Raw genomic sequence first — 57671 nt, 5'->3', positions numbered from 1 at the left:
AGTAGTAGGTCAACTTGCTGATGATTTGGATGCTTTGCATGCTTATCAGGCTTCTATGAATATGGGTACATTAACAGGTGCACCAAAGATAAAAGCAATGCAGTTAATATCAGAAGTCGAAAAACAGACTAGAGGTGGATATGGCGGAGCTATTGGTTATTTTAATGGTTATGGTGATTTAGATAGTTGCATAGTTATACGTTCTGCATATGTTGAAGATGAAATAGCAGAGGTTCAAGCAGGTGCAGGTGTAGTATTGGATTCTATACCTATAGCAGAAGCTGATGAAACTAGAACAAAAGCACAAGCTGTAATATCAGCTATCAAAAATGTACATGGAGTGTAGTTAATGGCTAATATTATATTTATAGATAATTTTGATTCATTTTCTTATAACTTGGTGGATGAATTTAGAGTTCTAGGAAATAATGTCGAAGTATTCAGAAATAATTTATATCTGGAAGTTCTTTTGGATAAAATTAACTCAACTGATAATCCCATAGTTGTGATATCGCCTGGTCCTGGCAGTCCTGCAAGTGCAGGATGTATAGTTGATCTTATATCAGTTATTAAAGGTAAGGTACCAATTATAGGAATATGTTTAGGTCATCAAGCTATAGTTGAAGCTTATGGTGGTATAGTATCTCATGCTAACGAAATTGTTCATGGTAAAACTGCTAAAGTTAAATTTATAAAGCATGGTATTTTTGAAGGTTTAGAATCACCATTGAGTGTGGCTAGATATCATTCTTTGGTAGCTATTAAGGTACCAACTGGCCTAGAAACTGTGGCAGAAGTTAATGATTTGGTAATGGCTGTAGTAGATGATAAAAATAAGGTCTGTGGTTTACAATTTCATCCTGAATCAATAATGACTATACATGGTTCTAAACTCTTAGATAATATAGTTAGATGGGTGCAACAATGATTAGTTTAAGAGATATTGTAGAAAAATTATTTAATTCAGAAGATCTTAATTATGAAGAAAGTTATCAGCTTTTTGATTATTTTATCAAAGGTCAAATAGAGTTACCTTTACAAACTAGTATATTAATAGCTCTTAAACTAAAACAAGAAACTTCGACAGAAATAGCAGCCGCAGTAGAAGCTCTACTTGATAATACAAAAGAGTTCCCAAAAATAAATGGAGATTTAGCTGGAATAGTTGGGACTGGTGGAGATGGGTTTAATACTATTAATATTTCTACAACAGCTGCGATTGTTGCAGCGGCAGCTGGTTATAAAGTTGCTAAACATGGTGGTCGAAGTGTATCAAGTAAATCAGGTTCTTTTGATCTTTTAGAATCTTTTGGTGTCAATATAGAGTTATCACCACAGCAAACAAAAGAATGTTTAGAACTATATAATCTTGGATTTTTATTTGCGCCATTTTATAGTGGAGGTTTTAGGTATATAAAAGAGGCTAGAGCTATCTTAAAAACAAGGACTATTTTTAATATTTTAGGACCTTTGATAAACCCAGCTAGACCAAATAAGGTTGTGATAGGAGTTTACTCAAAAGATTTAATTTTGCCAATGGCAAAAACTCTAATTAATCTTGGAATTGATAGAGCAGTTGTAGTATACGGTAGTGGCTTAGATGAAGTAGCAATACATGATGATACTTATGTCGCTGAAATACAAAATAATCAGATAACGGAATATAAAGTTTCTCCTGTAGATTTTGGTATAGATACATATACAATCAAAGATCTTGAAGGTGGCTTACCAGAGCAAAATAGAGAGATTATAAAGCAAATACTTCAAGGTAAGGGTAAACAAGCGCATAATGCTGCGGTTGCTGTAAATGTAGCTATGCTTATGAAGCTTTATGGTAAAGATAATCTAAAACAAAATACTCAAGAAATATTAGAGCTTATAAAATCAGGCAAATGTTTTGATACATTACAAAAAGTTATAAATTATGATAAATAAAATCAAAAAAATAGGAATTTGTATATTAGGATTATTAATATTGAATTCTGGATATACTTGTACAGTTTTTATTAAAAATGATGGTAAAAATAATTATGTTTTTGCTAAAAGTAGAGACGTAACTTTTAATAGATACGATTCAACATATTATTTCTTAAGGCAAGAAAATGTAGTTTTTCATGTACCAAAAAAAGGTTATAAATATATTTCTTTACAATATAGCCAATCTCAACCAGATCCAAATATTTTCTCTACAGGAACAAATGAAAAAAATTTGTCTATGAGTTATAACTATGATAGTTCACAGTTAGGAAGTACAGGTGATAATTTATCTGAATATACTCCTTCTATTATAAATATGGCTGATAAGTTTAATAGATATTTAATTAGTAACGCTGCTACATTAAATGATGTAAATAAAATAATTAAACAAGCTGTTTATAATTTTAATAATAAAAGTACTGAACAAGAGCCTTTTGCTGTTCCTATGTTATTATCATTTGCGCAACATAATAAAAATAAAAAAGATATTTATGAGGTTGTAGAGATTGTAATATCAAACCCTAATACTGTAAAAAAAACATACTTTAAATCATTAAAAATAAGTGGTTATCAAGATTTCCAGGAAAATAAGAAGTGCATAAGTATTTTGAATAATATGTACGGTAAAGGATTTAATAAAGACATGGTAGGTATTTATAATAAAGTATTTATGTCTAATCAATTTATCTGTAGTTATATTGGAAGAACAAGCTTTAAAAATAATTATTCAAATTTGGCAAGTTATTACTTTGCAGATCAAGTTGCTAAATTGACAGCATATAATAACTTACAACTCGATTATAAAATTAAAAAATCGAATGATTATCTAATTGAAACTAACTCTATAACCTCTCTAGATTTGCAAAAACATACATATTTTGTTCCCCCAGAATCTATATCTCGTTATGACTCTTTAGATACTTTGCTCAAAAATTCAGAGCAAATATCAAAATTGGTTAATGATAAAAATGGATACTCTAGAGAGTTAGCTATTATGTTCTTAAATGATATATATAATCCAAGTAAATATGATTTAGATGGTTATACTATGTCATCTAATATGGCTGTTTCTAGAGAAAGTAGTAGAGCAAAATATGTTGTTAGTTTTATTAAAGACAATACCACAGGAAGAGAAGTTCCATATATATTTGTTGAAATTACTTCTCCAGCACAGCCGTACAATAGAGCTACTATAAAGCTAAATAAATGCTTTTGGGAAGAGCATAAAAATAATGATATTATTGTTGATAAAGATGAATTTTATTATAAATATCATAAGATGTATCAAAATTATAATGGACAATAACCATGAAAAAAATAATATATAGTTTATCGATATTATCTTGTAGTTTAGTTTTTTCAGCTGATAGTGATACTAAATATCAAAAAGCTGTATTTGCAGGTGGTTGTTTTTGGTGTTTAGAATCAGATTTTGAATATATGCAAAAACATCAAGATTTAAGCCATGATGGTATTGTAAAGATTATTTCTGGTTATGACGGTGGTTTGCAAAAAGATCCTACTTACAAAACAGTATCTGCAGGTATTACAAACTACAAAGAATCAGTAGAGGTTGTATATGATCCTACTAAAATTAGTTATCAAGATTTAGTAGAGTATTTTTATCGTCGTATAGATCCTACAGATTCTAAAGGACAGTTTTGTGATAAAGGTGAGCAATATCAATCAGCTATATATTACAGCGATGATAAACAAAAACAGGTTGCTGAAGATGTTACTAAAAAATTAAAAGCAGAATTTAAAAAATATAACCAACCTGTGTATACTCAAATTTTACCATCTACACATTTTTATAAAGCAGAAAGTTATCATCAAGATTATCATCATAAAAATCCTAAAAGATATTGCTATTATCGTACAGGCTGCGGTCGTGATGTAACAGTAAATAAAGTTTGGCAAAATATAGATTGGAAATATAGTAATATAACACCTTTTAATATACCATCTAGCTATGCAGAATGTTTAACAAGATAGATTAAATTATATGACTGATTTAGAGCAACGAGTAAAGTTTATAGTTGAAGTTGATAAGCTAAAAAGTATATATCGTAGGTGTTTAGTTTATTCAGATAATAATCGTAGAGAAAATACCGCAGAACACAGTTGGCATGCTGCTCTGATGGCTATAACATTTAAAGATTTTGCTAAAGAAAATATAAATATGGAACGAGTTTTAACTATGCTATTAATACATGATATAGTTGAAATATATGCTGGAGATACTTATGCTTTTGATGATGAGGCAATACTGGAATTGCAACACAAGAAAGAGTTACTAGCTTTAGATAAAGTATTTTCTTTAATGCCAGAATATGATGCTAAAGAATTAAAAAAGCTTTGGTTAGAGTTTGAAAAAAGTTCATCTACGGATGCTAAATATGCTAAAGCAATTGATAAATCTATCCCTGTATATAGAAATATGGCAAGTAATGGTGGTGGATGGGTTATAAATGGTCCGACATGCAAAGAGAAAGTGTTAAAGATAAACAAAGAATTAAAAACAATAGCCCCTAAACTTTGGGATTATGTAAAGCAACAAATAAACATAGCAGAATCTAAAGGTTGGTTAGTTTAATAATATAGAAAAGTGTAGGGAAATATGAAAGTAGTAGGTGTAGCATCAAAAGTTTCTAATGATAGGGAAGATTTGCTTGAAGAAGCTTGGGAGCTTTTCTTTAATAGTGAGGTATTAGAGTATCTTAATGGTCAAAATATATCTCAGGATATAATATCTGTTTATTATGGCTATGAAGGCGATCATACGGCTCCATATACTCTTTTGATAGGTTATGAGGTGGCTGAGTCTTTTGAGGTACCAACAGGGTTAAATTCTGTGCAAATTGAGCTTAACCATCAAACGTACCGTGTTGAAGGCGAGCTACCTGATGCTATTATTGATAAATGGCAACAAATTTGGGCAGATAATTCTAAAAAGAGAGCTTATAAAGCAGATTTTGATAGATATAATCCTATTAAAGATTATGCTGAAGTTAATGTCGAATATTTAAAATAAATAATCTTCAAATCAACAAAGTACAGAAAAATTCAACTTTTATTGTTTTTTCGTTTAAAATACTTCATAAAATTATATAAATAATAAGTATTATGGAAACTATATTAGCTAAGATAGTTGAAGCAAAAAGAAATTGGCTTTTTGCAAAAAAAAGATTATTTCCACTAGATGTATTCAAAAAAGAAGTTATAAAAACAGATAGAGATTTTTATCAGGCTTTAGAATCAGACAAAGCAGTATTTATTCTAGAGTGTAAAAAAGGATCTCCTTCTAAAGGAGTTATCCGTAAAAAATTTGATCTAAATGAAATAGCAGCAGTATATAAAAATTACGCAAATGTAATATCTGTACTTACAGATGAAGAATTTTTTATGGGTAGCTTTGCAAATCTAGAGATTGTTAGAAAGCAAGTAACTCAACCTATACTTTGTAAAGATTTTATTATAGATGAGTATCAAATATATTTAGCTAGGTATTATCAAGCTGATGCAGTGTTACTGATGCTTTCGGTATTGAATGATAATGAGTATAAGAAACTAGCAAAAGTAGCTAATCGTTTAGGTATGGGTATCTTAACTGAAGTTAGTAATGAAGAAGAACTTGAAAGATCTATCAAACTCAAAGCAAAAGTTATAGGTATTAACAATCGTAATCTAAGAGATCTTTCTATTAATCTAAATACTACGCGTCTTTTGGCGCCAAAAATACCTAAAGGAACAATAGTTATTTCAGAATCAGGAATTTATAAAAATCAAGAAATCCGTGATTTAAGAAATTATGTTAATGGCTTTTTGATAGGTAGTTCTATTATGAGTGAACGCAATCTAGAACTTGCTGTTAGAAAGCTTATATATGGTTTTAATAAGGTATGTGGCCTTACCTCTGTAGAAAACGCTCAAAAAGCATATAATGCCGGAGCAGTGTATGGAGGATTTATATTCGTAGAGAAATCTCCTCGCTGTGTAGATTTTGCCATGGCAAAACAAATAACTAAAAAAGTTAGATTAAACTATGTAGGTGTATTTGCTAATGCTAGCATCGAAGATGTTGTAAATACTGCTTATGGCTTGAAACTTAGTGCAGTGCAGTTGCATGGTGACGAAAATCAAGAATATATAGATGCACTAAAATCAAAACTACATAGAAACTGTCAGATATGGAAAGCTTATGGAATTGACAAAACTGTCCCAGAGTTTTTTGCTAATGTAGATTATCACTTATTGGATGCTCAAGTAGATGGTAAATCAGGTGGTACTGGTAAAGCTTTTGATTGGAGTCTTATCAAAGATAGGAAAAATATAATACTTGCTGGCGGTCTGAATCCTAAAAATATAGCAAAAGCAATAGAACTAAGATGTTCTGCTTATGATATTAATTCTGGTGTAGAATCTGAGCCAGGACAAAAAGATCAACAGAAGTTAAAAGAAGTTTTTGAGGTTATAAGAGACTACTAGCATCTTATTTCACACTTTATTTTAATTTATAAGTATTAAAAGTAATTCATAGTTAGTATATATAATTGCAACAATATTTAGCTACTGCTATTCTAAATAAAAATATCTAATATCACCCTAACTATGAATCAACCAGAAATTAAATATTTAAAAGACTACAAGCCAAGTAATTATCTTATAAATGAAACACATCTAAAATTTGAACTTGATGAGTCAAAAACTAGAGCGACAGCAAGTTTACATATAGTAGCTAATCCAGCAAATCGTGAAAATAACACACTGGTTTTAGATGGTAATGATTTGAAACTATTATCTATAAAAATAGATAATAAAGAGCTATCAAATACAGATTTTATAGTTAATGAAAACCAATTAATCATAGATGATGCTCCAGAAAAGTTTGTATTAGAAACAGTCGTAGAGATTAATCCTGAGGCTAATACATCTTTAGAAGGTTTATACAAGTCTGGAGAGGTGTTTTGCACCCAGTGTGAGGCAACTGGATTTAGAAAAATTACTTACTATATAGATAGACCAGATGTGATGTCTTCTTATACAGTCAAAATAATAGCCGACAAGCAAAAATATCCAGTAATTTTATCAAATGGCGATAAAGTTGAGTCTGGAGATATTTCAGATACTCAGCATTTTGCAGTATGGAAAGATCCATTTAAGAAGCCTTGCTATTTATTTGCTCTTGTAGCTGGAGATTTGGCAAGTATCAGAGATACTTATATCACAAAATCACAACGTAAAGTTAGTTTAGAAATATACGCTTTTAAACAAGATATAGATAAATGTCATTATGCAATGCAAGCTGTTAAAGACTCTATGAAATGGGATGAAGATAGGTTTGGCTTAGAGTATGATTTAGATACTTTTATGATTGTAGCCGTACCTGATTTTAATGCGGGTGCAATGGAGAATAAAGGATTAAATATCTTTAATACCAAATATATTATGGCTAGCGATAAGACTGCTACTGATAAAGATTTTGAGTTGGTACAAAGTGTAGTGGGACATGAGTATTTTCATAATTGGACAGGCGATAGAGTTACTTGTAGAGACTGGTTCCAGCTTAGCTTAAAAGAAGGCTTGACTGTATTTAGAGACCAAGAGTTTACTTCTGATTTAAACTCTAGAGATGTTAAACGTATAGACGATGTACGTATTATTAGAAGTGCTCAATTTGCTGAAGATGCTAGTCCAATGTCTCACCCTATCCGCCCAGAGTCGTACATTGAGATGAATAATTTCTATACTGTAACGGTTTATCATAAAGGTGCTGAGATAATTCGTATGATTCATACCTTACTAGGCGAAGAAGGCTTCCAAAAAGGTATGAAACTATACTTTGAAAGACATGATGGACAAGCTGTTACTTGTGATGATTTTGTAAATGCTATGGCAGATGCTAATAATCGTGATTTTAGCTTATTTAAAAGATGGTATGCTCAATCAGGTACACCAAGCATTAAAGTTGCTGAGAACTATGATGCAGAAAATCAAATTTATAGTCTAACATTAGAGCAAACTACTCCGCCAACAGCAGATCAAAAAGAAAAACAAGCTCTTCATATACCAGTTAGTATGGGGCTTATTACTCCAGAAGGTGAAAATATCGCCGAGCAAGTTATTGAGCTAACAGAGCAAAAGCAAACCTATACTTTTGAGAATATTACTGCAAAGCCAGTAGCTTCTTTATTTAGAGATTTTTCGGCACCTGTGAAGGTTGAGCATGAGCGTGCTGAATCAGAGCTATTACATATCGTTAAGTATGATAATAATGCTTTTAATCGTTGGGACTCTTTACAGCAATTAGCTACTAAAATGATATTAAACAATGCCGATGTAGATACAGATTTTTTAAATGCTTTTAAATCAATTTTACATGATAAAGATTTAGATAAAGCCTTAATTAGTGATGCTCTAATGATACCAACAGAGTCTATAATTGCTGAGGCAATGCCGACAATTATGGTTGATGATATTGTCAACTCTCGCAAAAAAGTTATGAATCAGCTAGCAGATAAGCTAAAAGATGATTGGTTGGCCGTATATCAACAATGTAATGATAATAAGCTATATAGCCTATCAGCTGAGCAAATTGCTAAAAGAAAACTAAAAGGTGTCTGCTTGAGTTATCTGATGAATGCTAGTGATCAAAGTCAAGGTGCAAAGCTAGCACAACAACTATTTGATAATGCTGATAATATGACAGATCAGCAAACTGCATTTTCAGCATTGTTAAAGTCTAATGATAAGCAAATTCGTGATAATGCTATCAATGAGTTCTATAACTATTGGAAGCATGAGGATTTAGTTGTAAATAAATGGCTAGTATCCCAAGCTCAAATATCTGATGGGTCAGCTTTAGATATAGTTAAAGGCTTAGTTAATCATCCTGCATATAATGCAAAAAACCCTAACAAAGTTTATTCGCTAATTGGTGGCTTTGGAGCTAATTTCTCACAATATCATCGTAAAGATGGCTTAGGGTATGCTTTTATGGCGGATACAGTACTGGAGCTTGATAAATTTAATCATCAAGTTGCTGCTAGAATGGCTCGTAATCTAATGAGCTGGAAACGCTATGACTCTGATAGACAAGCTATGATGAAAGATGCTCTTGAGAAAATCAAAGCTTCTAATCCTAGTAAAAATGTCTTTGAAATCGTTAGTAAGAGTTTGGAGGTGTAGTTTTCTTTATATTTATCTAAGTATTTCAGATCTATAATAATTATTACCGTGTATTTTATAGAGCTATAATCGATAAAGCCTTATAATAACTTACTCATAAAAAATATAGAAATCAATATGTCAGTAGTTGTTGTAGGAAGCGCTAATAGAGATTTAGTTGTAAAAGTTGATCAACTTGCACAAAAAGGTCAAACGATAATAAGTCAAAATTATGAAGAGTTTTGTGGTGGTAAAGGAGCTAATCAAGCTGTAGCTACAAGAAGACTTGGCGAAAATGTAACTTTTATTACAAACCTTGGTAAAGATAGTTTTGGGGATAGGCTTTTAGAGTTTTATAAAAAAGAAGGCTTAGATAGTTCAACTATCAATCAAGATTTTGGTAGTAATACAGGCTTGGCTTTTATTTGTGTTGATAACCAAGGTCAAAATATTATTAATGTAGTAATGGGTGCTAATACCAAGTTAGATCAGCAAATTTTGGATAAACATAACCAAAAAATCCAACAAGCAAAAATCATATTAACCCAACTAGAAACTCCTTTGGAAACTATTGAGTATTTAGCAGACAAGATCTCTGATAAACAAACTTTTATATTAAACCCTGCTCCAGCTAGAGAGCTACCTCAAGAGCTACTCAAAAAGGTAGATATTTTGACACCAAATGAGACTGAGGCATCTATTTTGTCAGGTATAGAGGTCAAAGATGTAAATACAGCTAAGCAGGCAGCAAAAGAGCTGCATAATAAGGGTGTAGCTATTGTTATAATAACTTTGGGCGAACAAGGCGCTTTATTATCAAAAAATAATGGTCAAGAACAAAAATTATTTGCTACCAAAAAAGTAGATGTGGTAGACACTACAGCTGCAGGAGATACTTTTAATGGTGTTTTGGCATTTTGTCTAGACAAAGGATTATCTATAGAACAATCAATCGAGATAGCTAATACAGCAGCAGCTCTAGCAGTAACTATAGAGGGAGCAGAAGATTCAGCACCTACTTTAGAGAAATTGAATACTTATCTAGAACAAAAAATATAATATATGGAGATTTAAAATGGTTGTACTACACTCGTACGGTGTTGCGGTATTTTTTTGTATAATTACGATGCTATGTTGGGGTTCTTGGGCAAATACACAAAAGCTCTCGACAAAAGAGTGGCCTTTTCAACAGTATTATTGGGATTATGCTTTAGGGATTTTGATAGTATCTTTTGTCTTAGCTATAACAATGGGAAGTTTTGGTACAGAAGGTAGATCATTCTTTAGTGATATTTCTCAAGCTTCATCTGAGAGTTTTATTTATGCTTTTATGGGTGGTGTGGTTTTTAACTTAGCTAATATACTACTTGTAGCTGCTATTGATATTGCGGGGATGTCTGTAGCTTTTCCTTTAGCTATTGGTTTGGCTCTAGTCATAGGTGTGATTACAAACTATATAGCAACACCTCTAGGTCAGCCTGTAGTCTTGTTTTTAGGAGTTTTGAGCGTACTTGCAGCAATTATTATTGATGCTGTCATATATAAGCGTATTTCTGATAACAAAAACAAAAATATGCTTAAAGGATTTATAGTTTCTATTATTTCAGGTATTTTAATGGGCTTTTTCTATCCATTGGTTATTAAATCAATCTCAAATGATTTTGTAACTCCTCAAGCTGGCTTAATGACACCATATACAGCAAGTTTTATATTTGCTGTAGGTATTTTTGTATCTAACTTTGTAATCAATGGTTGGATGATTAAATTTCCTATTTCAGGCAAGAAACTTAAGTTTAAAGACTATTTCTCTCAAGGTGCGCCATGGTTGCATACTATTGGTATATTAGGAGGTGTGATTTGGGGGATTGGATCTTGTCTTAACTTTATAGCTTCTGGTATTGCAGGACCTTCTATCTCGTATGGTTTGGGTCAAGGTGCAACAATGATAGCGGCATTCTGGGGTGTATTTATTTGGAAAGAATTTGCCAAAGCACCAAAAGGTACAAGTAAGTTGATAGTACTAATGTTTATAACTTATATTTTAGGATTAACACTTATTGTTTTTGCGAGAAATATTTAGTTTTATAATTATTTGAATGCTTTTAATAAAAGCGTAGTGGTTGTTTTAATAAAGTCATTTTCTTCTAATATATCTTTATCTAACTCATAAGAGCGTATAAATGGAGTTAATGTTGCAGATGATATAAATAGAAGGACATATTTAGCAGAAAAATCTTTGGATAGTTGTCCATTATTTTGAAAATCTTTTATTTTTTCTTCAAGTTGATCAAATGATGCGAATTTTTGTTGATTTTTTATACCTGATAAAGAAGAGTTTTTTTCTAAGCGTTGCCAGTCTAACATTTTTAGTATATCAGGATTTTTTGTATGAATATTAAACCTTGCTTTGACTAGCTTTTTTAAGAACTCTTCAAATGTATCTTCCTTTATACAGTCTTTGATATCAGAAAATGTTTCAGAATTTATTAAAGATTCTTTAACAGCTTTCCATAAGTCAGTCTTATTAGAAAAATAATGATATATAAGAGAGCTTTGTACATTAGCTTTTTTAGCAATATCTCTAATAGATGTGCCATTAAAACCATTTTCAAGAAATAACACTTTTGCAGATTTAATAATTTTTTTAGCAGTTTTATGAGTTTTAGATTCCATTAATTTTAAGAGTTTCATAATTTTTTAGAAATTATAGCAGATAGTATGTTTTAAATTCTATTGAACGATCGATCATTAGGTGATAATATTATTGATCAAGTGTTCAATAATTTAAAAAAGAGACTCTTCCTATGATTTTAGTCAGAAAAAAACCTTTAGGTGTTGTAATGCTAACAATTTTTACAATAGCTTTAGGTTGCGGTTATTTCTTTGGTGCGATGATGTTTACACCTTCTCTTCCAGCAATTACAGATTATTTTGATACAAGTTCATCATTATCTAGAATGACAGTTTCAAGTTTTTTTGTAACAATGGCTATATCTCAGCTTATCTATGGACCAGCATCAGATAAATACGGTAGGAAACCTTTAATTTTAATAGGATCTATAATCTTTGCTTTAGGTTCAATATTATGTATTCTCTCTCATTCTATTATATTTCTAATTTTTAGTAGAGCTATACAGGGTCTCGGTGCAGGAGCTTTAATTACTTTGGCTAGAACACTGGTTCAGGACTCTTTTAGAAAAGAACACTTTTTAAAAGCAGTATCTTGGATGAGTATATTTTTTGCCATAGCTCCAGCTATTTCTCCAGTTATTGGTGGTTTTTTACAGTTTCATTTTGGTTGGCAGAGCAATTTTATTTTTATGTTTATTTTTGCAGTTAGTTTATTTATTGCTGTATTTCTTTTATTACCAGAAACTAATAAAGATAAAAATCCTAAAGCAATGAATATTAGTCATTTAGTCAGTAATTATCTAATTGTTGCAAAAAATAAGAAATTTTGGATTTATCTACTTTTTATTATTACTGGTTTATCAGGAGGGATTTCGTTTGATGTAATAGGATCGTTTATATTGATCAAGGATTATCATTTAACATCAGTAGTCTTTGGTATGATCTCAACACTTTTATTAATGATGATAATTGTTTCACGTTTTTTGACATCAATGATATTGCTTAAGTATATGGATAAAAATAAGGTTATACTGTTTGGATTATTTCTCATGTTCTTATCATCTAATATATTGATAATTTTAGATTTATTAAATCTATTAGGGCTATTTGATTTTTTATTTATTCTTGCTATTTTTTTCTTAGCTTGTGGAATAGTGATACCAATTTCAGCAGCAAATCTTTTGAGTTTATTTGATAATATGAAAGGAGTAGCTAGTGCTTTTTATGGATCTATGCAAATGTGTGGGATTTTCTTGATAAGTATTATTGCATCAAGTATGAATCCATCGATTGGTTTTATGCTAAGTATTATAAGTGTATTATCAGTTATTAGTTTTATTATGGGACTTAGGATTTTTTATAAAAGAAATAATTTATTTAAAATTAGAAGTAATACTATTCAATCAGCGTAATATACAATATTTGATATATCAAAATAATCATTGATTTGTTGTAATTGGTTTTTTCTAAGAAAATTTATCCAAAAATTAGTTGTTTGGCAGTGGGTAGAACGAGTTACGGGGATTCTTATGTTTATTATTGCGATTAGCTGTACTCGAATGCTAGTTAATTTCTAATCAACCCTATTAGATTTCTAAATTTATAGTTTCACCAATTTTTAAAATCAAAGCATTATCATCGCCATATTTTTGATTTATAGCTGCTTGTTTGAATCTTTTAGGTGGCTCAAAAAAAGGCTCTGGTGTAAGTCTGATAGTTCCCCAGTGCATGCCTATGGTTTTGGTCGCTTTGATATCTTTGGCTATTTGAATTGCTTCTTCCGGAGTAGCATGTACAGAACACATAAAATCACGAGGCTCATATGCTCCTATACCTATCAAAGCTAGATCAAAATCCTTTTCTTTTTTGCCAATTTCTTTAAATACATCGCCATAAGTAGTATCACCTGAGAACCATATTTTCTTGTATTTATCTTTGATTGAGAAACTGGCCCATAGAGTTTTATTTCTATCAAATAAACCCCTCCCAGAAAAATGAACGCATGGTAAACAGCCTATGGTAATATTATTTATATTAATCTCTTGCCACCAGTTCATTTCTGTTACATTTTTAAACCCTCTTTTGATAAAGAAACTGCTAAGCCCTAGTGGTACTATTACTTTGATATTTTCTTTATTTGGAAAGTTCTTTATAACTTTTGAGTCTAAATGATCATAATGATTATGACTAATAATAAGCATATCAATTTTTGGAAGCTCACTTAAATCTAAAGGAGAAAATATTTCTCGTTTTGGTCCTAAAAATCCAGGCCCAGCATTTTTACTTAAAAAAGGATCTGTAACAATAAAATATTCATTAAGCTTAATCAAAAAAGCAGCATGCCCTAACCAAGTAATACTATAATCATTTGATTTATCTAACAGTTCTAAAGCTTGTTGTTTTTCTAAAACATGGTCTTTAGGAAAACTTTCTTTATGCTTTTTAAACATAGAAGAAAAAATAAATCTTAAAAAATCTCTACTTCCTCCTTTGCGCATGGGGCTACCTGGGGGATTAGAAAAACTATTTTTAGTAGAATTATTAATAGAGATAACTTTTACCGTAATGTATATTTGGTTGTATAGATTTATTTTACATTACAAAGAATAATGAAAACTATAAACTTTGAAAAATTATATACTGATTTTACAAGTATTTTTGATTTATGTAGATACACAAATGAATCTCTAGAAGAAGAGATTATTAGAAGAGTCAAAGAAGATAATATCACTGAGGGCATGTTTCTGTTTAGGTTTAGACTAGTAATATTTAAGTTTGAAGTAGCTAATAATTCAGTCGAATATATTGGATATGAAAAATAAAGAAGAATATAAAGTTTAGCTATTTTTATTTAGAATAAGAGAGGTTCTGTCGCATAATAATAAAAAAAAATCTTCTGTGTGCATTGACACATAAGGCTTACAGAGGATTCAAAAAAAAGCCCTATAATACTTAGTTGTTATAAAAAAATATAACAACAAATTTATTTAAAAACGGCGATAAAATCGCCTAAATGTTTTCGCGAAACAGCATTGCCGTTAGGTCAATGCATATTGAGCTATTAAGCAAAGTCAAAAGTGGCTCGTTAGATTTTGGATTGATTAATGTTCATGGCTGAGCAAGATGTCACCATCATGGATTTGTTTTAGCTTGCAAGAACTTAGTGCTTCGCACCGAATTAAATAACGGCTATTTAGGTTTCGTTAGTCTGGCGACACGCTTCAGCGTAGAGCCTATTATGTTTCTCTATTGGACGCTATTGCGTCTGTCTGATAAAGCAGGCGGTTTTTGTGGGTTTCGATAACCTTAGTGGATTGCATTGTCATTGCCGACATTGTAAAAAATAGCGTTGCTGATGTCTTGCAGACAGCTAGTACTTCAAATTATCGCCATAATGGAACATCACAGAGCATTTTTAAGCGTTTTTACGCTTCGGCATATCCTTTTCACGCAAAATTTAAAAACGATCCTTAAAAGCCCTCAAACAACATTTATTTGGAATAAAAAAATGTTATATTTTAAATACAGGAATAATTTTAAATACAAACTTGTTTTGACATGATAGAAAAAATATTAGAATTAGAAAAAATCACTCAGATAAAGAAATCAAATATAGAAGGATTAGGATTATTTAGTAAGGCACGAATAAAAAGAAATACATGCCTTGGTATTTCCTTTGTTTTAACAACCAATATTTCTAAGGAAATAACTCATCTTTTTGATAAACCAAAAAGTAATTTAATAAAAGATGTTCTATATACCCAAACAAAATTTACTAGATATATTAATCATAACATAACCCCTAATTGTGTATTAGACTTAGATAATAATGATTATTGGACAATAATTGCAATAAAAGATATTTCTAAAAATGAAGAAATTACAGTTGATTATAAACCCATATACAATAAGTTAAAAATAAATATAGACTTATTCCCATTTCTTAACGATTAATAAAAAAGACAGTTCTCCAAACTTAAAAGTTTAGTTTTGTACCATATTTTAAAATGTTTTAAAATGCTCAATATACATTGAGGTTCTGTCGCAAACTGGTAAATCAATTTCAATTTTCCTGAAATGGTTATCCTTTGGATACAGTTATGCAGCTATAGCATAAAATTGATCCCATACAGTCATCTTACCAGCATTAATGTGCGGACCTTTTTTGATCATGTTAATCAACTCGTAACCGGCTATAGTAGACTCCATAGAATCCCATGCTTTAAACCCTAACATGGGTCGAGTCAATCTCTTTATATTTCTATGATCCTGCTCTATCAAATTATTCAGATACTTATTTTGTCTAATCTCTATACCATGAGTTAGCCATATTCCAAGCAAAAATAGAAAGATATTAATAGTTAGTAAAGCAGCTTCATTAGCACCAGATTTATCTATATTAACTTTCTCCGGTAAGCCATGTTTATCTATCGCTCTGTATAAGTATACCCACTCTCCTTTGTATTTGATGTATGTCTCATCAATTTTCCAACTAATATAACTGCCATATTTAAGGAACGTTTTACTGAAGTTAGCTTCAAGCTCTTTAGCATATTTAATAACCCAACGATTGATAGTGCTATGATCTACACTTACTCCTCGCTCCTTCATCAACTCTTCTATATGCCTATAGCTTAGTGGATATGATAGATACCAACAATATGATTAATTTAGCAAAATGTCTACCTGTAAAATCTAACATAGAAAAACATAATTGTTTTTGTGATAAAATAATACTACAAAATTACACAATTGTCAGTTTGCGACAGAACCTCATTTTTTATCTCTAATTTCAAAGTTTTAAAAAAGGAACCTAATATGTAATAATTAGGTCAAATTGTTCGTAAGATAATATCATGAAAATAACTAAATTATAGTGAATATGGTTTTGTAAAAAACAAAAAAATAAGTCATTTTTGCTTTATAAAAGAAACTATTTTAATCATCTGCTATAATCTGTTTATCTAAAATTTTCAAAAATAATTTGCATGGCTGAAAAATATATATACTCAATGCATAGGGTCGGCAAAGTTGTGCCACCTAACAAATATATCCTTAAAGATATTTCACTATCATTTTTTGATGGTGCAAAGATTGGTGTATTAGGTCTTAATGGTTCTGGTAAATCTACTCTACTTAGAATTATGGCTGGTCTTGATACTGATATTGTTGGTGAAGCAGCTCCACGTAAAGGTGTCAAAATTGGTTATCTACCACAAGAACCGAAGCTTGATGAAACAAAAGATGTAAGAGGTAATGTTGAAGAAGCATTATCACACTTGCAAGAGATGCTTACTAGGTTTGATGAAATTAGTATGAAGTTTTGTGAGCCAATGTCAGATGATGAAATGGCTAAACTTCTAGAAGAGCAAGGTAATTTACAAAATGCTATAGATGCCGCTGGTGCTTGGGAGATTGATCGTAAGCTAGAGGTTGCTGCAGAAGCTCTTCGCCTTCCACCTTGGGATGCTGATGTTACTAAGCTATCTGGTGGTGAAGCTCGTCGTGTTGCTTTATGTAAACTTCTATTATCTGCTCCTGATATCTTACTTCTAGATGAGCCTACTAACCATTTAGATGCAGAATCTGTAGCATGGTTAGAGAAATTCTTGGCAGAATATAAAGGTACAGTTGTAGCTATTACCCATGATAGATATTTCTTAGATAATGTTGCTGAGTGGATTCTTGAGCTTGATAGAGGAGAAGGTATACCATTTAAAGGTAACTATTCACAATGGCTTGAGCAAAAGCAAAAACGTCTAGAGATGGAAGAGAAACGTGAATCTTCACATCAAAAAGCGCTTAAAGAAGAGCTAGAGTGGGTACGTCAAAATGCCAAAGGTCGTCAAGCTAAATCAAAAGCTAGATTAGCGAAATTTGATGAGTTAAGCTCTCAAGAGTTCCAAAAGCGTAATGAAACTCAAGAGCTATATATTCCACCTGGAGAAAGACTTGGTAACAATGTCATCAAAGTCAAAGATCTTGTTAAATCATTTGATGATAAGCTTCTTGTAGATGGTCTTGAAATGGATGTGTATCCAGGTTCGATTGTTGGTATTATTGGAGCTAATGGTGCTGGTAAGTCTACATTCTTTAAGATGCTAACTGGTAAAGAAACTCCTGATTCTGGTGAGATAAATATCGGTGAAACTGTAAATTTAGCTTATGTAGATCAATCTCGTGATGCTCTAGATGATAACAAAACTGTTTGGGAAGAAATTGCAGATGGTCTAGATGTAATTACAGTTGGTAAATTCACTATTCCATCACGCCAATATGTAGGTAGATTTAACTTCAAAGGTGCAGATCAGCAGAAATATATTTCTCAGCTATCAGGTGGAGAGAGAAACCGTGTCCATCTTGCGAAGCTACTTAGAAGTGGTGGCAATGTTATTCTACTAGATGAACCGACAAACGATCTTGATGTCGAGACTCTAAGAGCACTTGAAGAAGCTATATTAGCTTTCCCTGGTTGTATTATGGTTATTTCGCATGATAGATGGTTCCTAAACCGTATTGCGACTCATATGCTTGCTTTTGAGGGTAATAGTGAAGTAGTTTGGTTTGAAGGTAACTACGATGCTTATATCGAAGACAAAAAACGCCGTCTTGGCGATAAATATGATGCTATTACTAAGATTAAATATAAGCGAATTTCGGTTGATTAATATTTATCTAATCAGCTATTTATCTAAATGATATTAAAGTAAAATCTTAATTATTTTTCTTTAATAAATAGCTTCGCTGGAGAGGTTTATGATTAAAAAAATAGTGTTTTATATATGCTTTTTTCTCTTCCTACTAAACTATAGTTTTGCTGATACTGGTATTAGTAATGATCCGATAAATGCTCCTTCTAATCCTCCAAAAACAGAGAGTAAAGGTTTTTTGGGTGAATTTGTAGTTACACCAGTTACAGATGTAGCCTTATTGGCAACTGCACCAGTTGGTTCTTTTTTTGGTTTATTCAAAGGGGCTTCAAAGACACAAGATATTCTCTATAATGGAGAATATCATTCAGGTGATAGCGATATAGTTAATGCTTTTGTAGCTCCATTTGCAGCAATAGGCTTTGCATTAGGTGGAGCAATTTATATGACTGTCAAACTACCTACTGATCTGATAAGTGGTGAAAAGTTAGATTACTAAAAAGGAGTATATTTATAACTCGTAATATTCCTGCTGAGGTAATACAAAAGTTATTTGATTCTTTGTCATCAGCTACTACAGAGGCCTGATGTATTTTTGTATCAAAGATAACAATTTTATAAAAAATAAATTATAATCACCTCAGAGTTTATTCTGACAATATTTATCTAAACTCTTTTTTATCAAAAGTTTGATAATCTGCTTCGTATAACGTGTTGTTAACACAAGTTAGAATTTGCTCAGATAAATATTTAAAGTTAAAAACCTTAAGGGATTATTATATGTCATTTGAGAGTTACCCAAAAACCAGACTTCGTCGAACTAGACAGACTGAATGGTCAAGAAAGTTAATTGCAGAAAATACTCTTTCGCCAAGTGATTTAATTTGGCCGGTATTTATACATGACCGTGATGATGAAGGAGATATTCCTATTGAGTCTATGCCTGGAGTATTTCGTTATAGCCTAAAAAGTGTTCCAGCCATTGTCAGAAAAGCAACTGAGTTAGGAATCCCAGCAATAGCACTTTTTCCAAATATAAGTAGTCATAAGAAAGACTCTCAAGCATCAGAGGCTGTAAATCCATCAAATATTGTTTGTCGAGCTATAAAAGCTGCAAAAGATGAAAATAAGAATATCGGAATTATATGTGATGTAGCTTTAGATCCTTTCACAGATCACGGACATGATGGGATTTTAGACGATAAACATAGGGTATTGAATGACCAGACTGTAGATGTACTAGTACAGCAAGCACTAGTTCAAGCGCAGGCAGGATGTGATATCGTTGCGCCTTCTGATATGATGGATGGGCGTATTGGAATGATTCGTCAAGCATTAGAAGACGAGGGGTTAGTTGATACGCAGATTATGTCATACGCAGCTAAGTATGCTTCAGGATTTTATGGACCATTTAGGGATGCTATAGGCACTACTAACCTAACAGGCAATGATAAAATATTAAAATTTCGCGATAAGCGTGGCTATCAAATGGATCCAGCAAACTCTGATGAAGCACTTAGAGAAGTAGCTATGGATATATCAGAAGGCGCTGATAGTGTTATGGTCAAGCCTGGTATGCCATATCTAGATATAGTTTATAGAGTATCATCAGAGTTTAGACTGCCAACTTTTGTTTATCAGGTAAGTGGCGAATATAATATGCTTAAAAAATCTGTTGATTGTGGTGATTTAGATGAGAAAGTTATTTTAGAGTCTCTGCTAGTGTTTAAGCGTGCTGGTGCATGTGGGATATTTACGTATTTTGCACCTTATGCTGCTGAGAAGCTATTACAGAAGTAATTATATGAATTTATATTAGCTCTTAGTTATAAGTTTACTAAACTATAGATCTAGTTTACTTATAATATTTTTAGACATTGACTCTATAGCATTTCTTACAATGTCAGAGAGTATTTCATCTTTTTTAAAGATTCTTTGACCCTCTACACCATAAAACTCAATATTACTAATATCCATCCCTATAGCATCAGCTAATGCTAAAGATGGCGCAACTCCAACGCTATGTGAGGATAGAAAACCACCAAAGCTAAGTATGTCTTTTGCTTTGAAATAAAACTCTGTACCTGGTGTAACTTTTGCATATACCGCATCTATAAGGATAATTTTGTCATATCCACTATCTAGAAATGTTAGTAGATTTAAACCTGGTCTATCAGCACTTTCTACAGTTATATTTTGGATATTTTTTTCTCTTACAACTTCAGCTAGTTTATCGGCTACAAACCAACCAAATTGATCATCTGCAAAAGGTGATCCAATACCAAGAATTAGAGTTTTTTGTTTCATTTTTTACCTTTTATGATAAATAAAATTCTGTAGGAGTAGCACATTATGCTGTCCAGTAAGGTATTATTTTATTTTTCTTTTTGAGTATACATTTACAAACTTAAACACAAAAAATACAGAGAAAATAGCTACTAAGCTTAAGCCAATAGTAGATGAATAATCATCAACAAAGTCTGTAACTAGATTAATTGTAGCTATATTTGTATTTAATAATCCTAACAATTCAACTAAAGCAACGATATAAGCAGCTACTATCACAATACATAGTATTATAATGTTATAACGATAAAATCTCTGCTCTTTTGAGTTAAAGCTTAGAACTTTTGACATTAATCCAGCATCTATAGAGTCAACTATAATCATCCCTAGAGCAAATGAGATAGGTAGCAACATAATATACCAAATAGAAAGCCTACAAAATACATTTTATATGGTCTATCTATAACTTTGATTATAGGTCTAAAAAGTTTTGCCAATACAGAATTTGATGTATGATCGTGAGCCATACTAGTTTTATTTTTGAGCATTTTCTTTAGAGAGAGAAGACTCATAGTCCCTGTTAGTAGCAAAAATACAGCTGATACAATAGTTCCAAAAAATGCACCAATATCCAAAGCACTAGTTTTCTCGATACTTGCAAAACTAAAGCCGATAACTATAAGTAGAGTAAGTAGAAAAACTATTGTAGAGTGACCTAAAGCAAAAAATAAACCAGTTTTGAAACTTGCTCTGTTTTGAGTTATTAGTTGTCTAGTTACATTATCTATAGCTACAATATGATCAGCATCAAAGCCATGTCTAAGACCTAGCATAAAGGCAATGCCAATCATGCTAAGCATTTTGAGATCTTGGGTTGCTAGGAATAATAGTAACGCTAAGATTAGTACAGAGAAAATAGTTATATTTTTTCTCATATTAGTTCCTTAAATTATGAACATAGTTAATATTTCGCTACTTATTTTAACTAATTTTGTTTCTTAAATTAGAAATTTATAGCTAAATTAAAAAAATATGTGTCATAGGATGATTGATTGTGTTTAATCTCTATCAATATTCAATGTTAAGAAATGTGCAGAACAAGATATACAAGGATCATAGTTACGAATAACCATCTCAGCATGTAGTCTTAGCTCATCTTCTGGCTTATCTAAACCAAAGTTTTCTAAAGCTATACGCAGATCAGCCTCAATACAAGGTAAGTTTTGTGATGTAGGTGCTGATATTCTTATTTTCTCAGCTAAACCTTGATCATTAACCTTGATATGATCTATCTGAATACCACGCGGAGCTTCTACAGCACCCCAAGCATCGGCAGCTTTGACAGTATAGTCAACACATGGAGTATCTGTATATGAGTAGTTTTCACATACTTGTAACGCTCTTTCGATAGCCCAGTAGCCTTCGATAGCTCTAGCAACTACAGAGTGGAACATATTTTTACTTGGCCATTTAACACCAGTAGCATGTGCCATTTCTTGGATATGCTTAGGTAGTTTGTCGAAGTTTAGGTTGATTCTTGGCAGAGGACCTAAAAGTATTGGCTGACCATCAACAGTTGTAGAGTGTAGCGCTGTAGATTGTGGAGCATGGAACTCTCTGAAATGATCATCATACTCACTAATATGGAATTTCTCACCATCACTAGTAATCACATCATCACCAAATACAGGATATTCAGTAGGATGTGATAAGCTAACCATCTTAAACGGAATAGTAGTATCTGGGAATGATAGTGTAGATACCCACTCAACCACATCTTTAGCTTCTTTTAGGGCATCTTTTAGCTTAGGAATCAGTGCATGAACATCTTTTACCAAAGGAGCTTTGTAGAAGCCACCAACTTTCATACCATTAGGATGAACAGATCTACCGCCTAGTAGTTTAAGTATATCATTACCCAAGTGCTGTAATTTAACACCACGTACAACTTCTTTAGGAAAGTCTTTTGCCATCTCGATAGCAGATCTATAGCCCAAGAAGTCAGGAGCTGCTAATAAGTGTACATGCAGATAATGTGACTCAATCCACTCACCTAAGAACATCAATAGACGCATATCATCAATCCATTGAGTTCTAGTGATTTCAAAAGCAGTTTCATAAGCTCTTGAGAAGCCTGCTTGATATGCTAGAGGGCAGATACCGCAGATACGAGCTACAGCATCGATAATTGCATTTGGTTCTCTACCTTCGAGGAATTTTTCAAAATAACGTGGTGGTTCATAGATTCTTAGCTCACACTTATCTATTTTGCCATCTTTGATTCTTAAATCTAAAGCACCTTCACCTTCAACACGGGCTAAAATAGGCACTTCAATAACTGTTTCTCTACTCATGATTATACTCCAGCCTTTTTAAATACTTCATCTTGGCTACTGATAAATCTATATTTATCTTGGATTTGTTTGTCTGATAAACCAAGTTCTTTTAATCTGGTTGTCATTGCATCGAGGTTGGCATATTTTGATGCACCAAAGCAACCATAACAACCACGTCCAAGTTTTGGACAGATTGCGCCGCAACCATCTGCTGTTACAGGACCCAAGCATGGCTCATCTTTTGCCACCATTACACAAGTAACCCCAGCATGCTTACAGCTTGTGCAAACTGGATCAACAACTTTCTCAGGCTCTACACCAAATAGTAGCTGGCGGATAGCTTTGAGTATTTGCTCCGTAGTTATAGGACAACCAGAGATTTCAAAATCAACATTTACATACTCTTTGATAGCTTTTGCTGTAGATAAATCTTCTTTGATAATCACATCTGTATCTTGAGGATATACAGCTTTTTGCCATTCTAAGAGCTCGGCAGCATTTGTATAGTTTCTTAGAGATTGAATACCACCAGCCACGGCACAAGCACCGATAGCCACTACATACTTTGCTTTTTCTCTAATTTTTTGTAAGCGTGGAATATCATGATGAGTGTTTACACTACCTTCGATAAATGCAATATCAACATCAGCAAACTCATCTAGAGGACCAGCTTCTGCAAAGTGAACAATATCAACCATTTCAGCTAATGTAAGTAATGATACAGCATCATTGATTAGAGCTAGTTGGCAACCATCACATGAGCTGAATTTATGCACTGCGATTTTTGGTCTAGGAGCTAAATTTTTTAATTTATCTTGAGCTGACATAACTATACTCCTTTTATTTCTAGTAGTTTTTTAACAGCTGGATAAGCATATACAGCACCATCTTTACAGACAAACTCTTTGCCCATTTGGCAATGACCGCAATGTCCGATAGCACACTTCATGCTACGCTCTAAGCTGACAAAAATTTGCTCTTCTGGTACGCCAACCTTAGCAAACTCTTTAGCAACATTTTTCATCATAATCTCAGGACCAACAGTCATAACGACAGTATTTTTGTGATCAATATCAAGATCCGGAATTGCTGCAGTTACAAAACCATCATACCATTTCCATGGACCATGAGGCTTACCAGCTGTAGCTGCTAAAAGTACTTGTGTATTTGGTTGGTTGTTCCAGCGAGTGTATTTATCTTGATAAATAAGGCCAGAAGTATCGCGAATACCTTGTACTACATAGACTTTGCCATAAGCATCTCTATCTTTTAGGATTTCTTCTGTTGCAGCAACTAGAGGAGCATTACCAAGACCGCCAGTCATAATTACAACATCTTTACCTTTAGCTTGTTCTACAGGCCAAGAGCTACCAAACGGACCTCTAACACCGATTGTTTCACCAGTTTTTAGTTTGTCCATACCCTTAGTTATACGACCAACTACTTGGATTGTATGCTCAAAGATATCATCGGCAAAATTTCTATCATTAACAATAGATATTGCAACTTCACCAACACCATATAAGTACAGCATATTAAACTGACCAGGGTGAAACTTATAATTTTTGCGTAATTCTTCATCTACAAAGCGTAAACGCAGGGTAAAAATATCATCAGCATCTTGGATAAATTCAACTATCTCTGCTTCATGAGGTAAATAAGCATCTTGTGGGTATATCATAATTATTTCTCCTCACAAATAGCGTTAATTTCTTCTGTAACATCAATTTTTACAGGGCACCATGTGACACAACGACCACAGCCAACACAACCTTTAGTCTTAAACTGTTCTCTCCAAGTACCAAATTTATGAGTTAGCCATTGGCGATATCTGTGTTTTGGTTCTTCACGATATAGTTCACCATGAGTGTAGCTATGATCTAAGCCAAAGCATGAATCCCATTCACGAGTATGTTCACTCTCTTTACCATCTAAACTCGGCTCTTCTTTTTCTGTATGGCAGAAACAGGTAGGACATGATTGAGTACAGCTACCACAAGATAGGCAACGAGCTGCAACATCATCCCATTGCGGATGGTCATAAGAGCTTGTTAGAGCTTTTTCTACTTGAGCTATCGGTGGTAGAGTTTTCTCTTGCATACCATATACAGCTTTTACTTTTTGCTCAGCTTGGTATGTTTGCGCACCTGTTGCAGGATCTAGTTGTAATGCCAATATAGCTTGTCTACCTTTGTCACTACCTGTCTCGATTACAAAACCATTGTCAATCTCTGTCATCGCTAGATCAAAACCTTTATCAGCCTCAGGCTTATCACCTAGAGCGATACAAAAACAGTTGCTATGCGCCGTAGTACAATTAGCAGCTACGATAAACATAGCTTCTCTTCTAGCTTTATAACGAACATCTTGATATGCATTTTCAACAAACACTCTATCTTGAATCTCAATAGCTCTCAGATCACAAGGTCTAACACCTAGTACAGCATATTTTTTATTATTTAAGCTTTGATTGAACGTTAGTTTGCCACTCTCATCACGAGAGACTTTCCAGAGTGTTTCTTTCTCTTCAAAAAGCATCGGCTTAACAGACTGAACTGGTACACTCCAACCAAAAGCTTTTTTGGCATCTGTTTTGATGACTTCATATTTTGCAGGCTCTTGTATATCGACATAACCCCATGGAAGCTCACTTGCATTGTTTATATTGTCATAAACAATTGATTTATCTCTAACTGCTGGTGCCATAACTTCATAGCCTTGCCCTGAGAAGTAAGAAATCATTCTATCTAGATCATCATGTTTTAAGAAATAAAACTGACTCATATTACTCTCCTTAACATATTCTTGGTAATTGCTCACCACTTAACCAATCTACGCGTCTTTTGCCACCAAATGTGGTTTTCATAAAGACTTGAGATTGCTCACTTTTTCTTACGGTTGCTATCACTTGGGCATTTTCTCCTAATGGATGACCCCTTAAGCAGTCTAGAACCTTTTGAGTCTGACTAGGCTTACAAGCGATTAAAATTTTGCCTTCATTGGCGATATATAATGGATCCAAACCAAGAAGCTCACATGCTGATTGAACTTCTCTAGAGACAGGAAGATTTGCCTCATCTATCTCGATAGCTACATTGTATTGGTTAGCCCATTCATTTAGGGTTGCACCAACTCCACCTCGAGTAGGATCACGCATTGTTTTTATTTGACATTTATTGTCATAAATTGAATCAACTAAGTTGTCTAAAGATGTTGCATCACTCACTATTTGACATTCAAAGTCAAGACCAGCTCGTTGTGACATTACAGCTACACCATGATCTCCAAGAGTACCATTGATGATAATCTCATCACCATCTTCAAGAGCATCTCTAGTTACAAAATCATCACGGATAACTCCAACTCCAGTTGTATTGATAAAGATGCCATCACCTTTACCTTTCTCGACAACTTTAGTATCGCCTGTTACGATTTGGACATTAGCTTTTTTGGCAGCTTCAGCCATGGAGTCCAGGATTATTTTTAAATCTTTAAGAGGTAGGCCTTCTTCTAAAATAAGCCCTACAGAGATATATAGTGGTTTAGCACCACCAACTACTAGATCATTAACAGTCCCATGAATTGCAAGACTACCTATATTGCCACCCCTAAAGAAATATGGCGTGATTACATAACTATCTGTTGTCATGGCAATTTTGCCATTTATTTGTGGTAGTATGGCTTGATCTTCTGCTTGAGCTAAATACTGGCTATCAAAACTTTTTTTAATCATCTGCTCGATTAAATGATACATAGCCTTACCACCGGCTCCCATTGCTAGATCGACTACACCACTTTTGATATTTAATTTCACAGCCATTTTAGTCTCCGTATTGATAATGTGCTGCACAAGCACCTTCAGATGAAACCATACATGCTCCCATCGGTTGCTCAGGAGTACAAACCACACCAAATAATTTGCAATCTTTTGGCTCTTTTAAGCCTCTTAGAATATCAGGACAAGCACATTGCTTATGCTCTAGCCCTCGCACCTCGGGTATTTGATAGTATTTTTCAGCATCAAACTTTGCATATTCATCTTTTATTTCTAAAGCACTATTTGGGATATATCCAAGTCCACGCCATTCAAAGGTATCTCTGATAGTAAGATATTGAGAGATTAAATCTTGTGCTAGTTGGTTGCCATCAGGTACTACAGCCCTTGTATATTGATTTTCTACGCCTATTTTGTCAGCGTTAATCATCTTGATAAGCATTAGTGTAGATTGTAGTACATCCAAAGGCTCGAAACCTGCTACAACCATTGGTTTTTGATATTCTTTGGTTACTTTATCATAAGCGTTACTACCAATGATTACACTGACATGAGATGGACCTAAAAAGCCATCAATCTTAACATCCTCAGATAAGATTGCTTGCATAGCTACAGGTGTAAGTACATGGTTACAAAATATTAGAAAATTATCTAATTTCTTAGCTATCGCGAGTTGTATAGCAACAGCAGTTGGGGGAGTAGTTGTCTCAAACCCGATAGCAAAGAATATAATCTTTTTATTAGGATTTTCTTCAGCAAGTTTTAGAGCATCTTCTACTGAGTAGATCATACGCACATCAGCACCACGTGCCTTAGCTTTGATTAGACTATCTTGATGAGATCCTGGTACGCGAATCATATCTGCATAGCTACAGAAGATTACATCTTTTTGTGATGCCAAAAATATTGCTTGATCCACTCTTTTGATAGGTAGTACACAAACTGGACACCCCGGACCATGTATCATTTTGACATTTTCTGGTAAAAGACAAGGAATCCCATAACGATGTAGTGCATGTGTATGCCCACCACAAAACTCCATTAGGTTATATTGTCTATTAGGGTCAACTTCTTTAGCGATTTGTTGTAAAAGACTTTTTGCAACTTTCGGGGCCCTAAATTCTTGTATGTAATCCATTACATTACCCCTTTTATATTATACTTTTTAGATCCTCTAGAGTCTGATGAGCCATTTCTTTGTCTAGTTTACTTAATGCAAAGCCAACATGGATTATGACAAAATCACCTATAAGAACTTTATCTCTTAGTAGTGCTAGAGATATATTCTTTTTTACACCGCCAAGATTAACAATCGCTTGATTATCTTCTTTGATTTCTACAATTTCTGCGGGTATTGCTAAGCACATTTTATTCACCTTTTTTATATTTTTTGGCACCAAGCCAAGCTTGTCCAAGGCTTACACCACCATCATTTAGAGGAACTTTCTCTGATATATAAATATTGAAATCCATTTCTTTAAGTTGACGGTAAGTCTCTGTTAGTAGTAGCTTATTTTGGAAACAACCGCCACTTAGTATTATATTCTTAATATTTCGAAGTTGGGCTGAGTTACTAATCCACTGCGCCAGAGCATAAGCCAAAGTGCTGTGCCATAAGTTACTAGCAACACTTATATTATCGCATTTTATTATGCTTTTTAGTAGTTTTTTTAAATTTAAATTAGTTTTAAATGATACCGATTTGGTATCATATTGAATGTTTGAAATATCAGCTAAAGACTCTAATTCTATAGCGGCTTGAGCCTCGTAAGTGTTGATATGGCAAACATTTAATAAGCTAGAAACAGCATCAAAAACTCTACCCATACTTGTAGTTTTACCTTTAGGTAAAGAGTCATTTTGTAAAAGCTTGATTAGACTTTCAGCTTGCGGAAACTCTTTGAGATGATTTGGTATCTCAAGATCGTATTTATAGCATACTGCAAGAGCCATTCGCCAAGGTTCTTTTGCAACTTTATCACCACCGATATATTCGATAGGATCTAGTTCACCAATTCGGTTAAACTCTAAATTATCAATATCACAATGATAAAGCTCGCCACCTCTAGCTAGGCCATCCTCACCTAAACCAAAACCATCTAGTACCAAACCTATAGCTTGACCTTGTAGGTTATGCTCAGCGATTACAGCTGCTAGGTGAGCTTGATGATGTTGAATCTGATAAATTGGTAGATCAAACTTTTGCGCAAAATGCGTAGTATAAATATCAGGATGTAAATCACATGCAATACCATCAAACTTAAGTCCAAACATCTTTTGGAAATGTTCCAAAGACTGCTCAAAAAACTCTATATTAGTTTGGCTATCCATATCGCCAATATGTTGCGATACAAAGGCTTGACTATCTTTAATAAAGCAAAAAGTGTTCTTTAAAAATGTACCAGTAGCTAATATATTTGGTAAGCTTTCAGATAACTGTATTGATTGTGGTACAAATCCTCGAGATCTTCTAATTGGTAGATTTTTATCTATCACAGTATGAAAGACACTATCATCACTTTTTATTGCAATATCACGATTATCTGTAACTATTAGATCAGCGATATCTTTGAGTTTTTCTAGGGCTTCATCATTATTAGCAATGATGCTTTCACCAGATATATTTGCACTAGTAACTATCAAAGCTAAATTGTAAGCTTCTTTAAGCCAGTTAGCTCCCTGAGGTTGATTTAATAGATGATAAAAAAGGATATAATCAGAGCCAGTTGTTGGCAGCATAAAACCAAGCTGATTTATGCGTGGTGCAATAGATGAGCTAATATTGTTAGTAGAATGTCTTTTAAGTAAGACAATAGGTCTGATAGTCGTGTTTAGAAGCTCGTCTTGCTGTGTAGTAACTTCTGCAAAATGCTCTTGTATGCTTTGGGTATTTAAAGCCATTAAAGCAAAAGGTTTATTTGGGCGATGCTTTCTTTTGCGGAGTTCTTCGACTGCTTTGGTATTTGTAGCATCTACAACTAATTTAAAGCCATTTTGACTTTTAATAGCGATGATTTTACCAGCTTTGATAGTTTGAGATATTTCATCAAAAGAGTGTGATAATCCTGGGCCACAGCTAGAGCATGCAACAGTTTGAGCATGGTAATGTCTATCTAGTGGATTTGTGTAACTATCATGACAGCCATCACAGAGTGGAAAATCTTTATAAGTAGTTTTATCTCTATCATAAGGTAGGCTTTGTATCGTGCTGAAGCGAGGGCCACAGTGTGTACAGCTAGTGTATGGATATAGATAATAGCGACTTTGTGGGTTAAAAATATCATCTAAGCACAAGTCACAAATAGCTGTATCAGCAGGTATTTTCGTTGCAGAGCTACCTTGTTGAGTTTCTAGAATGCTGAAATTTGTAAATTCACTTTCAGTTTGACAAATAGTTTTTTCAATAGTTTCTATACTAGCTAGAGGTGGCAACTTTGCCTGCATATCAATTATAAAGCTATCTGCAACAGATTCATCACATTGTAGAATTATCTCAACACCATAAGGGGTATTTTGTACCGAGCCATATAATGCTAAATCTTTAGCAAGACAATAGATAAAGGGGCGAAATCCAACCCCTTGAACTATACCATTGACGAGAATTTTTGTTATGGTTTGTTGCATGGGAATTAAGTTATTTAGCTTCTTTCTATAGAAAATATATTATCCTCTATAAAAGCATAGTCATGATAACCCAACCTACTAATAGGCTTAACCTTGGAGATATCTATTTTGTTATCTGTAATAACATTGTCATTTACATGTAAACCTTTGACATAAGCAATAACCATCATATTTGTCCAACCTTCTTTTTTTCCTGGTAGTTGGTAGGTGTCATGTAGTTCACACTCTATGTACATAGGGATATTTTTGACAAAAGGAATTTTGTATATTTCAGATATACCTTTTTCAAGACCTGCTAGCTCGAATTCATCAATATCTCTAGACACGCTTTCAGAGGTTTTGTTTACCTGCTCTCTAAAGCTATAGCTAGGAACATTAATAACAAAGTTTTTAGTTTCTAAGATGTTTTTTAGAGTATCTTTGTGTCCACCTTCGATATGTTCATTAGATATTGCAAACATAATCATATATGGACTATCACAAACAGGAGCGTAGTAGCTAAAAGGTGCTAAATTAGCCACACCATTTTTATCGACAGAGCTAACCCAAGCAATTGGTCTAGGGACAAATGAGGCTTTCATAAATCCTCTAGGTAAGTTCTCAACATCGTAGTACATTTTTATATTCCTTGAAAGTATTTTATTTTATTTTTTACAAAAGTTCTCAACATACTCTAAGACAATCTCATGATGATCTTTTGTTTTAAACTTATCAAACACATGATTGATCTTGCCATCTTTGTCTATAAAGAAGCTGATTCTATGGATGCCATCATATACTTTGCCCATAAACTTCTTCTCGCCCCATACACCAAATTGCTCAGCAACTTTGTGATCTTCATCACTTAGAAGCTGTATTGTTAGGCTATCTCTTTCTTCAAATTTCTTGAGGCGTTTTGGTGCATCTGGACTAATACCCAGAACTACTGTATCAAGCTTAGCCAGTTTGTCACTAATACTACTTAGACCTATAGATTGAGTTGTACAACCTGGAGTCATCGCTTTTGGGTAGAAGTAGACTAAGACATTTTTTTTACCTTTAAAGTCGCTTAGTGATACTTCTTCATTATTTTGGTTCTCTAATTTAAAGTTTGGAGCTAATTCTCCCTGTTCTAGTGTTTTCATATATATCCTTTATGTATTATTTTAAACCTCTCAACCAATCCAACCAGCTATCAAAACCAGTGCCAGTTTTTACAGATAGCTCAAATATTTTCACATCTGAACGAATCTTTTTGATATTTGCGATACATTCTTGGATATCAAAATCTACATAAGGCGATAGATCTATCTTATTGATAACAACTACATCTGCATAATAAAACATATCAGGATATTTAAGTGGCTTATCAGCTCCCTCAGTAGTTGAGATAACAGCTACACGATGCTTTTCACCCAGGTCAAACATTGCTGGACATATTAAGTTACCAACATTCTCAATCATCACAAAACCATCTTTGATATCACCTAAGTGTTCAAAAGCATGACCAACCATGTGAGCATCTAGATGACAAGCTTTACCAGTATTTATCTGATAAGCTTTTGCACCAGCTTTACGGATTCTCTCAGCATCTAGATCTGTATGCTGATCACCTTCAACAACTACGATAGGGTGATTATTACCAAGCTCTTTGATAGTTCTCTCAAGTAGAGAGGTCTTACCAGAACCAGGACTTGATACAAAGTTAAGTGCAATGTTATTACCTTTAGCTAATACATCTCTATTTTGCTCGGCATACTTATCATTTGCATCTAGGATTGCTTTTTCTAGTTTTACAGCATCGCCTTCATGGCCATGATGATGGTGATGACTACTATCTGTTCCACATCCGCAAGTTGTACACATAATTTACTCCTTAATTAAAAACTATAGACTCTACAAGCATATCTTTACCTTTGAGAATATCTTTCTCAAAACTACCGCAGTTTGGGCATTGCTCATATAATCTGGTTAATTCAAATTCATGTTCACAAGCTTTGCATTTTGCTATAGCTTGCTCATGTATTATTTCTAGCCTTGCTTGTTCTAAGACACTATCTTTTGCAGCTACTGGGAACCAAAACTCAAAAGATTCAACATCCACACCAGCTAAATTACCGATTTTGACAACTACTTTAGATACTTTTTTAGAGTTATTTTCAGCTGCTTTCTTCGCGATACTTACGACACTTTGACACAATGAAAACTCGTGCATTAGGACAAATCCAAAACTACATGACTATAACTATATTATACCAAAATATAAGCTGTAAGTATCTGCTGACTTAAGGAGGATTAATTTTTGTTGAATTATAAATTGTACTGTTTTGGTATAGTTTAGATGGCTTGAGTTAAGCTTTTACAGTAGCTTTTCTCTTGATCAAAGAGTTTATAATCATAGCTATAAGAGTGATTATCGCACCAGCTGTTAGTATATATGCCGGAGCTAAGTTATTATTTGAGAATTTGATAGTGCTGATTACAATCATAGGTGTCAGACCACCAAAGACAGCAAATCCTAGATTATATGCAAAACCTATGCCAGTATAGCGAACATCTTGCTTAAACAAATCAATCAACATCGCAGGTATATTGCCCCAACAAAGAGCTACCAAAATAGCACTAAGAACTATAGCGATAAAATAGAAATTTTGATGTGATGTGTATGTAGTATAAATGACAAAGCTAAAAGCACATGTGGCTACTATGCTAATTAACAAAATCAAATTTCTACTAACTTTATCAGCAAATAGACCAACAGCTACACAAAGAATAGAAATAATAATCACACCAAGACTATTAATCCATGTGAAGTTATCTAAGTGAAGGTTTAGAATAGTACTAAAATATGCCGGTAATAACAAAAATAGTGTTACAAAACAAAGAGCTCCAAATGACACAATAATTGTTGAATAGATCAAGTTCCAGCGATGAGTTAGAAGCATCTTTGTAATCGGTAGAGAAAACTCTTCATTCACAAAAGGATTAAACTCTTTGATATCAATAAGCTGACGTCTAAGATAGTATGCAACAAGCCCAAACAGACCACCTAATATAAAAGGTATACGCCAGCCATAGGCAAGCATACTCTGACTTGTGAAGAACTCCAATAGCAAACTTTCAACTATAAATCCTATAGCAACACCAAGTATCAAGAATCCAAAAATCACCGCAGTCATAAAACCACGCTTCTCAGGAACAGCCTCACCAACATAAGTGATAGCACCTGGTATCTCGCCACCAACTGATATTCCTTGAGCTATTCTACATAGTACTAACAATATAGGTGCCATAATCCCAATACTACTATAAGTAGGCAATATACCAATCAAAAATGTTGATAAAGCCATAATCAAAATAGAGATTGTAAAAGTTTTTTTTCTGCCATATTTATCACCAAAATGGCCAAAGATAATACCACCAAAAGGTCTAGCAAGATAGCCAACAGCATAAGCACTGAATGCGATTAATAAAGATGTAATTGCTGATTGAATAGGAAAGAAAAGCTTAGAAATATAACTAGCGAGTAAAGCGTAGATAATAAAATCATAAAACTCAAGCATACCGCCTAAACTTGATAGTAATAGTGCTTTACGTTGATTTTTTTGTAACATATCTATTATTAGATCCTCTGTATATTAATTACTTCATTCTAGCTAAGATATTATCTTTTACTATTAACTGGTGGTGTAGAGCAGCAGCTATATGTAGTACTACTAGCACTAATAAAACTGAGGCAAAGATATAGTGATAACTAAAGATTTTGCTACCTAATTCAAAGTTTGGAGTTATGATCTCTGGAAATGGTATCACAAAGAATATCTTCCATGGATAACCCATTAGCATCGAGCCAACTACTCCCGAAAAAGCCATACCAAATGCTGAAATATATAAGCCAAGATGCACTATTTTAGCTATGATTAATTGTAGTAATGGTAGTGGCGGGTTATATGGCGGTTTGATACTAAAAAACCTAGCAACAACCAACAGAGGTATCACAAAGAAAATTACTAAACCAAAAGATTTATGCAAGGTCATAATCCATCTTGAATCAAATAGATCATAAGCATAACCGAAACCCAAGATAAGTTGAGCTATTATCAAAAAAGCCAATAAGCTATGTAGAACCCTAACAGGTAGACTATATTTCATAATCATATATAAGTTAATAAAGTGTTTTTTGATTGTATAGTATTTACAAACTTTTGAGAAATATTTTAATCTGGAGTATGCCAAATCTTTCTAAATTCTTTGAGGATTTGATCATGACGTAATAGAAAATCATTAGTATCGTATTTTTCATCATATTTCTGGGTTTTAACAACTCTTTTATCTTCATTAAGAATGATTTTATTGGTGATACTAAATACTATATCTGCGACAGGTTTGATGATTTTGCCAGTCAAAAATTTACGATAGTTTACTAAATATAGCTTAGTTTGATGCTCATTAATAGGTACAAAATAAACACAAATTTTAAGTTTATCAGCATTATTAAGTAACCAAAAGTTAGGAAAGATGTACTTTAGCATTAAACGTTGGTTTTTTAGTGCTTCTATATATTCATTACTTATATTTAGCTTTATATCTTGAGGGATTTTGTATCCTCTGCCGATAGATCTCTTATGTACAGTAGCTAAATGAGTATAATCAAGTTGGTTCTCGATACAGTGGCGGATGTTGTTATCCCATGTGTCCGTCAAAAGAGAGTACTTACCAGCAAAATCATTATATAGGTTTTGTGCAAATTCAAAAGCGTAGCTATTATCTAGTTCTTCATCAAAAACATTTATCCAAATCATGTCAGCGACAATTTTTGTTTGATAGCTTTTAACTTGTAGTTTTGGGATAGCGCTTTGAGTTTCTGGTGTGTATATACAGTTGCCTTGTGTGTCAAACCTAAAGCCATGAAAAGGACAAGCTATAGCTCCATCACATACTTTGCCTAAACTTAATTCTGCACCACGATGAGGACAACGATTTTCCATAGCTATTATTTTCTCAGCATCTTTCCATAAAACAAGATTTTTACCGAGTCTTTCTAGTTTGATAGGTTTGGATTTGATTTCTTTGATATGAGCTATAGCGTACCAAGCTTTGGGAATGTTATTTATCATTGAGCACAAAAATTAGTTTTTGCATGAGTAGAATTATACCTCAAGCTATTAGATAATTAATACTATTGAAATCTTTTAGATACTATAAATATGAGTGCAAACCAAAATAATCAAGAGATAGTCGGAGGGTTAATTCTCTTTGCTGCAGCTTTTGTTGCAATACTTATAAATAACTCACCATTATCTATCTACTATGGAATGCTTGAGACAATCAATGTCAAACTAGGAATTGAAAATCTCGTTATCGACAAAAACTTGATGCATTGGATTAATGATGGTTTGATGGCCATATATTTTTTATATATTGGTTTAGAAATCAAAAGAGAGATAATCTCAGGGGCATTATCAAAGCCCTCTAATATTATAATGCCTGCCGTAGCAGCTCTTGCAGGACTGGCAGTTCCAAGCTTGATATATTTATCAATTAACTATGATGCTAATATCACAGGTTGGGCAATACCTTCTGCGACAGATATAGCATTTACTCTAGGTATATTAGCTCTACTTGGTTCAAGAATCCCAGCAAAGCTAAAGCTATTGGTTATTACAATCGCTATTTTTGATGATATAGCTGCAATAGTAATTATTGCGATATTTTATACCAAGTCACTGTCTTTACTTTCGCTATCTTTAGGGACTCTTTTTATATTGGCGATGATTATTTGTAATAGAGTATTTAAAGTTAATAGAAGTTCTGTATATGTGGTTCTTGGTTTTTTTGCTTGGTTTTGTACGATTAAGTCTGGAGTTCATGCAACTTTGGCAGGTTTTACAACAGCGCTGTGTATTCCTTTTATAGAGAATGGCAAAGATTCTCCAGCTAATTTTATGGAAGAGTCTCTTCATCCTTGGGTTATCTATTTTATACTACCTATATTTGCATTTGCTAATGCTGGTATCAATTTCTCAGGGATGAGTGTTTCTATAATATTTGAGCCAATTACATTAGGTATTATATTGGGATTATTTGTCGGTAAGCAGTTGGGTATTTTCTCCATATTGGCTATTTCAAAGAAGCTGAAACTATTTAAGCTAGGAGAGTCTTTTTCGAGTTCTCAGATATATGGTATAAGCCTTTTATGCGGTATAGGTTTTACCATGAGTTTATTTATTGGAACTCTCGCTTTTGATGATAATCATACTCTTAATGCAATCAAAGTGGGTGTGATAGTAGGTTCTTTACTCTCAGGAGTTTGTGGTTATATAGTTCTAAGGTTTATAGCTAGAAAACCTCACTAATATAACTGTATAAGTATTTTTAATATATAATGAAATTATGATGATTCAACTCTAGTTGATTAAATGTTTGAAAGAAACTCACAACAAAATCAATCTACAAAATTCTGCTTAATGAGTTGGAACTCATACAAAATTGACTATAAAGATACAGAAGCATTCAAAGCTTATATCAGACATACATACTTTAATCACAATATTGATATCTTTTGTCTACAAGAAGCAGTACATCAGCATGATACTAAATTTCCTATCGACAAATTTGATATAAACTTCGCATCTAATATTGTATTACGTTCACATAACTATGGGGTAGCTACAGTTAGTCATTTCCCAGTGATAAAAAATGTCAAAATACTTACAACTCATCGAGAGTCTGTAATAAATACTCACAAAGCTTCTTTGATTACACATTTAAATATAGCGGGCACAAAAGTTGTTGTTGTGAATATCCATGCAATCAATTTCAAGAGTAATAAAGTTTATGAATATGAATTTGAGAAAATAAAAGAATATATCTCTCCAGAGAAGTATAAGCATCCTATTATAATCGCAGGGGATTTTAATACTTGGAATAGAAGACGAGTTAAGTTAATCAAAGATTTCTGTAGAGAGTTTAGTTTTAAAGTGGCTTTTATAGATGAGCCTCAATTAGTCAAATCTTTTCAGAGCAATCATTTAGATTTTGTATTATATAGAGGTCTAAACCTTGAAAAAGCATCTGTTTTAGATTGCAAAAAAATATCAGATCATAATCCGATTATTGCAGAGTTTTCTATCAAATAAATATTTGATTAACCACCATAAGACTTAGTTTTATCGTTGATGATGTCATAGCAAAGATCAGTCAACTCAGCGACAGAGTAATCTTTTGGATCAATAGATTTTCCAAAAGACATTCTAGCGATACCAGGCTTCACAAAGTCACCTTTTTTACGTCCAAAATATACTCCAAAGTTATGAGCCACAGGGATTATAGGAATATTTGATACTTTAGCTAGTTTCATTGCAGAGCGATGAAATTTCGGATATTCACCAACGGGCACTCTTGTACCCTCTGGGAAGATTATAATGCTTAAATTTTTATTTTCTATTCTATCTTTGCCATCCTCTAAAACTTTTTTGATTGCAGAAAGACCTTTTGATCTATCTACACCAATAGCTTCAGCAAATATGTTTGTCTTACCAAAAATTGGTTTTTCTAGTAACTCTTGCTTCATCACAAAGCAACAATCATGAACAAGGCCATAAAATACAAAAGTCTCTAACATCGACTGGTGTTTAGAAACATAAATACAGGGATAGTCTGGAATATTTTCTTTACCTTCAATTTTTACATATATTTGTAGTATGACTAGAGTTCCTAAGCGATATAAACAAGACCATATCCAGCAAACAAATAATCTAACTTTTAATGATGCTCCTAATACGCCAACAGTATTCATAAGTAAACAAGAAAATAATAATACTATATACCCGTAAACTTTGAAAACCTCCATTCTTGTTAATAATAGTAGATGAATAATTTTTTTCATCTGATAGACCTCTTCTTAACCTTTAAACTCTTTTGTTTTTTCTGTTATTACCTTATGGCAGTGAGTAGTCAGAGTCTTTGAGTCAAAATCTCTAGGATCAATGCGTTTACCAAAATCCATTCTAGCAATACCTGGCTTAATAACTTGCCCCCATTTCTTAGGGAAAAATCTCCCAAAGTTGTGAGCTACAGGAATAATATAGGTGTTAGCATCAGCTGCTAGCTTCATTGCAGAGCGCTGAAACTCTGGATACTCTCCAACTTCAACTCTTGTACCCTCTGGAAAAATTACAACATTTATGCCATCAGCTAAGCTTTGTTTACCGTCAGTGACTACTTTTTTTAGTGACTCTCTAGGCTTATCTCTATCTATAGCGATACTGCCTAAGTTTTTCATTGCTGTACCAAAGATTGGAGCATCAAAAAGCTCTTTTTTCATGATAAAGTGACACTTACCAATCAAACCATAAAACATAAATGTTTCTAGCATTGACTGATGCTTAGAAACGTATATGCAGGGATAATCTTTGTCAATGTTTATACGACCTGTTACACGGATGTATACTTGTAAAAAAACAAGCATACCTATCCAATAAAGATAAGTCCAAACTTTACAAACCGCCATTCTCCAAGAAATGGGAAGGTTAAAAAAAGTAAATATATTTATAAGTATGCTACTACCACCAATAACAGCAAACGAATAGAGTTGGAACGCAGTCATCCTGGCCCACATCAGTATATTCCAAATCTTTTTTAAAAAAGATTTCATCAAAAACTCTCCATAAATTTTAGTAGGTTTATTTAACTATCAGTTTGTACTAAAGCTTAAAATTATTGGTATCATTATACACTTTTTATAAATAGCTGCCGACAAAAAAATAAGCCTATGAAGAAAATAAGATAAGATTCTTAGATAAAAATGAAAGATTATTTTTCTAAATATTTTAACTTATCTGGAACAGATGCCCAGTTGTCAGCGTCCTCACAAGGGTCGCATTTCTCTACGATATTTGGCCAAATACCAGCAAGCTCTCTGTTTAGATCAAGCATTTGCTCTTGGCTCTCTGTAAGATCATCGCTAGATTTGATAGCATCAACAGGACACTCAGGCTCACATAAAGCACAGTCGATACATTCATCTGGGTTTATTACCAACATATTAGGACCTTCATAGAAACAGTCAACAGGACATACTTCTACACAGTCACCATATTTACATTTGATACAATTTTCAGTAACTACAAATGGCATTTTATTAAATCCTTTCGTTATTTTACTTTTGTTAAAAGAAACCCACAAATTATAGCATAGATATGGAAAAGGTAAATATTAATCTATTTTGGCAGATTATCTCTTCCAGAGTTAATATTTCGTATGGTGCTAAAGCATAAAATAAAATAGCTAAAATTAGAAATATTCATTAACAAGTGATAGTATTAGCATAGTATTTATAATAATGTTTTGGTTAAAAATGAAAGCTGAACTTGACCCAAGAAAATTAATCGCTGCGACAACAATATCTGTAGCGGTTTTATTTTTTGTAACATATCTTGTATCTATTGCTGATGGTAATAACACCTTATGTAATCCATTTATTTCTGGCTGTTCTGATATTACTCATGCTGGGTTTACATCGTATGAGAAGTATATGCTTAAGGCTATACTAATACCGACTGCTACGCTTATGGCAGTGATTTTCTTTTTTATCACACAGTTACTTGTTCAAATAAGTGATAATAAAAAATCAATAATTAAGCAAGGTAAGATAATGCTTTTCTTAGCATCTGTTGGTTGTATTGGCTTAATCATTGGGACTTCAGTAATTGATGGTCAGCAAACCCTTATGAAGGTTCACCTAAAGGGTGTTGCTGTGTTTTTTGTGCTAATGAGTATCTGTCAGGTTTGGTATACAGTTATCGAATATAAGTATTCAGATCGACTTAACAAAGTACCACTTATCTTGCGTAGATTTGCCATTTTTATAACGGCAGCTTTCTCGATATGGTCAGTATTTATGGATCAGACAACAGTTAATCACAATATTGTTGAATGGTGGGGTGTTTATGCTCTTATTTTCTGGTTCTGGACATTTTCTATTACTAAAATTAAGTAGTCCACTTACTGCACACTTTTTGTCTTTTTGCTCGAGATTCTCTAAACTTATCACTATTGTATCGTTAAATTAATTGGTATTTTTTTATGTCTATAGCATCATTGTTTAGTAATCCTAGCCTTAATCAATATATAAATGATAATTCAATAAAACTAGATAAAACTGCACAGGAGCTCTTTGATAAAGCAGCAAATGATGAGTTAAGTCACATGCTTAGTTCACCTAATCAGTTACAGCTTATTAGTCTCTTTATCAAAATGATTAATGCAAAAAATGTCTTAGAAATCGGTGTTTTTAGAGGTTTTTCAACATTGATTATGGCTCAAGCATTACCCTCTGAAGGTAAACTAGAAGCCTGTGATATTAGTTATGAATATATCAAGCCATACAAACACTTTTGGCAAGAAGCAAACGTTGAGCATAAAATTAATCTTAATATTGCACCAGCTTTAGAAACTTTAGAAAGGTTTGAAAAGCAAGCTAAGAAGTTTGACTTTGTATATATAGATGCGGATAAGCCAAATTATATTAACTACTATGAAAAAGCTTTAAAATTGGTAAACTCAGGTGGAATTATTGCAATAGATAATGTGCTCTGGTCGGGTAGGGTTGCAGATGATTGTAATAATGAGCAAAACACCTTGATTATAAGAGAGTTAAATAAATTAATTTATAATGATAGCAGAGTGGAAGCTTGTATTATTCCTATAGGAGATGGTATCAACCTAGTTAGGAAGCTTTGATTTTTATACTAGATAAATTTTGCTTAGGGCTTTTTTAGACACGTCCAAAGCTTGTTGTGTTGATTGACCCTTAGCTAAAACTACTCCCATGCGACGCTTACCATGAATTTCTTTTTTGCCAAAAATTCTAATATCTATACTTGAGTCAGCTAGAGCTTCATCAATCCCTAATATGCTAGGATCTGTAGATTCTCCTTCAAGTAATATAGCAGCAGATGATGAGGGTTGAAGAGTTTGTATTTGCGGTATTGGTAACCCTAATATTGCACGCAGATGTAATTCAAACTCATTAATGTTTTGTGATATGAGTGTTACCATGCCTGTATCGTGAGGACGAGGAGAGACTTCATTAAAAAATACTTCATCCCCCTTTATAAATAACTCAACACCAAAAACCCCATACCCCCCTAGTGCATCTGTGATCTCTTTGGCTATCTTTTGAGACTTCGCTAGAGCTATATCCGACATTGCGTGAGGTTGCCAAGAGAACCTATAATCACCATCTTTCTGGATATGTCCGATAGGATCACAAAATGAAGTACCATCTTTATGCCTAACAGTTAGAAGTGTAATCTCATAATCAAAATCTATAAATTGCTCTACAATTACACCTTTAGCATGACCTCGAGAGCCACTTTGGGCATAATTCCATGCTTTTTGAACTTCGTTATGTTCCTTGACTATAGATTGTCCTTTACCTGATGAGCTCATTACTGGCTTAATTACAAATGGTAGCCCTATAGTCTCAACAGCATCAAGATATTCTTTTTCACTATTTGCAAAAGCAAATTTAGATGTCGCTAGATCAAGTTCATTAGCTGCTAAAGATCTTATACCTTGGCGATCCATAGTGAGCTTTGTAGCTTTGGCACATGGGACAATATTGAAGTTGTAAGCCTCCAGTTTTACTAATATATCAGTGTTTATAGCTTCAATTTCAGGAACTATATATGTTGGTTTTTTTGCTAATATTAGTTGTTCAAGAGCATCAGCATTCAGCATATCTATAACGAAACTCTCATGTGCTACTTGCATAGCAGGGGCGTTTTCATAACGATCTACTGCTATGGTATGTATACCTAGTCTCTGAGCTGCTATGATAAATTCTTTACCAAGCTCACCTGAGCCAAGTAGCATGATTTTAATCTTTGGTGTTTTGCTATACATAATCAGTTATTCTTATAAAAATAATATTTAAATAATACTATATATCTAGAATTATATAAAAAATTATAACGATGAAGTTGATTTTAAGGACTTAATTATTACTATACTGTTTGTATATTTTTATACCGTTTTTAATTTGCTCATCAGTTGTAGGGATATTTAGCTCTTCACCGGCAAAGATAGTATCGTTAATAATATCCGGATCATCTTTTAGATTTAACCCTTTGATTGAGAGAATTAAATCATAATTACTATAATCATCGTTATTATCAATTTTATCTAAAACCATCTGTGCAATTTTATATAATGAGTCACCAGATTTTATTATATATGTTTTATTATTTACCTGTGCTTGAGGAGATAGATTCTTAGACTCTATATTCTTACTTTGATCTTGGTTTTTTTGCTCTAAAATTATTGACGGCTGACTCTCTAGTACTGTTTTATTATGCTCATTATCTTGCTTCTCTGACTTTGTTGTAATATCAGGAGATTTTTCTATTTGAGGCTTTATAATCTCTGAGCTACTATCTGACTCTCTTATATTATTATCAATTGCTTGCTTTGAAACTGTATTTTTTTGAGTTATTGGAAGCTTATCAGTTGCTCTACTGTAGAGCAGTGGCTGACTTTTTTGAATAAAGCTTTCATAGTTTGTTGTTGCTAATGTATTTAGACTTTTATCGTTTGATTGGGTATTTGGTGAGTGGGAATTAGCTATTTTTTTCTCAATAATGTTAGATGATAAGTATATTATTAGTAAAGATATGCTAATAATAGCTATACGATTAAAGTAGTCAAAAAGCTTCATTTTCCCATACTTGGCTTTCTTGTAGTACAGTATATCTATACTGTTTAATATATAAGTTATATGGTTTTTTGGGATGTTAAGATACTCACAGTATCGCTTTATTCTATCTTTTAATATGGTTGAGGGCTGTTGAGTGATTTTATAACTATCTCCTTGTTCTATAATTATTATAGTTTCTTCAGGTATGTTAATCGCATCAGCAACAGTAGTTATACTTAAGCCTTTGTACTCTCTATATGATCTAATAATTTCTTGGAAGTTGCTCATGTTTTGATGATTAAGCTTAAGTTTCTTAAATTATATATTAGGTATTTGTTAGAGTAAACTATGGCTATTTTATAGTTTTGATAACAGATTTTTATTTCACTAGTGATTTGCTTACAAATTATATTTAAAAATATATCGAATATCGCAAATATTAACAACTAAGTAATTTAAAAATGTCGAAGTTGCTAACTAATAAAAGCTAAGAGATAAGTACAGTTTTGTTTTTTTAGAAAAGACTACTTCTTTGCTAGAGGATAGAACTCAGTAATCTGTTTACCAAAGTCTAGAGGGTCAATTGTTGAAGGGTTCTGTCCTAAAGACCAAATCATAAATCCAGAGAAGTTATCATAACTATTAAGAGCAGAACCTTCGCTATCTCCTGTAGTATATGCTGCCTTTAACTCTTCTGGTGTAGCGTAGCTATGTTCACTAGGAGCAAAGTCATCACCTATAACTATTTTTGTTTTTGTATTGTTAGCAGTCTTCAGTGAGTCTGATGCTATTTTCATTGATAGCGTTGGTGCTTCATTTGTCCAGTCTGGGGCTTTATTATTGTAGTTTTGAATTAGAAGAGCATCAAAACAGACATTACCACCGCAAGCATCAGTAGGAAGCATATCTTTGAAAATATTGTAAGCGCCACCTGTTGCTGTCCAGTATATGTTTGCAGGAACTCCTGTATCTATATATGTTTGAGGAGCTGCTGTGATGTAGAAGCCTCTTGGGAATTTGTCTTTCATTTTATCACTTTCTGCATACTCACGCATTTTTGATATTACATCTTTGATTTGATTTTGCCATGTAGCAGTACCTTTTATAGAAGATCCTTCAAGATCAAAATCAAAACCATCCATGTTGTTTTCTGCAAGGTAGTTTACAATATTCTCTGCTAATACCGTATTATCGTTAGATAGTGTTGGATTCCATGTGTTTGTTAGTCCACCCGTGGATGCTATAAATAGAGCACCTTTAGCATGAACTTTTGCTATCGCTTGACTGAGATACTCAGGGTTCACAGGATCATAGAATCCTTGCACATCAGTCCCAGAGACTTTCAAAAACCCAGGGATTATTACATTGTAGTAATCGGCAAAATCACTTAATTTTTCTACCAATTCTGGACTTTGACCCCAAGTCCAAGTACCCCAGTATCCAACCATAGATTTCTCTGGCCAAGCACCTGCAGCTTCGTAATTAATAGTGTTATTACCTTTAATTTGACCATCTACGATAGTTATACTATTTGCTTGATAAGTAGTACCTCCTGATTTAAATGTGCTAGGTTTAATAATAAACTCTCCTCTTGATGGGATGCTTGTTGTATTTGAACCATTGTCTAAGTTTATAGAGTCACCATATACATCTCCAGTAGAAGATATTCTCTGTGCATTTACAGTCTTAGTTGGTGTAGCATCTTCAGGGAACTTGACATTGAAGCTAACATTAGCAGGTTTAACATCTTCTGCTTCAAATGCTATATTTAAATTTATATTTTTACTTTCTTCATTAACTTCAATAGGGTTAGGTGTAATAGTTTTAGCAACGTAGTTCGTTGAGCCATCAGAGCTTAATACATTACCAACTGAAACATTATGAGAACCCTTCGCTACTGTTATAAGAGTTGGGTCGTTAGGGTTTATAGTATATGTTTGAGAATCAATTTTAACCTCGATTTTATCTATAGTTTGAGGTAGACCTGTTGTTTTGACATTTACTTGAGCTTGAATTATGTCTCCACATAATGTCCAAAAATCAGGAGCTTCTTTGGGTGACTGATCAGTCCACCATTTCATATTTTCATAAATACTTCCTTCAAATCTAACGAAAGCTTTGGCAGAGTAGCCTGATGCTGCAGGAGTATATTCTTGTACATTACTTGGTATAGTATCACATTTACCTGGAGATGGAGGTGTTGCTTTCTTGTATTTTAATGGCACATTAGTGGAGTCTTTAGTCATATCAAAGAAGTCAGGAGAAATTGAGCCACTGGTTACACTAATTATGTAATGGGTAGGCTGACTATCAGAGTATGGTAAAGTCACCTGATTATTTATAACTGTATAAGATGTATTGTTTGCTGAGAATTCAATTTTTGCATCACTAGGTAAATTATCTCCTGATATTTTAACGGAAACCGTTTTCTCTGCAGTTGGTTCTGGAGATGGACCAGGATCTTTGCATCCTTCTGTCCAAGCTTCTTGCCAAGCAGTACCTTTGCCTGGCTCATAAGCCCAAGCAGCTGAAGAAGAGCACCATCCAGGGATATTACATACATAGCAAGATTCTGCATTATTAACTTCTTGACCTTTAGAGTAGCTGGTCCCAGCTTTATAGTCTACAGCTGAAGCATAACCTGTAGCTCCATATGTTGCCAACAATGAACTGAGTAAGAGTTTTTTATATTTTAGATTCATATAATTTCTCCAAATATGGTCTTTTAAATTTTATATAAAAATAGTTTACTATTATATAATTTAACCAAAGAATAATAAATTGGTAAAAATTAATAAGTATTTATCAATTTTTACCAACTAAAAAGAGAAAATTAAAGGAGTATACAGTAGAATTTACTTAGAAAAAGTAATATTGTTGTCAGCGTCGGTATCAACAACTATTTTATCTTCAGCTTTAAATTCTCCATCGAGTAACTTAAGAGCAAGAGGATTTTCTAAGTTATTTTGTATAGCTCGTTTTAATGGTCTAGCACCAAATACAGGATCAAAACCAGCATCTGCTAACTTATCCATAGCTTTTGGTGACACCTCTAGAGCAATCTCTAAATCAGTTAAGCGTTTTTCTAAACGCTTGATTTGTATCTTAGCGATTTCAGTTATCATCTCTTTGTTCAGTGGTTCAAATACAATAGCATCATCAACTCTATTTACAAATTCTGGTCTGAAGTGGCTAAGTACCATTTCCAATACAGCGTCTTTGACTGTGTCATAGTCTTGACCTTGCATTTCTTGGATTCTATGCGAACCAAGGTTAGATGTCATAACTATTACAGTATTTTTGAAGTCTACTGTTCTACCTTGACCATCAGTTAGTCGCCCATCATCTAATACTTGTAGCAAGATGTTAAATACATCTGCGTGAGCTTTTTCAACCTCATCTAATAAGATTACAGAATAAGGCTTTCTTCTAACATGCTCAGTTAGGTAACCACCTTGCTCATAACCTACATATCCTGGAGGTGCACCGATTAGTCTAGCCACAGAGTGTTTCTCCATAAATTCAGACATATCAACCCTAAGCATTGCATCTTCATCATCAAATAAGAATTCTGCTAATGCTTTTGTAAGCTCAGTTTTACCTACACCTGTTGGACCTAAGAACATAAATGAACCTATTGGTCTGTTTGGATCTGATAATCCAGAACGAGATCTTCTTACAGCATTAGATACTGCTTTTATCGCTTGATCTTGTCCAATTACTCTTTTATGTAGGAAGCTTTCCATGTTTAGAAGCTTATCTTTTTCTCCTTCCATCATTTTAGATACAGGTATCCCTGTAGCTTTAGAAACGACATCGGCAATTTCATTTTCTGTGACAGATGTTCTGACTAGTTTATTTTCAGAAGGTTCTGCTTCAGTATCTTCAATTTGTTTAATTTGAGCTTCAAGCTCTGGTATCTTACCGTATTGTAACTCAGCCATTTTGCTTAGATCACCAGCTCTTTGATATTTCTCAAGCTCAAACTTGGCTTTTTCAAGTTCTTCTTTTAGCTTGCTTGTGCCTTGCATTTTAAGCTTCTCAGCTTTCCAAAGTTCTTCAAAGCCTTGATACTCAGACTCTAAGCCTTTGATTTCAGCCTCTAGTATTTCTAAACGCTTCTTGGTAGCGTCATCTTTTTCTTTTTTTAACTGCTCATGTTGCATTTTTAGCTGAATAATTCTACGGTACAAGCTCTCCATTTTTTCAGGTTTAGAGTCTATTTCCATACGAATTTGGCTAGCTGCTTCATCCACTAAATCAATAGCTTTATCAGGCAGTTGTCTATCTGTGATATATCTATGTGATAATGTAGCAGCACTCACAATAGCAGAGTCTGTAATGTTTACACCATGGTGCAACTCATATCTTTCTTTCAGACCTCTAAGTATAGCAATAGTATCTTCAACAGTTGGCTCATCAACAAGCACTTTTTGGAATCTTCTTTCAAGCGCAGGATCTTTTTCAACATACTCACGATATTCATCTAAAGTCGTTGCACCAACACATTTTAGCTCACCTCTAGCCAAAGCAGGTTTTAGCATGTTGCCAGCATCCATCGAGCCTTCTGCTTTACCAGCACCAACCATAGTATGTAACTCATCTATAAATAGAATCACATTACCTTCTTGTTTTGATAATTCTTTTAAAACAGATTTTAATCTCTCTTCAAAATCTCCTCTAAATTTAGCACCAGCTAATAATGCACCCATATCCAAAGATAATACTTTCTTGCCTTTGACGCCTTCAGGGACTTCATTATTAATTATTCGTTGAGCTAAACCTTCTACAATAGCAGTTTTACCAACACCAGGCTCACCTATAAGCACAGGGTTGTTCTTAGTTCTTCTTTGTAATACTTGTATAGTCCTACGTATTTCACTATCTCTACCGATAATCGGATCGATTTTACCTTTTTTAGCTAGATCTGTTAGATCTACTGTGTATTTGTCTAATGCACCTTTCATATCTTCTTGATTTTGGCTACTCACTTTTTCCCCTCCACGATAATCATTGACTGCTTTTGTAAGTTTTTCTTTTGTAATGCCAAACTTACTGTACAGTCCAGTTAAACTTTTGTCTTCTATAGAAGCTAATAGGAAAATCTCACTTGAGATAAATTCATCACCATTCTTATTAGCTAAATCTTGCATTTTATGTAGTGTGGCTATCAGATCTCTAGATGGCGTGATTTGAGGATTGCCTTCTCCAGATAATACAGCAACGCCATCAACCATATCATTGACAGCTTTTACAAACTTCTGTGTATCAACGCCACAAACGCTTAATATAGCTATAGCAACGCTATCATTTTGCTCTAAAAGAGCTTTCAGCATATGTGCTGATGTAAACTCAGTCGCTTTCTGCTGAAAAGCATAAGATTGAGCTTCTGCTAATGCTTCCTGTAGTTTTATTGTAAATTTATTTATATCCATTATTTCCCCCTAAGAAATAGTATCTGTTATATATTTAAGGATACTTTGCTGTTTTTCAAGTAATAAATTATGCTTATTGGAAAAAAAATATATATAAGTTTTAGTGTTGTTTTGATGAGGCTCTCCATATGGCTTTACAAGCTTTGTTTAGGTACTATTATTCACACCTGTTATAGAGTTTTATATAAAATATGAATAAAAAAGCTTTCTTTACTTTGATTATTTGCTATTTTTTTTGCAGTGGAGCTTTTGCACAAGAACTAAAGAATATAGTTATCTTTGGTGATAGTTTGAGTGACTCTGGATATGCAAATAATTTTCACAATATAGATAGTGGCTGGCCACTAATTCCTGGCGACTTGAAAGAGGTTAAGCAACCGACCTTCACAAGTCCAGATAAAGGTAACACTGTTTGGATACAGTTTTTGTCTCAAGATAATCAGATTTCATCTACACCAAATAATATTTATACACCAAGTGAAAACATCAACAGATCAGTGAAACCTGTTTTAGATGGCAACAACTATGCTGCTGGAGGAGCTACGACAGTTTGTAAAGGGCTTGGTAGTAAGGGTGACTATACTCCACCTCCACTAGGACCTTTGAGAGAGGGTGAAAACTGTCCAGTTGGACAAGAGGATATTCAAAAGCATAACCAAATTGATAGTTATCTGAAGCAACATCAGAACAAGGCAGATCCTGATAGTATTTACATTATTTGGGGAGGAGCTAATAATCTTTTTATTCAATTAGGATATTTCGCAGATAATCGCTCAATATTGTCAAAGATATACTATCTTATGAAATATAAAGTCACAGGTGAAGTATTGCCTGACCATGAGATACTAAAAGTAGAAAGCGCTGCTGAAGATATAGCAAGTGATGTAAGATATTTGATTAAGCATGGAGCAAAACCTAGAAATATATTTGTAGTTAACTTGCCTGATTTAGGTATAACTCCAGCCGCAACAGAAAATGGAATAGATGCTAAGAGTTTTAAAGTGGAGTTATTCAACTCACTATCTAGAGCATTTAATGAAAAGCTTGCAAGCAGTATCCTGCCTGATTCTGTAAGTATCATTGATGCTCAAAAGTTTTTCAATACTATTGTTAAAGATAGAAAAATAAAAGTAAATGGTGTGGAGTATAACTTCTCTGATGTAACACACTCTGCGTGTGACTTTGATGGTCCAAATGCTCTTACTTGTATTCCAAAAAATTATGTCAATGGTAGATATGATAAATATCTTTTTGCCGGACAGGTGCATCCAACTAGCTATACTCATAAAGTTTTGTCTAAGTATATTTATAGTTTCATAATTAAATAGACAAGTTTCTATCTATAGCTATGAAATAATCCTTGTAGCTTGATATCAAGAGTTCTAAAATACAGTCCTAAATATTCTATTAAGTTATAAAATGGGTATATTGCATAATACTTTTACTGGCTGGAGCAAAAGAGAGGTTAGCTGGCTAGTTAGCTGTATAGTATTAACTGTTGTTGCGGCATCTATCAGTGGGAGTAGCGCATTTATACTAGTATTTTCTGTTATCAGCATTACAAACCTGATATTGGCAGCTAAAGGGAAGGTTTTTAACTATGTTTTAGGGCTTATAGCAGCGGTTATGTACGCTGTAATCTCGTATCAAAACCAAGTTTATGGTCAATTACTTCTTGCGGTACTTTTTTTGTGTCCAATACAGTTTTATGGTTGGTATAACTGGACTAGACCCAAAAACACAACTAAAGAAAAGCATATAAAAATTAAAAAATTAACGAGATTACATTTTATAAGTATTTTGGCTTTTATAGCTGTGGTATCTACTATATATGGGTACTTTGTTTTACATCTATATTTTGGTCAAAATGTGGGGTTGGTCGCAGATGCTATTGTTGAAGTTACTTCAATTATAGCTTTTATACTTACAGTATTGTTATTTAAAGAGTTTTGGATACTGTGGTTGGCTGTAGATGTTTTGACAATTTCAGTTTGGGTTGATGGGATTTTGGATTCAGCAATTACTATTGCAATTATTCCTGTTATTATTACCAAAATTGTAGCATTAATAAATGCTATCTATGGCTATATAACTTGGAGAAAGAATTATAATTTACAGAAACAAAGTAGTCTTTAATTATTTTTAGTTGCGGCTTTCATTTCTTTAACGAAACATTCAAGCTCGCTAAGCATTTTTTCTTTATTTGAGAGATTGGTTTGAATTATTTTTACTGTTGCAGAACCTGAAATTGCACCAGCAGCACCTGCTTTGATAGCTTGTTGTACCTGCTCAGGTTTAGAGATACCAAAGCCTAAAACTGGCTTAGGCGCATTATATTCTCTAAGTTTAGCTAATACATCTTTTACTGGCATATTTGCTGCAGTTTCCGCACCTGTTACACCAACTCTCGATAGTAAATACGTATAACCACTTCCAAGTTCAGAAATTTGTTTAAGAGTAGTCTCACTAGCATCAGGTGGAGCAATAAATATCTGAGAGATACCTACTTTTTTAGCAATATCACGAAACTCTTTAGATTCATGAGCTGGCACATCAGCTATAAGTATAGAATCAACCCCAGCAGCTAAACATTTTTGATAAAAATTCTCTATACCATTTGCATAGACTAAATTAGCATAAAGCAATAAGCCAATGGGGACATGAGGGTGTTTCACTCTTATTTTTGTGAGTATATCAAAACAATCTTTAGGAGTTACGCCACTCTCTAGAGCACGAATATTTGCTTCTTGAATTGTTGGTCCATCTGCTAATGGATCTGAAAACGGTATGCCTAGTTCAAGAGCATCAGCACCTGAGCTAACTAGAGTATCGATAATTTCAAAAGATAACTCTTTATTCGGGTCGCCAATTGTTACAAAAGGTATAAAAGCACCTTCATTTCTTTTCTCTAAACTTGCAAAAAGGGTTGTGTATCTATCCATTACTAAACCTCTCCCTTTTCTTTTAAAATGTCATGTACTGTAAAAATATCTTTATCACCACGCCCAGATAAATTAACAACCAAAAGTTGCTCTTTATCAGGATTGTCGTAAGCAAGCTTAAGAGCATATGCTAAGGCATGAGATGATTCTAGAGCAGGGATAATTCCTTCTTTTTTACATAATAATTTAAAAGAATCTAACGCCTCATCATCTGTAACTGAAGCATACTCAGCACGCCCTGTTGCTAGTAAATGAGCATGTTGTGGGCCTACAGATGGAAAATCTAGTCCGGCTGATACAGAGTATGATTCTTCAATCTGACCATCAGTATTTTGCATCAATGGTGCTTTCATGCCAAAAAATATACCAGTTTTACCGTGCTTGAGAGGCGCTCCATGCTCTCCAGTATCTATACCTTTACCAGCAGGTTCTACACCTATCAGTTGTACACTGGTTTCATCAATAAAATCAGCAAACATTCCAATAGCATTTGAACCACCACCAACACAGGCAATCACAGCATCAGGTAATCTACCTTCCTTGGCAAGGATCTGTTGTTTGGTTTCTTCACCAATCATTCTTTGAAACTCTCTAACAATTGTCGGAAAAGGGTGAGGTCCTGCAGCAGTACCTAATAAATAGTGAGCTTTATTATAGTTTGCAGACCAGTCTCTTAGTGCTTCGTTACAAGCATCTTTAAGTGTTGCTGAACCACTATGTACAGGTATGACTTCAGCACCCATTAACTTCATTCTAAAGACATTGGGACTTTGACGTTCCACATCTTTAGCACCCATATATACTCTGCATTTTAGATCAAGTAGTGCGCAAGCCAAAGCAGTAGCAACACCATGTTGCCCAGCTCCTGTTTCTGCAATTATCTCATTTTTACCCATTCTCTTGGCAAGTAGAGCCTGACCAAGTACTTGGTTAGTTTTGTGAGCACCACCGTGTAGTAGATCTTCACGTTTTAGATATAATTTAGTTTTTGTGCTTTTGACTATATTTCTAGTTTTTGTCAGAGCAGTGGGTCTGCCTGCATACTCTTTTAAAAGCTCTCTAAACTCTTGTTTAAAACTTTCATCAGCTTGTGCTTTTATAAATTCTTGCTCTAGTTGATCAAGAGCGGGCACAAGTATTTGTGGTACAAATTGACCTCCATACTCGCCAAAATAAGCATTTAGTTTCGACATTTAAATACTATGATTTGAATTTTAATGCTTTATATTATCGCTAATATTTCTTACAAAGGCTAGCATTGTGACTTCAAAAACTTAATCAGTTCTTTTCATAACAAAATTGTATGTATAATAGTTTTACTTAATGGTAAATATTGCCTAAATATGAGAATTAATAAGTTACTAGTGTCCGGTGGGACTCATGGAAATGAATATACTGGAATATATATAGTCAAGCGTATGGAGAAATACCCTCCTAAAACCAAGTCTTTAGATGTTATACCGTTATTGGCAAATCCAGAAGCTTTTGAGATAAGTAAAAGATATAAAGATCAAGATCTAAACCGTTGTTTTTCAGTGGAGGACTTAAAAAAGATCTCGTTGAATAGTTATGAGATGCAAAGAGCTCGAGAAATTAATCAGATGTATGGCTCAGAATCTAATTCTCCAGTTGATTTTTTAGTCGATTTGCATACAACAACTTCAAATCTTGGCAAAACTATTATTACTGACGGTAAAAGTCAGTTTGTGAATAACTTATGCTCTTATTTAGTTGAGCAAATAGATGATCTTAGAGTAATTAAGCACGAGAGTATTACAAGTGTGGCAATGAATAATATCGCTCCTATGTCTTTAACTATAGAAATAGGCTCTGTTAATACGAGTATTTATGATCCTAATGCAATTGAGGTAACTACAGCGATTGTTAATGGAATAATAAAGTTTATTGAATTATCAAATAATGGTAATGCTCCTGAAATCAAGCAGTGTAAGGCGTACGAGCCATTTAAGACTATTCAATACCCGCGAGATAGTGAGGGTAATATCAACGCAGTAATTCATAAAGCTCTTCATGGTAAAGATTTTCAGATTATTAGTAGTGGTAGCCCTATTTTTGAGTTAATAGATGGAGGAGATAGATTGCTAGATATTGAAGGAGAATGGTACCCTATATTTATAAATGAGTCTGCGTACTATGAGAAAGATATTGCTTTTTACCTTGCCAAAGAAGTAGATTTGTATAATGATAGTTAAGATGTGTTAGAGCTTATAAATATTGGAGAATTTTTTCTCTAAATAACTAATATAGTATTTAGCGTTTAGATATTCTCCACACATATCATGGATAATTTCATCAGCAGGTTTTAGACTGCCAAATTGATGTATGTGCTTACTTAAGAAGTTTAATATAGGCTCTAGCTTATTTTCTCTAATTGCACTATTCACATCAAAATCTTTATTCATATAGTAAAAAATCTGTGAAGCATACGCACTGCCAAGAGCATAAGTTGGGAAATAGCCAAACAATCCAGCAGACCAGTGAACATCCTGTAATATCCCATCAGAGAAATTATTTGGAGTGATACCTAGGTACTTTTGGTATTTATCATTCCATAGCTTTGGCAACTCGCTAACATCGAGATTCTTTTCAAAGATTTCTTTTTCTATTTCAAAGCGCACTAGTATATGTAGAGAATAAGTTAATTCATCTGCTTCTACACGGATTAGGCTAGGGCTAACCTTATTAATAGCTTTATAGAAGTCTTCTTCACTTACACTAGCTAAGTTTTCAGTAAATAAGCTTTGTAAGTTAGTGTAGTTACTATCCCAAAAGGCTTTATTTTTACCGACTAAGTTTTCATAAAACCGTGATTGTGATTCGTGTATGCCTAAGCTAACACCAGTGCCTAATATAGTATCATAAATATCATCACCGATATTTTGCTCATACATAGCATGACCAGTTTCATGGATCGTACTAAATAATGAAGAAGTAAAAAGATCTTCAATATAGCGTGTTGTCATTCTGACATCATATTTATTGAAGTTTAGAGTAAATGGATGGGCACTTTCTTTTAGAATACCACTATCAAAGTTAAATCCTAATTGCTTAGCTATTTTGAGAGAATACTCTTTTTGCTTATCGATATCATACGGTTTATCAATACAGCTAGTATCAACTTGATGGGCGTTTTTTATTTTTTCTAGAAGGGGTACAATTTTTTCTTTTAGACTGTTAAAGAAAGGTTCTAATTTTGCAACAGTCATACCTTCTTCATAATCATCAAGAAGCACATCATAGGGGTGCTCATTATAGCCAATTCTTTCGATATACTTTTTTTGATACTTTATAATCTCTTCTAAATATGGAGCAAATACTTCAAAGTCATTATCTTTACGAGCTTTGGTCCAAATATTTTGAGCTTGTGATAGTAGTTTGTTGTATGTGACATATTCATCTTTTGGTATTTTGCTTAGTCTATCTTTTTGCTTTGTTGTTAGATACATAATCCTTTTGTTAGTCTCATCAAGTGCTGACAAGTTGTTATTCAAGCACTTTAAGCTTTGGGTTATTTCTTTACTATTAGTTATTTCATAGATTTTTTCACTGAAAAAACCAATAACTTCAGATGTGGAGTTGATTGAGTTTTTAGGGGCCTCTGTTTCCAAGTCCCAATGCATTAGAGAAATTGCGTGATTATACTTCTTCTTTTGTGATAGTTTGTCCTTGAGTATTTGGAGCTGGTTTTTGGTTTCGCTCATTTTTTTCCTTTGCTTGCTGCTTTCTTTCATTAGAAATAGTACGTCTTAATAGAGTATCATATATTGGTTTTTGATGATGGATATATGTCAGCATCGATGCGCTAAAGCAGGTTATCATCAAAGGAAGCAAAAGGTGGAAGTTCCAAGTCATTTCCATTACTAGCACAATACCAGTCAATGGCGCACCTACTGTCGCAGTAAATAAGGCACTCATTCCAGCTACAGCAAAGACACCAGCATCAATATTATACTCAGGGAAAAGCTGAGCGATAGATAGACCATAAGCAAGACCAAAAACAGTGCCAAGAGCAATCATCGGTGCAAATATACCACCTGTAACACCAGTCCCATATGAGAAAATTACACCGGCAAAACGAAGCGCAAATAAAACTAAAAGCATTTTGATAGATAAGTTGTAGTCTAGGGCGTTTGCTATTACGATATAGCCACCGCCTACAGCATTTGGAGAAAGTACTACACCGACACCAAATACGATACAAACAGTTATAACTAGAGTCCAGTATCTTCTTTTAGACCCATCTGAAAAGAAGTTAGCGACTTTGATAATTGATTTGTTAAATAGTAGTCCAAAATATCCAAAGATAATACCCAACACCATAAATAACCAAAGAGTATTTTGTGGAACTGCACTAAATGTCTCGACACGTATTGCAGGGGGATTTCCCATAATAGCTCTAGAAACAATAGTACTCATTATACAGGCTACTAGAACACATTTTATTGCAGAAACACTAAATCTGAATTTTCTATTCATTTCCTCAATTACAAAGACAATCCCTGAAAGAGGGGTGTTGAATGCAGCAGCTAAACCAGCACCAGCACCAGCAGATATTACAGCGTTTGCGTACTTCTTGGTAAGCCTAAACTTATCTACAAAGAACTGAGCTAATGCAGCAGCCATGTGTATTGAAGGACCTTCTTTACCTAAGCTTAAACCAGAACCTAAAGAGAAAAGTCCACTCACAAACTTTACAGGAACTACTCTTTTACGGAGCTTTCGACATCCTTTTAGCGCTCCTTCTACTTCTTGGATACCGCTACCACCAGCTTCTTTGGCAAATTTTCTAACTATAAGAATTGATATCACTACCATAGTTATAGTTAGCGTAACAGACATTATAATTTCAACAAATAGATTACCACCACTTAAAGAGAACAGCATTTTTTTAAGTTCAGTAATAGACCTCCGGCCGGGATCCTAGTAAAAAAGGGTCATGTTTGTTTTCTACTCTGAATATTAAACTCTAGTGGTATTGATGTTTTTGACTTTGATAACTCAAAAACACCGTAACGATTTATATTTTCCCTAAAAAATGGAGATAAAATTGATAAGCAGTCATTATTATATTCAATCCCTTCATTAGCTAATTGATTAAGCACTTTGGTTTGATTTGCTACGGTATGAAACATAACTGCATTAGCAGTCATTCTACTAAAAGAGATAATTTTCTTTTGGATATTGAGATTATTTTCCTCAATGGTGCCATTTTTTCCAAAAGTAATCCAATCAATAAAATCATTAAATTCCTCACTCTTACAAGTTGCAGCTTGGATTTTCCTACGCAGATCAATATCTGATATATAATCTAAAAGAAAAATAGTTCGGATAACACGTCCTAGCTCCCGAAAAGCTTGATGTAATTTGTTCTTTTTACTTTTGTAGCATAATTTTTTTAAGATAGTTGATGCTTTAATTTTTCCATTTTGAATTGACATGACAACACGTAACATATCGTGATACATTAATTCTATCAATTTCCAGTCTGGTTCTTTTGATGTAAAGATTTCACTGATATTTTGATATGATTTTTCATCCATATTAGCAGGACGATAAAAATTAAGGTGTTTAAAACTTCTAATTCTTGGCATTAGTCTAATTGCCAATAAATATGCAAAGCCAAATACAACTTCATTTTGTGCATGAGTGTCCCCATGTATAGTATCAGGTCTTAAAGATTCCTCAATTTCATAAATTCCATCAAAAATATATATAGCTTCATATACACCACAAGGAATAAAATTCCCAAATAACGCAACATATTGGTCAGAAACATGATAGTATCCAATCCCGCCATACTTTCCATAACGAATGTGATGTTCTGCTAATAAATTATTAGTATACATATCCCAATATGTGCCATCAACAGAAGCACTCTCACCATTTCCCCATATATATGGTAGGTCAAATTGCTTATAAGCTTCAATAATTACTTCGCTTATCTTATTGAGCCTTACTTCTGTGATATGGTGATTGTACAACCAGGCTATTTGTTTTCTAGAATATTTTTTCAAACACCTTTCAGCTTGAACAGGACCAACATTACATCCATATGCAAACCAGGTAGCAATAAACCTTAACGCATAATCTTTAATTTTAGATTCATACCCTGATAGTGGCTTTAACTTATGACTGAGATTAAGCCAAT

Annotated in this window: 53 protein-coding genes and 3 pseudogenes (1 of these 56 running past the window's edge); 24 read left to right on the top strand and 32 right to left on the bottom strand. The window is 33.4% G+C overall.

Annotated features, from left to right (window positions below; translation table 11 throughout):
• From F3D59_RS00290 to F3D59_RS00240, 11 genes are all read left to right on the top strand, one after another.
• Positions 1 to 346: the 3' portion of an anthranilate synthase component 1 gene (locus tag F3D59_RS00290; RefSeq protein ID WP_150463359.1), read on the top strand. It extends 1199 nt beyond the left edge of the window; 346 of the gene's 1545 nt are visible here — the last part of the coding sequence; the start codon falls outside the window, past its left edge; its stop codon occupies positions 344 to 346.
• A 3-nt stretch (positions 347 to 349) separates the two neighbouring features.
• Positions 350 to 928 (top strand): aminodeoxychorismate/anthranilate synthase component II, encoded by a 579-nt coding sequence (locus tag F3D59_RS00285; RefSeq protein ID WP_150463358.1) that lies wholly within the window; start codon positions 350 to 352, stop codon positions 926 to 928.
• On the top strand, positions 925 to 1935 hold the full coding sequence (trpD, locus tag F3D59_RS00280; RefSeq protein ID WP_191092402.1) for an anthranilate phosphoribosyltransferase: 1011 nt from the start codon (positions 925 to 927) through the stop codon (positions 1933 to 1935). The genes F3D59_RS00285 and trpD overlap by 4 nt, the downstream gene beginning before the upstream one ends.
• Positions 1925 to 3283, top strand: a complete 1359-nt coding sequence (locus tag F3D59_RS00275; protein ID WP_150463356.1) for a hypothetical protein — start codon at positions 1925 to 1927, stop codon at positions 3281 to 3283. Before trpD ends, F3D59_RS00275 begins: the two co-directional genes overlap by 11 nt.
• Positions 3284 to 3285: 2 nt before the next feature.
• Positions 3286 to 3972: a peptide-methionine (S)-S-oxide reductase MsrA gene (gene msrA, locus F3D59_RS00270; RefSeq protein WP_150463355.1), complete on the top strand. Its 687-nt coding sequence runs from the start codon at positions 3286 to 3288 to the stop codon at positions 3970 to 3972.
• 10 nt (positions 3973 to 3982) lie between these two features.
• Positions 3983 to 4573 (top strand): HD domain-containing protein, encoded by a 591-nt coding sequence (locus F3D59_RS00265; protein ID WP_150463354.1) that lies wholly within the window; start codon positions 3983 to 3985, stop codon positions 4571 to 4573.
• A gap of 24 nt (positions 4574 to 4597) precedes the next feature.
• Entirely contained in the window at positions 4598 to 5011 is a 414-nt protein-coding gene (locus F3D59_RS00260; protein WP_012280261.1) for a GyrI-like domain-containing protein, read from the top strand.
• Positions 5012 to 5103: 92 nt separating this feature from the next.
• On the top strand, positions 5104 to 6465 hold the full coding sequence (gene trpCF, locus F3D59_RS00255) for a bifunctional indole-3-glycerol-phosphate synthase TrpC/phosphoribosylanthranilate isomerase TrpF (RefSeq protein WP_150463353.1): 1362 nt from the start codon (positions 5104 to 5106) through the stop codon (positions 6463 to 6465).
• Positions 6466 to 6588: 123 nt separating this feature from the next.
• Positions 6589 to 9165, top strand: coding sequence for an aminopeptidase N (pepN, locus tag F3D59_RS00250; protein ID WP_150463352.1), 2577 nt, complete (start codon positions 6589 to 6591; stop codon positions 9163 to 9165).
• Between the two features lie 117 nt (positions 9166 to 9282).
• Positions 9283 to 10203, top strand: a complete 921-nt coding sequence (rbsK, locus tag F3D59_RS00245; protein WP_150463351.1) for a ribokinase — start codon at positions 9283 to 9285, stop codon at positions 10201 to 10203.
• Between the two features lie 16 nt (positions 10204 to 10219).
• Positions 10220 to 11224 carry a GRP family sugar transporter gene (locus tag F3D59_RS00240; protein WP_150463350.1) on the top strand — a complete coding sequence of 335 codons (1005 nt, stop codon included), beginning with the start codon at positions 10220 to 10222 and terminating at the stop codon, positions 11222 to 11224.
• A gap of 8 nt (positions 11225 to 11232) precedes the next feature.
• Here the strand turns inward: F3D59_RS00240 and F3D59_RS00235 are convergent, their stop codons facing one another.
• Complete coding sequence (locus tag F3D59_RS00235; protein ID WP_052471598.1) at positions 11233 to 11817, bottom strand: TetR/AcrR family transcriptional regulator; 585 nt, start codon at positions 11815 to 11817, stop codon at positions 11233 to 11235.
• Positions 11818 to 11948: 131 nt separating this feature from the next.
• Here F3D59_RS00235 and F3D59_RS00230 point away from each other — a divergent pair, with 131 nt between their 5' ends.
• Complete coding sequence (locus F3D59_RS00230) at positions 11949 to 13187, top strand: multidrug effflux MFS transporter (RefSeq protein ID WP_150463349.1); 1239 nt, start codon at positions 11949 to 11951, stop codon at positions 13185 to 13187.
• 174 nt (positions 13188 to 13361) lie between these two features.
• On the opposite strand, the gene F3D59_RS00220 is transcribed toward F3D59_RS00230, so the two are convergent.
• Positions 13362 to 14273 carry an MBL fold metallo-hydrolase gene (locus F3D59_RS00220; RefSeq protein WP_150463348.1) on the bottom strand — a complete coding sequence of 304 codons (912 nt, stop codon included), beginning with the start codon at positions 14271 to 14273 and terminating at the stop codon, positions 13362 to 13364.
• Positions 14274 to 14384: 111 nt separating this feature from the next.
• Between F3D59_RS00220 and F3D59_RS00215 the strand changes: the two genes are divergently transcribed.
• Positions 14385 to 14597 carry a hypothetical protein gene (locus tag F3D59_RS00215; protein WP_149368972.1) on the top strand — a complete coding sequence of 71 codons (213 nt, stop codon included), beginning with the start codon at positions 14385 to 14387 and terminating at the stop codon, positions 14595 to 14597.
• Between the two features lie 736 nt (positions 14598 to 15333).
• Positions 15334 to 15729: an SET domain-containing protein-lysine N-methyltransferase gene (locus F3D59_RS00210; RefSeq protein WP_150463347.1), complete on the top strand. Its 396-nt coding sequence runs from the start codon at positions 15334 to 15336 to the stop codon at positions 15727 to 15729.
• Positions 15730 to 15873: 144 nt separating this feature from the next.
• Here F3D59_RS00210 and F3D59_RS00205 read toward each other — a convergent pair.
• Positions 15874 to 16477, bottom strand: a pseudogene (locus F3D59_RS00205) (IS6 family transposase).
• 286 nt (positions 16478 to 16763) lie between these two features.
• On the opposite strand from F3D59_RS00205, the gene ettA reads away from it, so the two are divergent.
• From ettA to hemB, 3 genes are all read left to right on the top strand, one after another.
• Positions 16764 to 18443 (top strand): energy-dependent translational throttle protein EttA, encoded by a 1680-nt coding sequence (gene ettA / locus F3D59_RS00200; RefSeq protein ID WP_150463346.1) that lies wholly within the window; start codon positions 16764 to 16766, stop codon positions 18441 to 18443.
• A gap of 88 nt (positions 18444 to 18531) precedes the next feature.
• Positions 18532 to 18924, top strand: a complete 393-nt coding sequence (locus F3D59_RS00195) for a hypothetical protein (protein ID WP_150463345.1) — start codon at positions 18532 to 18534, stop codon at positions 18922 to 18924.
• A 281-nt stretch (positions 18925 to 19205) separates the two neighbouring features.
• Positions 19206 to 20225, top strand: coding sequence for a porphobilinogen synthase (hemB, locus tag F3D59_RS00190; protein WP_146421529.1), 1020 nt, complete (start codon positions 19206 to 19208; stop codon positions 20223 to 20225).
• Between the two features lie 42 nt (positions 20226 to 20267).
• Here the strand turns inward: hemB and F3D59_RS00185 are convergent, their stop codons facing one another.
• The 17 genes and pseudogenes from F3D59_RS00185 to F3D59_RS00105 form a co-directional block, all read right to left on the bottom strand.
• Positions 20268 to 20732 carry a hydrogenase maturation protease gene (locus tag F3D59_RS00185; protein WP_150463344.1) on the bottom strand — a complete coding sequence of 155 codons (465 nt, stop codon included), beginning with the start codon at positions 20730 to 20732 and terminating at the stop codon, positions 20268 to 20270.
• A gap of 63 nt (positions 20733 to 20795) precedes the next feature.
• Positions 20796 to 21544 (bottom strand): annotated as a pseudogene (locus F3D59_RS10150) (metal transporter).
• Between the two features lie 225 nt (positions 21545 to 21769).
• Positions 21770 to 23065 carry a Ni/Fe hydrogenase subunit alpha gene (locus F3D59_RS00175; protein ID WP_150463343.1) on the bottom strand — a complete coding sequence of 432 codons (1296 nt, stop codon included), beginning with the start codon at positions 23063 to 23065 and terminating at the stop codon, positions 21770 to 21772.
• A 2-nt stretch (positions 23066 to 23067) separates the two neighbouring features.
• On the bottom strand, positions 23068 to 23874 hold the full coding sequence (locus F3D59_RS00170) for a sulfhydrogenase subunit delta (protein WP_150463342.1): 807 nt from the start codon (positions 23872 to 23874) through the stop codon (positions 23068 to 23070).
• 2 nt (positions 23875 to 23876) lie between these two features.
• On the bottom strand, positions 23877 to 24728 hold the full coding sequence (locus F3D59_RS00165; protein WP_150463341.1) for an FAD/NAD(P)-binding protein: 852 nt from the start codon (positions 24726 to 24728) through the stop codon (positions 23877 to 23879).
• Between the two features lie 2 nt (positions 24729 to 24730).
• A complete protein-coding gene (locus tag F3D59_RS00160; RefSeq protein ID WP_150463340.1) occupies positions 24731 to 25831 on the bottom strand; it encodes a 4Fe-4S dicluster domain-containing protein in 1101 nt (366 codons plus the stop codon).
• A gap of 10 nt (positions 25832 to 25841) precedes the next feature.
• Complete coding sequence (gene hypE / locus F3D59_RS00155) at positions 25842 to 26867, bottom strand: hydrogenase expression/formation protein HypE (protein ID WP_150463339.1); 1026 nt, start codon at positions 26865 to 26867, stop codon at positions 25842 to 25844.
• A 1-nt stretch (position 26868) separates the two neighbouring features.
• Positions 26869 to 27960, bottom strand: coding sequence for a hydrogenase formation protein HypD (hypD, locus tag F3D59_RS00150; RefSeq protein ID WP_150463338.1), 1092 nt, complete (start codon positions 27958 to 27960; stop codon positions 26869 to 26871).
• A gap of 13 nt (positions 27961 to 27973) precedes the next feature.
• The gene (locus F3D59_RS00145; protein ID WP_150463337.1) at positions 27974 to 28189 is read right to left on the bottom strand and encodes a HypC/HybG/HupF family hydrogenase formation chaperone; all 216 of its coding nucleotides are present in this window, start codon (positions 28187 to 28189) and stop codon (positions 27974 to 27976) included.
• A gap of 1 nt (position 28190) precedes the next feature.
• A complete protein-coding gene (hypF, locus tag F3D59_RS00140; protein WP_150463336.1) occupies positions 28191 to 30446 on the bottom strand; it encodes a carbamoyltransferase HypF in 2256 nt (751 codons plus the stop codon).
• A gap of 14 nt (positions 30447 to 30460) precedes the next feature.
• Positions 30461 to 31063 carry a flavin reductase family protein gene (locus F3D59_RS00135; protein ID WP_150463335.1) on the bottom strand — a complete coding sequence of 201 codons (603 nt, stop codon included), beginning with the start codon at positions 31061 to 31063 and terminating at the stop codon, positions 30461 to 30463.
• A 27-nt stretch (positions 31064 to 31090) separates the two neighbouring features.
• A complete protein-coding gene (bcp, locus tag F3D59_RS00130) occupies positions 31091 to 31570 on the bottom strand; it encodes a thioredoxin-dependent thiol peroxidase (protein ID WP_150463334.1) in 480 nt (159 codons plus the stop codon).
• A gap of 16 nt (positions 31571 to 31586) precedes the next feature.
• The gene (gene hypB / locus F3D59_RS00125) at positions 31587 to 32291 is read right to left on the bottom strand and encodes a hydrogenase nickel incorporation protein HypB (protein ID WP_150463333.1); all 705 of its coding nucleotides are present in this window, start codon (positions 32289 to 32291) and stop codon (positions 31587 to 31589) included.
• Between the two features lie 10 nt (positions 32292 to 32301).
• Positions 32302 to 32640 (bottom strand): hydrogenase maturation nickel metallochaperone HypA, encoded by a 339-nt coding sequence (gene hypA, locus F3D59_RS00120; RefSeq protein WP_150463332.1) that lies wholly within the window; start codon positions 32638 to 32640, stop codon positions 32302 to 32304.
• Positions 32641 to 32776: 136 nt separating this feature from the next.
• Positions 32777 to 34039, bottom strand: a complete 1263-nt coding sequence (locus tag F3D59_RS00115; protein WP_150463331.1) for an MFS transporter — start codon at positions 34037 to 34039, stop codon at positions 32777 to 32779.
• Positions 34040 to 34067: 28 nt separating this feature from the next.
• A complete protein-coding gene (locus F3D59_RS00110) occupies positions 34068 to 34583 on the bottom strand; it encodes a cytochrome b (RefSeq protein WP_191092373.1) in 516 nt (171 codons plus the stop codon).
• A 59-nt stretch (positions 34584 to 34642) separates the two neighbouring features.
• Positions 34643 to 35539 carry an aromatic ring-hydroxylating oxygenase subunit alpha gene (locus F3D59_RS00105; protein WP_150463674.1) on the bottom strand — a complete coding sequence of 299 codons (897 nt, stop codon included), beginning with the start codon at positions 35537 to 35539 and terminating at the stop codon, positions 34643 to 34645.
• Between the two features lie 93 nt (positions 35540 to 35632).
• On the opposite strand from F3D59_RS00105, the gene nhaA reads away from it, so the two are divergent.
• Positions 35633 to 36781, top strand: coding sequence for a Na+/H+ antiporter NhaA (nhaA, locus tag F3D59_RS00100; RefSeq protein WP_150463329.1), 1149 nt, complete (start codon positions 35633 to 35635; stop codon positions 36779 to 36781).
• A gap of 63 nt (positions 36782 to 36844) precedes the next feature.
• Positions 36845 to 37564 carry an endonuclease/exonuclease/phosphatase family protein gene (locus F3D59_RS00095; protein ID WP_150463328.1) on the top strand — a complete coding sequence of 240 codons (720 nt, stop codon included), beginning with the start codon at positions 36845 to 36847 and terminating at the stop codon, positions 37562 to 37564.
• Between the two features lie 8 nt (positions 37565 to 37572).
• On the opposite strand, the gene F3D59_RS00090 is transcribed toward F3D59_RS00095, so the two are convergent.
• The 3 genes from F3D59_RS00090 to fdxA all read right to left on the bottom strand — a co-directional run bounded on the left by F3D59_RS00090 (position 37573) and on the right by fdxA (position 39563).
• Positions 37573 to 38313: a lysophospholipid acyltransferase family protein gene (locus F3D59_RS00090; protein ID WP_150463327.1), complete on the bottom strand. Its 741-nt coding sequence runs from the start codon at positions 38311 to 38313 to the stop codon at positions 37573 to 37575.
• A 15-nt stretch (positions 38314 to 38328) separates the two neighbouring features.
• Positions 38329 to 39081 carry a lysophospholipid acyltransferase family protein gene (locus tag F3D59_RS00085; RefSeq protein WP_146421513.1) on the bottom strand — a complete coding sequence of 251 codons (753 nt, stop codon included), beginning with the start codon at positions 39079 to 39081 and terminating at the stop codon, positions 38329 to 38331.
• Between the two features lie 158 nt (positions 39082 to 39239).
• Positions 39240 to 39563, bottom strand: coding sequence for a ferredoxin FdxA (fdxA, locus tag F3D59_RS00080; RefSeq protein WP_013923683.1), 324 nt, complete (start codon positions 39561 to 39563; stop codon positions 39240 to 39242).
• Between the two features lie 220 nt (positions 39564 to 39783).
• Between fdxA and F3D59_RS00075 the strand changes: the two genes are divergently transcribed.
• A complete protein-coding gene (locus F3D59_RS00075) occupies positions 39784 to 40425 on the top strand; it encodes a hypothetical protein (protein WP_150463326.1) in 642 nt (213 codons plus the stop codon).
• An 86-nt stretch (positions 40426 to 40511) separates the two neighbouring features.
• The gene (locus F3D59_RS00070) at positions 40512 to 41168 is read left to right on the top strand and encodes an O-methyltransferase (protein ID WP_150463325.1); all 657 of its coding nucleotides are present in this window, start codon (positions 40512 to 40514) and stop codon (positions 41166 to 41168) included.
• A 3-nt stretch (positions 41169 to 41171) separates the two neighbouring features.
• Here F3D59_RS00070 and purT read toward each other — a convergent pair whose 3' ends face one another.
• The 4 genes from purT to clpB form a co-directional block, all read right to left on the bottom strand.
• The gene (purT, locus tag F3D59_RS00065; protein WP_150463324.1) at positions 41172 to 42335 is read right to left on the bottom strand and encodes a formate-dependent phosphoribosylglycinamide formyltransferase; all 1164 of its coding nucleotides are present in this window, start codon (positions 42333 to 42335) and stop codon (positions 41172 to 41174) included.
• Between the two features lie 91 nt (positions 42336 to 42426).
• Complete coding sequence (locus F3D59_RS00060) at positions 42427 to 43413, bottom strand: helix-turn-helix domain-containing protein (protein ID WP_150463323.1); 987 nt, start codon at positions 43411 to 43413, stop codon at positions 42427 to 42429.
• A gap of 236 nt (positions 43414 to 43649) precedes the next feature.
• Entirely contained in the window at positions 43650 to 45827 is a 2178-nt protein-coding gene (locus F3D59_RS00055; protein ID WP_191092401.1) for a glycosyl hydrolase family 18 protein, read from the bottom strand.
• 153 nt (positions 45828 to 45980) lie between these two features.
• Positions 45981 to 48560, bottom strand: coding sequence for an ATP-dependent chaperone ClpB (gene clpB, locus F3D59_RS00045; RefSeq protein ID WP_150463321.1), 2580 nt, complete (start codon positions 48558 to 48560; stop codon positions 45981 to 45983).
• A gap of 191 nt (positions 48561 to 48751) precedes the next feature.
• On the opposite strand from clpB, the gene F3D59_RS00040 reads away from it, so the two are divergent.
• Entirely contained in the window at positions 48752 to 49888 is a 1137-nt protein-coding gene (locus F3D59_RS00040) for an SGNH/GDSL hydrolase family protein (RefSeq protein ID WP_150463320.1), read from the top strand.
• A 91-nt stretch (positions 49889 to 49979) separates the two neighbouring features.
• On the top strand, positions 49980 to 50696 hold the full coding sequence (pnuC, locus tag F3D59_RS00035) for a nicotinamide riboside transporter PnuC (protein WP_150463319.1): 717 nt from the start codon (positions 49980 to 49982) through the stop codon (positions 50694 to 50696).
• Here pnuC and trpA read toward each other — a convergent pair.
• Positions 50693 to 51502: a tryptophan synthase subunit alpha gene (gene trpA / locus F3D59_RS00030; RefSeq protein ID WP_150463318.1), complete on the bottom strand. Its 810-nt coding sequence runs from the start codon at positions 51500 to 51502 to the stop codon at positions 50693 to 50695. The two genes, pnuC and trpA, sit on opposite strands and share 4 nt — an antisense overlap.
• A gap of 2 nt (positions 51503 to 51504) precedes the next feature.
• Positions 51505 to 52695 (bottom strand): tryptophan synthase subunit beta, encoded by a 1191-nt coding sequence (gene trpB / locus F3D59_RS00025; RefSeq protein WP_150463317.1) that lies wholly within the window; start codon positions 52693 to 52695, stop codon positions 51505 to 51507.
• A gap of 150 nt (positions 52696 to 52845) precedes the next feature.
• Between trpB and F3D59_RS00020 the strand changes: the two genes are divergently transcribed.
• Entirely contained in the window at positions 52846 to 53715 is an 870-nt protein-coding gene (locus tag F3D59_RS00020; protein ID WP_150463316.1) for an aspartoacylase, read from the top strand.
• Positions 53716 to 53721: 6 nt separating this feature from the next.
• Here F3D59_RS00020 and F3D59_RS00015 read toward each other — a convergent pair whose 3' ends face one another.
• The 3 genes and pseudogenes from F3D59_RS00015 to F3D59_RS00005 all read right to left on the bottom strand — a co-directional run.
• The gene (locus F3D59_RS00015; protein WP_150463315.1) at positions 53722 to 55224 is read right to left on the bottom strand and encodes a carboxypeptidase M32; all 1503 of its coding nucleotides are present in this window, start codon (positions 55222 to 55224) and stop codon (positions 53722 to 53724) included.
• A pseudogene (gene clcA / locus F3D59_RS00010) lies at positions 55160 to 56413 on the bottom strand (H(+)/Cl(-) exchange transporter ClcA); the annotation flags it as partial. The gene F3D59_RS00015 and the pseudogene clcA, both read right to left, overlap by 65 nt.
• Positions 56414 to 56457: 44 nt before the next feature.
• Positions 56458 to 57671, bottom strand: a 1214-nt coding sequence (locus tag F3D59_RS00005) for a Tn3 family transposase (protein WP_150463314.1), incomplete at its 5' end; no start/stop codon positions are given.

It is taken from the genome of Francisella sp. XLW-1, from assembly GCF_008711455.1.
Classification (GTDB): Bacteria; Pseudomonadota; Gammaproteobacteria; order Francisellales; family Francisellaceae; genus Francisella; species Francisella salimarina.
Note: the sequence above shows the minus strand (reverse complement) of the source record. Positions and strands in the feature narration are given on the sequence as shown.

Coding starts and splice junctions, on each gene's coding strand:
- msrA (WP_150463355.1), top strand. CDS start 3,286: ATGAAAAAAATAATATATAGTTTATCGATATTATCTTGTAGTTTAGTT.
- rbsK (WP_150463351.1), top strand. CDS start 9,283: ATGTCAGTAGTTGTTGTAGGAAGCGCTAATAGAGATTTAGTTGTAAAA.
- trpB (WP_150463317.1), bottom strand. CDS start 52,695: ATGTCGAAACTAAATGCTTATTTTGGCGAGTATGGAGGTCAATTTGTA.
- nhaA (WP_150463329.1), top strand. CDS start 35,633: ATGAGTGCAAACCAAAATAATCAAGAGATAGTCGGAGGGTTAATTCTC.
- fdxA (WP_013923683.1), bottom strand. CDS start 39,563: ATGCCATTTGTAGTTACTGAAAATTGTATCAAATGTAAATATGGTGAC.
- F3D59_RS00020 (WP_150463316.1), top strand. CDS start 52,846: ATGAGAATTAATAAGTTACTAGTGTCCGGTGGGACTCATGGAAATGAA.
- F3D59_RS00060 (WP_150463323.1), bottom strand. CDS start 43,413: ATGAGCAACTTCCAAGAAATTATTAGATCATATAGAGAGTACAAAGGC.
- F3D59_RS00040 (WP_150463320.1), top strand. CDS start 48,752: ATGAATAAAAAAGCTTTCTTTACTTTGATTATTTGCTATTTTTTTTGC.
- F3D59_RS00240 (WP_150463350.1), top strand. CDS start 10,220: ATGGTTGTACTACACTCGTACGGTGTTGCGGTATTTTTTTGTATAATT.
- F3D59_RS00170 (WP_150463342.1), bottom strand. CDS start 23,874: ATGTCAGCTCAAGATAAATTAAAAAATTTAGCTCCTAGACCAAAAATC.
- ettA (WP_150463346.1), top strand. CDS start 16,764: ATGGCTGAAAAATATATATACTCAATGCATAGGGTCGGCAAAGTTGTG.
- F3D59_RS00115 (WP_150463331.1), bottom strand. CDS start 34,039: ATGTTACAAAAAAATCAACGTAAAGCACTATTACTATCAAGTTTAGGC.
- hypB (WP_150463333.1), bottom strand. CDS start 32,291: ATGTGTACAACTTGCGGATGTGGAACAGATAGTAGTCATCACCATCAT.
- F3D59_RS00095 (WP_150463328.1), top strand. CDS start 36,845: ATGTTTGAAAGAAACTCACAACAAAATCAATCTACAAAATTCTGCTTA.
- hypF (WP_150463336.1), bottom strand. CDS start 30,446: ATGCAACAAACCATAACAAAAATTCTCGTCAATGGTATAGTTCAAGGG.
- hemB (WP_146421529.1), top strand. CDS start 19,206: ATGTCATTTGAGAGTTACCCAAAAACCAGACTTCGTCGAACTAGACAG.
- F3D59_RS00015 (WP_150463315.1), bottom strand. CDS start 55,224: ATGAGCGAAACCAAAAACCAGCTCCAAATACTCAAGGACAAACTATCA.
- pepN (WP_150463352.1), top strand. CDS start 6,589: ATGAATCAACCAGAAATTAAATATTTAAAAGACTACAAGCCAAGTAAT.
- F3D59_RS00195 (WP_150463345.1), top strand. CDS start 18,532: ATGATTAAAAAAATAGTGTTTTATATATGCTTTTTTCTCTTCCTACTA.
- F3D59_RS00165 (WP_150463341.1), bottom strand. CDS start 24,728: ATGATATACCCACAAGATGCTTATTTACCTCATGAAGCAGAGATAGTT.
- F3D59_RS00145 (WP_150463337.1), bottom strand. CDS start 28,189: ATGTGCTTAGCAATACCCGCAGAAATTGTAGAAATCAAAGAAGATAAT.
- hypA (WP_150463332.1), bottom strand. CDS start 32,640: ATGCACGAGTTTTCATTGTGTCAAAGTGTCGTAAGTATCGCGAAGAAA.
- F3D59_RS00275 (WP_150463356.1), top strand. CDS start 1,925: ATGATAAATAAAATCAAAAAAATAGGAATTTGTATATTAGGATTATTA.
- F3D59_RS00265 (WP_150463354.1), top strand. CDS start 3,983: ATGACTGATTTAGAGCAACGAGTAAAGTTTATAGTTGAAGTTGATAAG.
- F3D59_RS00235 (WP_052471598.1), bottom strand. CDS start 11,817: ATGGAATCTAAAACTCATAAAACTGCTAAAAAAATTATTAAATCTGCA.
- purT (WP_150463324.1), bottom strand. CDS start 42,335: ATGTATAGCAAAACACCAAAGATTAAAATCATGCTACTTGGCTCAGGT.
- F3D59_RS00175 (WP_150463343.1), bottom strand. CDS start 23,065: ATGAGTAGAGAAACAGTTATTGAAGTGCCTATTTTAGCCCGTGTTGAA.
- clpB (WP_150463321.1), bottom strand. CDS start 48,560: ATGGATATAAATAAATTTACAATAAAACTACAGGAAGCATTAGCAGAA.
- F3D59_RS00135 (WP_150463335.1), bottom strand. CDS start 31,063: ATGTACTACGATGTTGAGAACTTACCTAGAGGATTTATGAAAGCCTCA.
- bcp (WP_150463334.1), bottom strand. CDS start 31,570: ATGAAAACACTAGAACAGGGAGAATTAGCTCCAAACTTTAAATTAGAG.
- F3D59_RS00220 (WP_150463348.1), bottom strand. CDS start 14,273: ATGCGCAAAGGAGGAAGTAGAGATTTTTTAAGATTTATTTTTTCTTCT.
- F3D59_RS00285 (WP_150463358.1), top strand. CDS start 350: ATGGCTAATATTATATTTATAGATAATTTTGATTCATTTTCTTATAAC.
- F3D59_RS00185 (WP_150463344.1), bottom strand. CDS start 20,732: ATGAAACAAAAAACTCTAATTCTTGGTATTGGATCACCTTTTGCAGAT.
- pnuC (WP_150463319.1), top strand. CDS start 49,980: ATGGGTATATTGCATAATACTTTTACTGGCTGGAGCAAAAGAGAGGTT.
- F3D59_RS00085 (WP_146421513.1), bottom strand. CDS start 39,081: ATGAAATCTTTTTTAAAAAAGATTTGGAATATACTGATGTGGGCCAGG.
- trpA (WP_150463318.1), bottom strand. CDS start 51,502: ATGGATAGATACACAACCCTTTTTGCAAGTTTAGAGAAAAGAAATGAA.
- trpCF (WP_150463353.1), top strand. CDS start 5,104: ATGGAAACTATATTAGCTAAGATAGTTGAAGCAAAAAGAAATTGGCTT.
- F3D59_RS00160 (WP_150463340.1), bottom strand. CDS start 25,831: ATGAGTCAGTTTTATTTCTTAAAACATGATGATCTAGATAGAATGATT.
- F3D59_RS00075 (WP_150463326.1), top strand. CDS start 39,784: ATGAAAGCTGAACTTGACCCAAGAAAATTAATCGCTGCGACAACAATA.
- trpD (WP_191092402.1), top strand. CDS start 925: ATGATTAGTTTAAGAGATATTGTAGAAAAATTATTTAATTCAGAAGAT.
- F3D59_RS00215 (WP_149368972.1), top strand. CDS start 14,385: ATGAAAACTATAAACTTTGAAAAATTATATACTGATTTTACAAGTATT.
- F3D59_RS00230 (WP_150463349.1), top strand. CDS start 11,949: ATGATTTTAGTCAGAAAAAAACCTTTAGGTGTTGTAATGCTAACAATT.
- F3D59_RS00070 (WP_150463325.1), top strand. CDS start 40,512: ATGTCTATAGCATCATTGTTTAGTAATCCTAGCCTTAATCAATATATA.
- F3D59_RS00090 (WP_150463327.1), bottom strand. CDS start 38,313: ATGAAAAAAATTATTCATCTACTATTATTAACAAGAATGGAGGTTTTC.
- hypD (WP_150463338.1), bottom strand. CDS start 27,960: ATGGATTACATACAAGAATTTAGGGCCCCGAAAGTTGCAAAAAGTCTT.
- F3D59_RS00110 (WP_191092373.1), bottom strand. CDS start 34,583: ATGATTATGAAATATAGTCTACCTGTTAGGGTTCTACATAGCTTATTG.
- hypE (WP_150463339.1), bottom strand. CDS start 26,867: ATGGCTGTGAAATTAAATATCAAAAGTGGTGTAGTCGATCTAGCAATG.
- F3D59_RS00260 (WP_012280261.1), top strand. CDS start 4,598: ATGAAAGTAGTAGGTGTAGCATCAAAAGTTTCTAATGATAGGGAAGAT.
- F3D59_RS00055 (WP_191092401.1), bottom strand. CDS start 45,827: ATGAATCTAAAATATAAAAAACTCTTACTCAGTTCATTGTTGGCAACA.
- F3D59_RS00210 (WP_150463347.1), top strand. CDS start 15,334: ATGATAGAAAAAATATTAGAATTAGAAAAAATCACTCAGATAAAGAAA.